The sequence below is a fragment of the Paenirhizobium cremeum genome, assembly GCF_022884085.1.
In the GTDB taxonomy this organism is placed as follows: Bacteria; Pseudomonadota; Alphaproteobacteria; order Rhizobiales; family Rhizobiaceae; genus Allorhizobium; species Allorhizobium cremeum.
Map to the genome: position 1 here is coordinate 1 of NZ_JAGGCS010000023.1, position 41,035 is coordinate 41,035.

General features: G+C 59.5%; 36 protein-coding genes and 1 pseudogene. 24 read left to right on the forward strand and 13 right to left on the reverse strand.

The window, feature by feature from the left end; genetic code table 11:
* Positions 1-215: 215 nt before the first annotated feature.
* The 6 genes from J5N58_RS24855 to J5N58_RS24880 all read right to left on the reverse strand — a co-directional run bounded on the left by J5N58_RS24855 (position 216) and on the right by J5N58_RS24880 (position 5,093).
* A complete protein-coding gene (locus J5N58_RS24855) occupies positions 216-638 on the reverse strand; it encodes a low affinity iron permease family protein (protein ID WP_244712539.1) in 423 nt (140 codons plus the stop codon).
* A gap of 651 nt (positions 639-1,289) precedes the next feature.
* Positions 1,290-1,991, reverse strand: coding sequence for a DUF6030 family protein (locus J5N58_RS24860; RefSeq protein WP_113467472.1), 702 nt, complete (start codon positions 1,989-1,991; stop codon positions 1,290-1,292).
* 85 nt (positions 1,992-2,076) lie between these two features.
* Positions 2,077-2,877 (reverse strand): metallophosphoesterase family protein, encoded by an 801-nt coding sequence (locus tag J5N58_RS24865; RefSeq protein ID WP_112830008.1) that lies wholly within the window; start codon positions 2,875-2,877, stop codon positions 2,077-2,079.
* A 362-nt stretch (positions 2,878-3,239) separates the two neighbouring features.
* On the reverse strand, positions 3,240-3,722 hold the full coding sequence (locus tag J5N58_RS24870; RefSeq protein ID WP_112830007.1) for a glycosyltransferase: 483 nt from the start codon (positions 3,720-3,722) through the stop codon (positions 3,240-3,242).
* Complete coding sequence (locus tag J5N58_RS24875) at positions 3,719-4,213, reverse strand: glycosyltransferase family protein (protein WP_244712537.1); 495 nt, start codon at positions 4,211-4,213, stop codon at positions 3,719-3,721. The genes J5N58_RS24870 and J5N58_RS24875 overlap by 4 nt, the downstream gene beginning before the upstream one ends.
* Positions 4,214-4,580: 367 nt before the next feature.
* A complete protein-coding gene (locus J5N58_RS24880; RefSeq protein ID WP_244712535.1) occupies positions 4,581-5,093 on the reverse strand; it encodes a hypothetical protein in 513 nt (170 codons plus the stop codon).
* 13 nt (positions 5,094-5,106) lie between these two features.
* Between J5N58_RS24880 and J5N58_RS24885 the strand changes: the two genes are divergently transcribed.
* Positions 5,107-6,558: an O-antigen ligase family protein gene (locus J5N58_RS24885; RefSeq protein WP_244712525.1), complete on the forward strand. Its 1,452-nt coding sequence runs from the start codon at positions 5,107-5,109 to the stop codon at positions 6,556-6,558.
* On the opposite strand, the gene J5N58_RS24890 is transcribed toward J5N58_RS24885, so the two are convergent.
* From J5N58_RS24890 to J5N58_RS24900, 3 genes are all read right to left on the reverse strand, one after another.
* Complete coding sequence (locus tag J5N58_RS24890) at positions 6,536-6,733, reverse strand: KTSC domain-containing protein (protein ID WP_162708287.1); 198 nt, start codon at positions 6,731-6,733, stop codon at positions 6,536-6,538. The two genes, J5N58_RS24885 and J5N58_RS24890, sit on opposite strands and share 23 nt — an antisense overlap.
* Before the next feature lie 207 nt (positions 6,734-6,940).
* Positions 6,941-7,822: an alginate lyase family protein gene (locus tag J5N58_RS24895; protein WP_244712523.1), complete on the reverse strand. Its 882-nt coding sequence runs from the start codon at positions 7,820-7,822 to the stop codon at positions 6,941-6,943.
* Positions 7,823-8,318: 496 nt separating this feature from the next.
* Entirely contained in the window at positions 8,319-8,927 is a 609-nt protein-coding gene (locus tag J5N58_RS24900; protein ID WP_112830003.1) for a transglutaminase-like cysteine peptidase, read from the reverse strand.
* Between the two features lie 382 nt (positions 8,928-9,309).
* Between J5N58_RS24900 and J5N58_RS24905 the strand changes: the two genes are divergently transcribed.
* The 4 genes from J5N58_RS24905 (at position 9,310) to J5N58_RS24920 (ending at position 14,193) form a co-directional block, all read left to right on the forward strand.
* The gene (locus tag J5N58_RS24905) at positions 9,310-10,392 is read left to right on the forward strand and encodes a polysaccharide biosynthesis/export family protein (RefSeq protein ID WP_244712521.1); all 1,083 of its coding nucleotides are present in this window, start codon (positions 9,310-9,312) and stop codon (positions 10,390-10,392) included.
* A gap of 103 nt (positions 10,393-10,495) precedes the next feature.
* The gene (locus tag J5N58_RS24910; protein WP_162708285.1) at positions 10,496-11,179 is read left to right on the forward strand and encodes a hypothetical protein; all 684 of its coding nucleotides are present in this window, start codon (positions 10,496-10,498) and stop codon (positions 11,177-11,179) included.
* Positions 11,180-11,222: 43 nt separating this feature from the next.
* On the forward strand, positions 11,223-13,508 hold the full coding sequence (locus J5N58_RS24915) for a polysaccharide biosynthesis tyrosine autokinase (RefSeq protein WP_112830024.1): 2,286 nt from the start codon (positions 11,223-11,225) through the stop codon (positions 13,506-13,508).
* A 58-nt stretch (positions 13,509-13,566) separates the two neighbouring features.
* Entirely contained in the window at positions 13,567-14,193 is a 627-nt protein-coding gene (locus tag J5N58_RS24920) for a hypothetical protein (RefSeq protein WP_112830000.1), read from the forward strand.
* 147 nt (positions 14,194-14,340) lie between these two features.
* Here the strand turns inward: J5N58_RS24920 and J5N58_RS24925 are convergent, their stop codons facing one another.
* Positions 14,341-14,853 carry a thermonuclease family protein gene (locus J5N58_RS24925; protein WP_244712518.1) on the reverse strand — a complete coding sequence of 171 codons (513 nt, stop codon included), beginning with the start codon at positions 14,851-14,853 and terminating at the stop codon, positions 14,341-14,343.
* A 1,092-nt stretch (positions 14,854-15,945) separates the two neighbouring features.
* Between J5N58_RS24925 and J5N58_RS24930 the strand changes: the two genes are divergently transcribed.
* The 14 genes from J5N58_RS24930 (at position 15,946) to glpK (ending at position 31,640) form a co-directional block, all read left to right on the forward strand.
* Positions 15,946-17,541, forward strand: coding sequence for an ABC transporter substrate-binding protein (locus J5N58_RS24930; RefSeq protein WP_113467476.1), 1,596 nt, complete (start codon positions 15,946-15,948; stop codon positions 17,539-17,541).
* Between the two features lie 180 nt (positions 17,542-17,721).
* Positions 17,722-18,726, forward strand: coding sequence for an ABC transporter permease subunit (locus J5N58_RS24935; RefSeq protein ID WP_113340516.1), 1,005 nt, complete (start codon positions 17,722-17,724; stop codon positions 18,724-18,726).
* A gap of 15 nt (positions 18,727-18,741) precedes the next feature.
* Entirely contained in the window at positions 18,742-19,650 is a 909-nt protein-coding gene (locus tag J5N58_RS24940) for an ABC transporter permease subunit (protein ID WP_244712516.1), read from the forward strand.
* Between the two features lies 1 nt (position 19,651).
* Positions 19,652-20,500 (forward strand): ABC transporter ATP-binding protein, encoded by an 849-nt coding sequence (locus J5N58_RS24945; protein ID WP_113467478.1) that lies wholly within the window; start codon positions 19,652-19,654, stop codon positions 20,498-20,500.
* Positions 20,497-21,357 (forward strand): dipeptide ABC transporter ATP-binding protein, encoded by an 861-nt coding sequence (locus J5N58_RS24950; protein WP_113443729.1) that lies wholly within the window; start codon positions 20,497-20,499, stop codon positions 21,355-21,357. Before J5N58_RS24945 ends, J5N58_RS24950 begins: the two co-directional genes overlap by 4 nt.
* 175 nt (positions 21,358-21,532) lie before the next feature.
* A complete protein-coding gene (locus tag J5N58_RS24955; protein WP_112830023.1) occupies positions 21,533-22,297 on the forward strand; it encodes a DeoR/GlpR family DNA-binding transcription regulator in 765 nt (254 codons plus the stop codon).
* Between the two features lie 120 nt (positions 22,298-22,417).
* The gene (locus tag J5N58_RS24960; protein WP_112829992.1) at positions 22,418-23,929 is read left to right on the forward strand and encodes a glycerol-3-phosphate dehydrogenase; all 1,512 of its coding nucleotides are present in this window, start codon (positions 22,418-22,420) and stop codon (positions 23,927-23,929) included.
* 60 nt (positions 23,930-23,989) lie between these two features.
* Entirely contained in the window at positions 23,990-25,072 is a 1,083-nt protein-coding gene (locus tag J5N58_RS24965; RefSeq protein ID WP_112829991.1) for an ABC transporter ATP-binding protein, read from the forward strand.
* Positions 25,073-25,086: 14 nt separating this feature from the next.
* Positions 25,087-26,157 (forward strand): ABC transporter ATP-binding protein, encoded by a 1,071-nt coding sequence (locus J5N58_RS24970; RefSeq protein WP_113443731.1) that lies wholly within the window; start codon positions 25,087-25,089, stop codon positions 26,155-26,157.
* A gap of 3 nt (positions 26,158-26,160) precedes the next feature.
* On the forward strand, positions 26,161-27,030 hold the full coding sequence (locus J5N58_RS24975; RefSeq protein ID WP_112829989.1) for a carbohydrate ABC transporter permease: 870 nt from the start codon (positions 26,161-26,163) through the stop codon (positions 27,028-27,030).
* 13 nt (positions 27,031-27,043) lie between these two features.
* A complete protein-coding gene (locus tag J5N58_RS24980; protein ID WP_112829988.1) occupies positions 27,044-27,859 on the forward strand; it encodes a carbohydrate ABC transporter permease in 816 nt (271 codons plus the stop codon).
* Positions 27,860-27,874: 15 nt separating this feature from the next.
* A complete protein-coding gene (locus J5N58_RS24985) occupies positions 27,875-28,156 on the forward strand; it encodes a DUF2160 domain-containing protein (protein WP_112829987.1) in 282 nt (93 codons plus the stop codon).
* 78 nt (positions 28,157-28,234) lie between these two features.
* Positions 28,235-29,956, forward strand: a complete 1,722-nt coding sequence (locus J5N58_RS24990; RefSeq protein ID WP_112829986.1) for an ABC transporter substrate-binding protein — start codon at positions 28,235-28,237, stop codon at positions 29,954-29,956.
* A gap of 187 nt (positions 29,957-30,143) precedes the next feature.
* Positions 30,144-31,640, forward strand: a complete 1,497-nt coding sequence (gene glpK, locus J5N58_RS24995) for a glycerol kinase GlpK (protein WP_113443732.1) — start codon at positions 30,144-30,146, stop codon at positions 31,638-31,640.
* Between the two features lie 3 nt (positions 31,641-31,643).
* On the opposite strand, the gene J5N58_RS25000 is transcribed toward glpK, so the two are convergent.
* From J5N58_RS25000 to J5N58_RS25010, 3 genes are all read right to left on the reverse strand, one after another.
* Positions 31,644-33,269, reverse strand: a complete 1,626-nt coding sequence (locus tag J5N58_RS25000) for a cisplatin damage response ATP-dependent DNA ligase (RefSeq protein ID WP_113438491.1) — start codon at positions 33,267-33,269, stop codon at positions 31,644-31,646.
* Positions 33,270-33,276: 7 nt separating this feature from the next.
* Positions 33,277-34,287 carry a ligase-associated DNA damage response exonuclease gene (locus J5N58_RS25005; protein WP_113443735.1) on the reverse strand — a complete coding sequence of 337 codons (1,011 nt, stop codon included), beginning with the start codon at positions 34,285-34,287 and terminating at the stop codon, positions 33,277-33,279.
* Between the two features lie 203 nt (positions 34,288-34,490).
* Positions 34,491-36,236, reverse strand: coding sequence for a methyl-accepting chemotaxis protein (locus J5N58_RS25010; protein ID WP_113443733.1), 1,746 nt, complete (start codon positions 36,234-36,236; stop codon positions 34,491-34,493).
* A 315-nt stretch (positions 36,237-36,551) separates the two neighbouring features.
* Between J5N58_RS25010 and J5N58_RS25015 the strand changes: the two genes are divergently transcribed.
* From J5N58_RS25015 to J5N58_RS26080, 5 genes and pseudogenes are all read left to right on the forward strand, one after another.
* The gene (locus tag J5N58_RS25015; RefSeq protein WP_113438493.1) at positions 36,552-36,872 is read left to right on the forward strand and encodes an STAS domain-containing protein; all 321 of its coding nucleotides are present in this window, start codon (positions 36,552-36,554) and stop codon (positions 36,870-36,872) included.
* Positions 36,869-37,237 (forward strand): response regulator, encoded by a 369-nt coding sequence (locus tag J5N58_RS25020; protein ID WP_099056040.1) that lies wholly within the window; start codon positions 36,869-36,871, stop codon positions 37,235-37,237. The genes J5N58_RS25015 and J5N58_RS25020 overlap by 4 nt, the downstream gene beginning before the upstream one ends.
* On the forward strand, positions 37,234-39,264 hold the full coding sequence (locus J5N58_RS25025) for a chemotaxis protein CheA (protein WP_113438494.1): 2,031 nt from the start codon (positions 37,234-37,236) through the stop codon (positions 39,262-39,264). Before J5N58_RS25020 ends, J5N58_RS25025 begins: the two co-directional genes overlap by 4 nt.
* Positions 39,261-39,782 carry a chemotaxis protein CheW gene (locus tag J5N58_RS25030; protein WP_112829980.1) on the forward strand — a complete coding sequence of 174 codons (522 nt, stop codon included), beginning with the start codon at positions 39,261-39,263 and terminating at the stop codon, positions 39,780-39,782. Before J5N58_RS25025 ends, J5N58_RS25030 begins: the two co-directional genes overlap by 4 nt.
* Before the next feature lie 588 nt (positions 39,783-40,370).
* Positions 40,371-41,035, forward strand: a pseudogene (locus J5N58_RS26080) (methyl-accepting chemotaxis protein); the annotation flags it as partial.

The window sequence follows — 41,035 nt, forward strand, 5'->3', positions numbered from 1 at the left end:
GCCGCAGGTTCAAATCCTGCCCCCGCAACCAATAATCCCTGTGATCCCAAGAGCCCCCACCGCGGGGCCTTTTGCGTTCCTGAACGCCATACACACTCTGAACGACGGGGATCATCTACATCCGGGCCTTCGATGGCTTCGGCGGTCTCCCCAAACGACAAATGCTTCGCTTTTACGCGCATGTCATCGGAGACCGATGCATGGCGTTCTCTTATTCACTCCGGTAGAGCATCGTCCGCGTCGCCGAGCTTCCCGTCTGCTTTCTCCTTCAGGGTATCGGCCTGTTCTTCCAGCCGCCCGATCAGTCTTCTGAGTTCCTTGTCGTCGAGATTCTCTATTCCGACAAAGGAATTCTTCGCATGGCTGCTCAGGATGAGTTCGTCGAGTTTGGCTTGCAATGCTCGTCCATCTCGGTTCTGCGAATTTTGAAGAACGAAGACCATCAGGAAGGTTATGATGGTGGTCGCGGTGTTGACGATGAGCTGCCAGGTTTCCGAATAGTCGAAGATTGGCCCGCTGATTGCCCACACGACGATAAGAGCCGCGGCGGTGGTAAACACGATCGGCTTGCCGGTCCATTCGGCGATGACGCCGGCAAAACTCTCGAAGATCCCTTGCTTGTTCCTTCTTTTTGACATCGCCCAATCTCCGGCTTGAACCATTGTTGAACGCAGGAGCGGTCGGAAAGGTCCCGCGTGCGCGGATGCCCGATCAGGGAGGAGGCTCAGTATCGCTTTCTCATTCCTCGAAAACGGGGACTTCCTCCCGTATCTCCTCTGAAGTACCCAATCCTTTCGTTCTTGAAACGGCTTAGCCATCCGCCGGGCGTTTTCATGAGCCCGAGCTTACTTCAAAAATGGATTATTTGAATGCTGCGCGGTCAACGGCAAATGCTTGCTATCTTCACGGCTCGATCGTTCCGATCCGCTTGTGACACGAGAAATGAAGAGGTGCTGCTTTGTGACTTTCTGGAGGCTTCGATGGCCGCGCTGGCAGGCGCCAACCTCGTGTCGAGCCGGTTCCTCCAGGGAAAGGAATGCCTATGGGCAATAGGAATTCCTTCCCCGAAGAGTAGCGGCAGCCGCCTCGTGGCAACAGACCAGCGATTTCAGCCAGCCTGCAAGCCCGCAGCGACGTCTTCGTCCTACCGTCCACCAGAAAGAGCGTTTACCGATTCGACCCGGCAGCCGAGCAAAACGGTCAGCTAATCGATGTGTGGAGGGGACGCCGCCGAGATCGAATGGCCGTTCCATAGGGATCGACGGCGCAGCGAGGAAGGTAAGGGGAAGCTATCCGGCCGTGGTGATCAGCAGGTTGTAACGTCGGCTATCCATCATTTCCTGCTTCAGGATGACCCTGTCCAATCCGTACATGATGTATTTTTCCCGCCCGGCTCCCATGACATTCTCGATCTCCGCCAGATCGGCGGTATCGACCTCCGGCCGGACATGCCGGACGAGCTGCATGGATTGATTGAACATTTCACCGAGATGGGAAGGGTCCAAGAGGTTGTACTTGATCCTTATGAAGCTGACCCGCCGCCCCGCCCCCCTGATCTGCAGGAAGATCGAGTTCGACGTGTCCGCAAAGGCGGTGGTTGCCGTGCATTCCCAGGCACCCCCGCTCGCCGGTGTAAAGACGGGATCGGCAGAGGGGCTGATCGATTTCAGGCCGAGGCAGGTTTCTTCGGGAGTGCGGTCAGGTGCCATCGGTAAAATGCGCACCGCATCAGAGGCCGCAAACGAGCGGGCGAGGATGGCCGGTCGGGCGGAAGAGCTCTTCGCCCGGCCTGTTTTCACAACGGTCGTCTCCTGCCTTGGGGCAAGATCGATGTTCAGCATGGCGGCGATCCTCATGAGGTTGCGTCCGCCATTGGCGAGCAGGACGGTTGCCGTAACTGGAATCGTGAAGACAAGGAAGAAAACCAGGAACGGTGTCCAGGCCGGTTTCCGTGGTTTGCTCGGGCTATGCGCCAATGGTTCAGGCGTCATTCTGGGAACCGCTCGATTGTCTGCCGGCCAAACTCCGGTCGGGCGATGCATGACCTTGCCCAAGGCGCATGCCGTGAGCCTTGTTTCATGACGGATGGAGCAGGGAGGGCACGCCCTCCGCAATCTTAAGCACCGAAAGCTTACCAGAAAGATACGCCCCTGTGTCGATGCCAATGCGCGAAGGTCCGAAATCCGGTTCCGAAACGGGAGAGTGACCGTGGATGACGGTGAGCGGCAACTGCGGTCCGGTGGCGAGGAAAGGCTCGCGGATCCAGAGCATGTCCTCGTCGGTCTGCTCTTGCAGGGGAACGCCCGGGCGAACCCCTGCATGTACGAAGAGATAAGGGCCGACACGCAGGCTGATGGGCAAAATCTCGATCAGGGACAAATGCCGTGCGGGAATAGCCTGCGAGAGGACACGGGCCACCTCTTCCGGCCGGCCCCGGCCCCGCGTCAGCAACTCGTCGATATCGATGCCGTAGGAAAGCATTGTCTGGCGGCCGCCGAAGTCTAGCCAGTCCAGATGGTTCATCGGATCCCTGGCGAAGGCGGCGAAGATCGAATCGTGATTGCCGCACAGCGGCAGCCTGCGCATCCGCTTGTCTTGATTGGGGCCGCTCAGATGATTGAGAACGCCGGCGGATTGTGGCCCCCGGTCGACGTAATCGCCGAGATAGATGACGAGACCCGGCGTTTCACTTGCGAGTATGTCCTCGCGAATGCGCTCTTCCGCGGAAAGAAGTTCGTCGAGGCAGCCATGCACGTCCCCTATCGCATAAAGCGTGTAGGGCGGTAGGGCCTCGCCGAGGTCGATGCGCCGACGGCGGATGGCTGGCGCTTCCTCCTTCGGCGGAGTTCCGAAGAGTGATCTCCAGATACTAAGCATTCACTCAGAAATCCCTGTTTGACCGAACCCTGCGACGCGTCCCGTTAAATCCGGCATATCGCAGTGGAACCTCCTGCACCGCGGAGATGGCAATTCCGCGGACATGGAAACGAAGCGAGCCGATTCCGCCGTCGTAAGGTCGAAGACGCGAAAGGAAAGCTCTGACAGAGGATGCAGGCTTCGGCAACCCGGCACGGCGCAGGAAGATGCGTGCATCGGCCGTCGTGTGGAAAGGCCATCCGGTAAATGCGCAATGAATCGAACCGGAAACAGACCGACCTCGGCTTTTCGCGAGGATCGGTCCGGTCGCGTCAGCCTCGAGATCTTGGCGTCATCATGCCGTATGCTCTGTGTAGGAAGGGTCAGGCGAGCATCTCGAGAATCGAGTTGCGCACGTAACCGCGCAGTCTCTCCGCGCTTGCGGCAACGTCATCGGATGGCTTGGCCGGATCGAGCTTCCGGTTGAGGAGGCTTTCGAGTTCCTGCTTGTTTTCGGCCACGTAGATGCCCTCGCGCCGGCGAAGCTGGGAAACGGTCGCAAGTTGATGATCGTTGCGATGTTCGCCCAGGGACGATAGCCGCGGCATCAGCACGATCGGCTTGGCATATTTGTAGGCTTTCAGCACCGTGCCGATCCCGGCATGGGAAACGATGACCGAGCAAGCCTTCAGCCTGCTGTCGAAATCCGACGCCTCGACCGTCGAACTCCACTCCATGTTTTTCGGAACATAGGTGCCGACTCCGGTCTGGGCGAAGACATCGTGCTCGAGTGAAGGCGCGAGCTCATCGATCATGCGGATCAGCCGGTCGAAGGGAAGTTGGGTGCCGACGGTGACGACGATCATAGCAGCGCTCCATGATAGCTCGGACCTGTCGTATCGCTCAGATGCTCCCATTGCGTCAGCCATTTGTCGGAAAGATAGCGGGCTATTTTCCCGGACATGGATAGCTTTTCAACATTCGCGAAACTGTCGATCCAAATCGTCTTGGCACCGATGAGCTTGCCGAAGGCAATGCAGATGATTCCCGGGGCCGCGCCGGTGGAAATGATTACCTTGGGACGACGGGAAAAGACGATGCGCGCGCATTGGCTGATACAGGTGAGGGTAAGGAGTGGACGATTGCGGTTGCAATCGGCAACCACATGACCGTCAATTTTTCCCGCCTGCTTGAGCAGTTCTGCCTTTGTGGTCACGAAGACCGGCGACATGTCTTCGAAGGCTTCCGATACGAGCAGCAATTGCTGCCAGTGACCTCCGCTGGATGCGACCGCAAGAATGGTGTTCTTCATGCTCGTAACCCATGATTGGTTGATGTTGAAATCCCGGAAGGACACACTTGGCATCCTGCAAGGAGCCGGCGTGCAAAAACCCGCATGACAGGATGACGACCGGGGTGCACAGATAGGCGAGCGACGCTCTGGATGGAGATACGCGATAAGCCCTCCGAAACTGTTGCTCGAATCAATCGCAAAAGATCGGCCTTTTTGGGGTTATTGAAATCGGTGCGATCATTCATCGGGAAACCCACCGCGTCGCGGAAAACCGCAGCCGACCAGCCTTTCGCGCTGAACGGCTTGGGCCCCGCGGCGTTTTGCGGTTGCGGCATGTCGATGGTAACCCTCATCGTCCACTCTTTACAAAGCGAGTTACTCTCACGGCGCGTGAAGCGACCGTTTACCGTCAGGCTTTCCGAATTTTATACTAACTTTTGTTTCTCATGGATTGGGGCTTGTCAATATGTTGCGTTGCAATATCATCTTTCATGTGAGTGCCGAAATCAGGATGTCGATAAGGTAATTTATTGATTTTACTGATTTTTATTGGATGTGATGCCGAATTGGCCGTTGCGTGAATGCTCACGATAATAGTGTTGCAATCCCAAAAAAGGACGTTGGCGCAGGTTGTGTCCGGACTATATTTGCTGCGTCGCAGTTGATCGGGGGCTGTGCGAAAAAGAGGCAGGCGCGGCATGGAAACGGTGCGGAGTTTCCTCAGGGGTGCCATGCGAAAGGCGGTCACAATGCACCGCTTCGAGATGGGAGAAGATGTCGGGTTTTTGTTTGGCAGAACCGGCTGAATAATGGAATGCGGCGGATATATTCGGGGCGAGTGAATGCGAACAAGTGAAAGACGTCTTGCTGCGGAACCGGATAGGAAAACGGTATCGAGATCGCGGTTCACGTTTTTCCTGACAGGCGTTTTCTGGTTCAGCATCGCTGTCTGCCTCTTGAACTATGGCGCCAACGATCCGATTACCGTCGCCATGGGGACGGGGCTCGTTTATATCCTTCTTCTCTTGACGGCGATCTCGGCCGGTATTTCCGAAAATGCCCGTTTGCCGTTGTCGATCTGCCTTCTCGTGCTCCTGGCAATTCTAGCGTGGGTGTTGTTTCAGATCGCGCCATTGCCGGAAGGTTGGCCGATCCATCCCGCCTGGCTCGAAGTCCGCAAGTTGAACCCGGAGATATCAGGAAGTATCTCGGTGACGCCTGGCGACGATCTCGGCGCCTATCTCAAAATTGCTCTGCCGTTCGGGGCCTTCATGCTGTCGCTGCTCCTCTTTGGAACGGATCGGCTCGCCGAACGTGCATTGAGGCTCTATGGCATCGTTGGAGGTGTCGTCGCAATCTTTTCGATCATCCAGTTCGTCTTCTGGCCGAAGACACTGCTCTTTGTCGAAAAGGCCGCTTATCTGGACAGCCTTACCGGCTTCTTCGTCAATCGTAATACCGCCGCCACGTTCTTCGGGATCGTCTCCCTTCTGTTGTTTGCTCTGTTGTGGCGCTCGACCAAGGACGTGCAATTCCGGCGTCTCTTCGCTGCCCTTCTTCAACCCGGGCAACAGTGGCACAAAGGCAGCGTATCAGGATGGTCGAACCTGATCTATGCCCTGCTGTTTGTGATGACCCTCCTCGCATTGGTCATGACCAAGTCGCGTGCGGGCGTTGGCGCGACCTTTGTCAGCCTATCCTTGCTGGGTATTCTGTTGGGGGCGACCCGCTACAGCCGCATGGGTACAGCAGGATTTACCCGTCGACCGGAAGGACGGTTGCTGAGGCGTCTGTGGCTCTTTGCTGGCCTGCCTTTGGTGTTTCTGGCCATTCTTGGGGTGATCGGCGGAAATGTTGTGTTGCGCGCCGATGTTCGCGGCGCGGAGGATCCGCGATTCTGCGCTCTGCCAGGGATCGCCGCGAGCGTGAGGGATCATTTCCCATGGGGGGGCGGTCTTGCCTCCTTCCAGGAGATATTTCCCGCCTATCGCAATCCTTCATGCGGTGTGTTCGGTGTTTGGGACAAGGCACACAATGTCTATCTTGAAGGCACGCTTGGCCTCGGAATCATGTTTCCGATCGCTTTGGTCATTGTCGTTGCAAGTCTGGTTTATATATTCGTTCGAGGAATCCGCGAGCGTCGCGAATACAGGTTTGCGGGATGTCTTGGACTGGCGACGCTACTGCTCGTCGCCCTGCATTCTGCGGTGGATTTTTCGCTGCAGATTCCGGGCTTTGCCCTGGCGTTTTCTCTGATGCTCGCGCCGCTTGTGACCATATCTCTCGGCAAATCCCAGAGCACAGTTCCGCATTCCGCGTCCTCGCGTCGCGGGATGCGACGAAAGCGGAGTGCGTCCGGCGCTGCAAATCCGCCCGTTGCGGAACCTAGCCTTTTGCGAGGGGGCTGATGTGGCGCGTGTAATACCAGCCGGGTGAGTCGGCGTTGATCAGATTCTCGTACATGGAACGCGGAGCGACCAGAGACTTTGTTTCGCCGGTGCGAAGTTGAATATAAAGCAGGTGAGACCGGTCGTCATAAGACGCCGAAGCAATGAGGCGTGACTTGACTTCTGTCTTTTCCATCGACACTCCCATTTCGCCAAAAAAAGGGGTTCGTTTTCGCTAGGGTGCAAAGCACCCCCGGCTTTCCTCCAGAAGCAGCATCAGTCTCCATGGTTTACGATAGGTTGTCAATTGTCGGCGGCACCCTGCTCGTGCCTTACCTTCATGAAACTATTGAAGATACGATTCCACCCGAAAAGCGGGCGATTGGCTTTTCGGTAGGCTGCGTTATTTCGCTCCCGCAAGCCCTATCATATAGTTGTTCTTGCTCCAGTCGAAAGCAGACGCTGTGGTGCGCAATTGCGTCGTCAAGCCAGGGTCGCTAACGGAAAAATGTTGGCTGAGGGGCAGCATCCATTCCGACATCGCCCTTTCCTTCATCTGCTCCATTCCTGTCCGTTTCGCGATCAGTTCCGGCTGCTCGAAAGCGGCGACCGAAAATCGCGCGGTGGCCGCAAGACGTTGTTCAGACACATCGGAGAGCGCCCGGTTGTTCTTATCGGCCAGCACCACCAGGATTGTCAGCGCCTTCATGGCGAAGCTCTGGTAGCTGAGAGCCCTGCCGCCGCGCGCGAGTTCCATTGGAAAGCTGCCGTCGGTGTCGCTTTCCGCAAGGCCGGTCTGCAGGACGTTCATGGCCCAGTCGAATTTGCGTTCATCCTGCGTAAGCGCTGCCGCAAGCCCGACAGCCGAAGCTCCCCAATACCGGGTATTGGCATTTCGATCGAGCCATTGGTCTTTCTTGGGGCGAGGCGGGGAAGGGGGCGTAAATTCGGAGACGATCGCGTCGCCGAGTTGATCGAGCCAGCCTTCTACCAGCTTCCGCTGGTCTGTTGTCGGTGCACCCAGCTGGAAAGCGACCGCATAGGCATCGGTGAAGGTCTTCATATTGAATACTGTAATCAGGATTGCCTGTCTGCGCCCCTTTGGATCGTTGTCGTCGAGATTGCCGAGCAGCGCATGCGCTTTGGCCCAAACCGCAAGTTGGCGCATAATGCAGGGACCGATTCGCCCACGGTCGCCAGGGGAATTTATGGCACGCCGGATCATGAGTTTTAGAGACGCCGCGGCATCGTCGATCGGTTTGTTGCGTTTGACATAGGCCGCCATCGCTTCCTTATCGACGACGGACTGGGTCGGTCCGGGCTTGTAGAAGGTACCGATATTCGACATGTCCACCATCGGCGGAACAGGTTTGCTGCAGACGAAGGGTTCGTCGTACCGTTCGGACGTGGGAGGAATTTCAGAAAGCACGAGCGGATAGCGTAAGTCGCCGGCATGGGAAGGGATAGCCGTCGACCAGAGGGACAGCCCGATCGCGCATGCCGCAAACCTCCGCAGGAACCTGCCAAACTTCGAAGAGGCTGTTTTCACTCGATTCGCCCTTTTGCTTGACGTGGAAAGACCTTGGACTTCCGGATCGTTTCGTCGGCAGCATAGTGTCGAAACGAGACATTATCTTGTCAAGCAATGAAGAGAGCGCCTCTTTGCTGCATATCAGGAAGGACGCCGATGACCCGCGTTTTCCGCGTCCTCTTGTTCGTTGGCCCGCTCATGAGGGCTCCAGCCCGATCCTGCCCAGAATTGGACGAGGCTCCGAAAGCGGTCACTTACGACCGATATCGTACCACTGGCGCGGGTTTTCACCCGACTGGATCTTGAGCAGACGCAAGTCGGTTTTGCGCCATTCCTTGATGGTGTTGGTCCGATTGTCGAGGATGAGATCGCCATCCGACGTCGCAACCGCAAGCACGGCATGGCCTTCGCCGTCGAAGGTTCGTGCAACCACGAGGCGCAATGCCTGGGCCGGCCAACCGGCGTCAATGAGGTGGCGACGCTTGGTCAGGGCGAAATCTTCGCAGTCCCCGGCCGCTCCCCCGATTTTCCATTCGTCGTTGCCGGCCTCGTCGCTCTGCGGTCGTATCGACCGGTTTGTCACCCGATTGATGCGCTGCAACTCCAGTTTCTTGGCGGGGGTGAGGTCAACGATATCGTTTCCCCGATTTCCGGCCTGACAATCGTCAGGATTCTGCACGCAGAAACGGACATGGGCGTAGGGCGCCAGCGTCGGTCGGCTGACAGCTATAAGCTGTATTGCCCGGTTTCGACCCAAGTCTTTCGTCAGGCCGCCGAGTGGAACTGCGTAAGAGTAAGATGCAAAACCGGCAGAAATTATCACTGCGAGTCCGACGGACAGCGCTTTGCTATAAAACATGTTCTTCCCCGTCTCTTTTACACTTGTTCAGTGCCCTTCATTGGGGAGACATTACAGAAATTGAATTTAATCCGGCTTAAGTCGATTGATGGCATTTTACGTTTTTTGCAGTTCCTAAGTGGACTCAATGCTGCACTGCGTATAAAGTCCCACCCAAATGGGGTACTGTGAGCATCCGCACCGTTCGGCGCTGCGGTGCAACGGTAATGTTTTCGCATTGCAGACGCGAAAAATGCATGTTTCTTGAGTGAGGGGATTGAACTTGAAGCTTTTCGCCGCCGGCCTGCTTTTGTCTACGTCAGTTGTTGCTCTTACAGGATGTACGGCCACGTCAAGCTCTGGTCCAACTGGCCGGGCAGTGGAAGAAAAGGCAACGGTCAAGGTGACCGATGCATCGTCCAAGCGGTCTGTCGGTATCGACTACGCCTTGGTGGATATAAATAAGGCTCTGCTTGCCTATGCTTCCGATACGACGACGGAAGCGGGTTTGGGTAGCCTTGGCAATTCGCGAGGTGGTCCGCCGAGCCTTCCGCTCGGAGCGGGCGACATCGTTCAGGTCGCAGTCTTCGAATCCCAGGCGGGCGGCCTCTTCATTCCTGCGGATGCGGGCAGCCGTCCCGGTAACTATGTAACCTTGCCCGAACAGACCATCGGGCGCGATGGCACGATCAGCGTACCTTATGCCGGCCGTGTCCGCGCTGCCGGTCGTCAGGTCGAGGATGTTCAGGCGGAAGTCGAGGACTTGCTGTCCAGCAAGGCGATCGAGCCGCAGGTCGTGATTACCAAGGTCAGCAGCAAGTCGGCTCAGGTGGCCGTTTTGGGTGATGTCAACGACCCGATGAAGGTTCAGCTTACTGATGCGGGCGAGCGTGTTCTCGATGCGATCTCCGAGGCCGGCGGTCTGAGTACGCCGAATGCGGAAACCTACGTCACCGTGCAGCGCCGCGGTCGTACCGCCCGCATACGTTTCGACAAACTTCTCGCGAACCCGGCCGAAAACATCTACGTCGCGCCCGGCGACACCATTATTGCCGAGCGCGAGCGCCGGACCTTCCTGGCCTTCGGTGCGACCGGCACGAACGGCAGGTTCGATTTCGAGGAAGAGAACCTGACGCTCGGCGAAGGCCTGGGCAAGGCGGGCGGCCTATTGGATTCCCGCGCGAATCCGGCACAGGTCCTGCTTTATCGTCAGGCGCCTCGCAAGCTGCTCGTCAATCTTGGTGTTGACGTTTCAAGATTCAAGGGTGACGAGATCCCGGTTGTCTTCAGGGCGGATCTGCGTGATCCGGCGGCGCTCTTCGCCGTCCAGAAGTTCCCGATGCAGGACAAGGACGTTCTCTACATCTCGAACTCCGACTCGGTTGAAATCATCAAGTTCCTCAACCTTGTCAATTCGATCTCCTCGACAGCTTCCGGCGTAAGTTCGGACGTAGTTTCGACAAGAGACGCGATTGAAGACCTCTAAGATGACAAAATTGCAGGATTAACTGAAAAAGAGTTTTGCTGTTGCTCGATGATGTTCCTGAAATATAAGAACAGCGCGAGCAAAAATAAGGAGCAAAGACGTGATGGACATGAAGACTGGCAAGTTTCTACTTTTCGCATTGGCGGGTGCCTGTGCAGTTCCCGTCACTGCTGGTGTCTCCTTCGCACAAGAGGCGTCGCAGCCGGCACCCCTTGGGGTCAGGCAGGGAGGTCCCTTGTCTCAGGCCGAAGTTCAGGCCTTCCTGAACGCGCCGCAATCCCTGCTGGTCGACACGATTTCGCCGGCCTCGCTGTCGCTGCAGGTTCGCGGTCTCGCGATTTCCAGTGAGGAAACGCTCGCGCCGCTGCTGGCACTGGTGTCCTCGGCCAACAACGAACAGATCGGCAGCATTGCCGCCGGTCTTGCGCGGGCTGTCCGCGTTTTGAGCGCGAGTACCGATCCGACTGACCTCGCCTATGCGGCGCGCATCCAGGAGGAGGCCGCAAAGGTCACGAATACGATTTTCCAGGCGGCGTTCGCCGGTGCGACCGGTGAAGTCGAGACTGCGGCGCTTGGAGCGGGGGCTGCGGGTGGTGACGACGGTGGCGCGGGAGCTCTGGGAGGCACTGGCGGTGGCGCAGGTGGCACCGGCGGTGGCACGGGTGCAGCCGCAACGCCGACATCGCAGGCGGGCGGGACATCGTTCTCGGGCGCATCCGGTGGCTTTTTTGCAAGTTCGGGAGGGGGCGGAACCACGACGACCGTCGTGAGCCCGAGCGGACTTTAAGTAATTCCGTCCAACAACTGGTCGAGGCGAGATCGTGCAGCTTTTGAACCGTGAACTATACGGTGAGTCAGTCGTCAACGGATCTCCGCGAGAGCATGATTCGGAAGTTATCGATGTCGAGGCCGTGTTTTCCATCGTGCGGCGACAATGGATTGTCGTCGCAGCCTGCATGGCGGCCGGGCTTCTTTTGGGCATCGTTTATCTGCTTTCGGCAGTGCCGCTCTATACCTCCCAGGTCAGCGTACTGATCGACCGCAACAACAAGCAGTTTGCCGATCAGCTCACCCTGGGCGGCGGCGTTATGGACGATGAGGGTTCCGTTCTCAGCCAGGTCGAGCTTCTGAAGTCACAGACCATTGCCCTTTCGGTGGTCGACAAGCTGAAGCTGGTCGACGACCCGCAGTTCAACGCGTCGTTCAAGTCTTTGTATAAGACGCTGTACCGGACGGTGGTCGGTATCGTGAACGTGTCCGAGTGGTTCTCTTCCGATGAGAAAGGCGCGGATGTCGATCTGGAACAGCGCAAGCTCGATGCCGCAGCCGGCGTCCGAAGCAATATAGCCGTGACACGCGTCGGCAGATCCTATGTGCTGACCGTCGAATATGTTTCGCCTTTCCCGGATCTTTCCGCCAGGGTCGCCAATGCAATCGGCGAGGCCTATCTCGAAGACAGCCTGAACTCAAAGTACGACGCAACGCGGCGGGCAAGCAACTGGCTTCTCGAGCGTATCGCGGAGCTTCGCCAGCAGGCCCTTGATACAGACCTTGCGGTCCAGAAATTCAAGAGTGCCAACGGCCTCGTGACGGCAGGCAATCAGCTGGTTTCCGATCAACAGCTCGCCGAGCTGAACAGCGCTCTGATTGTTGCACAGTCGGATGTCGCCAAGTCCCAGGCAAAGCTTCAGCGTATTGAGGAGATCATCGCCTCGGGCCAGACCGACGCCATCGTGACCGATGTGCTGGACAGCAGCATTTCCAACGAATTGCGGACGAAATACCTCAATGCCTCCAAGCTCGAGGCGCAGATTTCCGCCAAGCTCGGACCTCGCCACGTCCAGGCCGTCAGGCTGCGGGCGGAAATGGAGGAATACAAGCGGCTGATGTTTGATGAGCTCAATCGTATCGCGCAGAGTTATCGAAGCGAGGTTGAAGTTGCTCAGGCCCGCGAGAAGACCCTGGCGGCGAGTGTGGCTGACGCCACGGGGGTCAGTGCGAGCGCGAACGAAACCATGGTTCAGTTGCGCGAACTCGAGCGCGAAGCCGAGACCTATCGCAATCTCTATCAGACATTCCTGCAGCGCTACCAGGAAGCCGTACAGCAGCAGTCGTTCCCGCTGACGGATGCCCGAATCATCACGCGTGCTGCGGTTGCCACCCGACCGAGCCATCCGAAAAAGATCGTGGTGCTGGCAGGTTTTCTGGCTCTGGGCCTTTTTGCAGGCGCCAGTATCGGTGCCGTCAGGGAGTTCAGGGATCGCTTCTTCCGGGTTGGCGATCAGATTCGCTCGACGCTTGGTCTGGAATTCCTGGGTACCGCGCCGCTGATGGCGAACGACGACAACTCCCGCTACCTGTCCGAGCCGGGCAACGATCCGCGGGCGGTGGCGAAGTTCGGTCCGATTTACGACTATGTCGTGGATCATCCGCTGTCTTCCTTTGCGGAGACCCTTCGCAACAGCAAGATCGCCGTCGATCTGGCCTGCGCTGCAAAGAAGACGAAAGTCATCGGCATCGTTTCGACGCTGCCGGGCGAAGGCAAGTCCACGATTGCCGTCAATTTCGCCGAGCTTCTCGCGGCTCAGGGAGCGAGAACCACACTGATCGATGCCGACTTGCGTAACCCGGGCGCAACCCGGGCTCTCGCGCAGCATGCACAGAGCGGCATTCTCGAGGCTATCCTCGGCAGTCAGGATCTCGACCGTCTTTGCCTGGTGAATCCGCGAACCGGATTGCGGTTCCTGCCTGCCGTCATCAAGCAGCGTGTGCCGCATTCATCGGAGCTTCTGAATTCTCCCGGCATGAAGGCCATTCTTTCGCGGCTTTCGGAGAGCAACGATTACATCATCGTGGATCTGCCGCCGCTCGCGCCGGTCGTCGATGCACGCGCCTTCGCAGGCATGGTCGATGCATTCCTTCTGGTGGTGGAATGGGGCAAGGTCAGCAGGCGCCTTGTCCGCCAGTCCGTGGAAGCCGATAGCTACCTGTTCAACAAGTGCGTGGGCGTCATCCTCAACAAGGTCGACCAGGGCAAGCAGAAGCTCTATCAGAAATACGGTTCCTCGGAGTATTACTACCGCTCGTACTCTAAGTATTACAATGAGAATATATAGGCGTCTCCGGATAAACGACGCCATAGGCCTTCTTCTGATTTGTGTAGCCCTGGCGGTGATGCTTATCGCATTCATGAACTTGCGCCAGCGGCTTTACTTCACGGAAATCGGCCGCGTTGCGGGTCGCGTCGAAAGCGGAATTCCGGTCGGCGAAGACCGTATTTCACGCGCCGGGAACACCGCGGATGCCGTGGGCGGGCAGGGCGTGTGCCTGTCTGATGTCGTAAAGTCGGGTTTGACCGTTGAACTGAGACGGCTCGATGGGATCGACCAGATAAGGGACTTTCCGCAATGGGTGGAAATCGCAAACCGCACGGATGCATATCTGCTGCACGCTGTGTCATGTCTTCCGACCAATGGCAATTTCTGGCTGCGGATGGCCATGGTGCGGCAGGCCATCGCCGAAGTTCCGACCTCGCTTGAACATTTCATGCGGTTGTCGCAGCTTTATGCGCCCGCGGAAGCGGATGTCCTGCGTGCCCGTCTTCTGTTGCTCGGCCGTCTTTCCCCCATCGGTCTTTCGGCGCTTGCCCCAATCTGGAAGGCCGACGTGAAGGTGGCTTGCAGCCAACGCTTTTCCTGGAGTGTCAAAGGTCTCCCGCCCGCGCGACCGGAAGTCCGCTCCTACCTCGCCGAAATCGCTGGCGATGCAGATGGTTCCAGGCTTCCCTGGTGCCGGCCATAAAGCGGCACGCTGGCCGGTTCGAGTATCCAGCAAGAACGTAAATCGGGTTTGCCTTAGGAATAGCGCAAAATCAAACAGATAGAATATCGAAGTGGTCCCGCTTTCCTGGGGTGGCGCTTCCAGAAGGCCGCCGCGGTGAGCGCGTGATTAGCCGGCCGCTTCGAGCTGGGGAAGAAGGTTTCGGAGGTCGCTTCCGTCAACCACGCATTCCACCTCACGGGTGGCCGCCTCCGGCCTGACGACGCGACATTCCACATGCGGGCTGCGCAGGGCATTGTCGAGGGCCTTGAATGCTTTGAGGCCACAGGCTTGCCGCAAGCCTTCGCCGGTTACGCAGATCCTGCCTCGCTCCACCGGCGTCACACCCGCGAGCCGGAAATCCGATCCGTCATAACGGAATGTGCTGTTATCGATTACATGGAGCCGTCGCGTCGCCTGGAGTTTCAGCGGATAGGGGTCGGTCGCCGGTGCGATGCGCTCATATGTTTGGGCCGACCGATCGATACGGACCGGAACTTGCGTCCAGACCACTTCGGAACGTATGTCGAGCCGACGGTTCGACGATGTCTCTTGCGCCCATCCGGAAGAGAGGGCAATTCCCGCAGTCACCAGCAGGATCGCTGCTGCGAGTCTGGCAAGGAGATCAAGCAAGGCAAGCATTGTAATATCCCGATGACGATAATGGCATCGATACAATGCGGCCGGTTCATACGCGGTTCCGAAGATCGCTCTAATTTAAGTGATCCGGCACATTACACGACGGCGTTGGCTGCGCGCGAATACAGCCATTCTTGGCCCAATCGAACTGAAGCATTTCCCGTATTGTCGGTTACTTGCGATGACAGTCCGCGACAAGGCAAGGATAAGGGACCCGCAAGCAAGCCGGCGGCCTTAGATGGACCCTGACCGCAAAGGAAGCGCTCAGTCGCTTTCCCGGCGGTGAGATGACTCCGTCTTACTCGCAATCCTCGGACCAGGTTCGCTGCTCGCCCCGGAACGTACAGGGGCTGTTGCCCTGTCTTGTATTCTGGCGGTAGTAATCCCGTCTTGCCCGCTGGGAATCCTTGCCTGCGCAACGGTCGGGCATGCGCTGGCAATCGATATAGTTCTTGTCGCTGACGCGCGGATTACGCGGTTCAGCGGCTTGTGTCGGAACCGCCGCAGAAACGACGAGAGCGGTTGAAAGAACAAGCGCTAAAAGTTTCATCGGCTCCCCCTGACATTCCTGTTCTTCTTTATATGGGAGGTCAACGCGGCATTTCCATGATGTTTCTTGTTCCCCGCCGGTCGGTTCTTCATGGAAGATATCCCCTTCGAAACGGCTGGGAGGGGGTGCCTGAGCGATCGTGTCGCTTACGGAGCGGAGGAAGATCTAAAAAAGCGCGCGCTGAAGAGCTGCGCGGATATCGCCGGTCATCAAATTTCCCACGAAATTAATGGAATTTGGACGATATGAAACGTTTAAGAAAACTGCGCGATGACGGAAATTTGGCCAAGATGGAGCAAAACTGCGGCAGAATCTCTCTTTACATCGTTTTTTTTACCGATAAGAAAAAGGCCAGAGCGCCTGCCGGGCGCGACTGGTCTGCGAAGAACAGTTGTCAAATCGCGACCAGGTCCGGCCCGGCGAGGCTTTCGCCTTCGTGGGCGTTTCCACGAACAGAACGGCGCTGCGCAGATATTGGGGTGCGTTGCGTCAGACAGAAACCGGTGGAACCGGCGCGGCCGGATTTCGCCAATGGGAGAACATCAATGAAATTGAAGATTGGCTTTGCTGCGGCTCTGCTCGCGGCCACATTCCTTTCTACCGCCGCCAGCGCCAAGACCTTCGTGTACTGCTCCGAAGGCTCGCCGGAAGGCTTCGACCCGGGTCTCTACACCGCCGGCACGACCTTTGATGCCTCGGCTCATCCGGTCTACAGCCGTCTGCTCGAATTCGAGCCGGGCACGACCAATCCGGTTGCCGGCCTCGCAGAAAGCTGGACCGTTTCCGAGGACGGCAAGGAATACCTCTTCAAGCTGCGTCCTGGCGTGAAGTTCCAGACCACCGATTTCTTCACTCCGACCCGCGAACTGAACGCTGACGACGTCGTTTTCTCGATCGAGCGCCAGATCAAGGCTGACCATCCTTGGCACCAGTACGTCCCGGGCACGTCCTGGGAATATGCTGCCGGCATGGGCTTCCCGGAACTCATCAAGTCCGTCGAGAAGGTCGATGACCTCACGGTCAAGTTCGTCCTCAACCGTGCTGAAGCTCCGTTCCTCGCCAACGTCGCCATGCCGTTCGCTTCGATCATGTCGAAGGAATATGCCGACAAGCTCGACGCCGAAGGCAAGAAGGAACAGTTGAACCAGATGCCGGTCGGCACTGGCCCGTTCATCTTCGTCGGCTACCAGCAGGATGCCGTCATCCGCTACAAGAAGAACGCCGACTACTGGGGCGGCGCTCCGAAGATCGACGATCTCGTCTTCGCAATCACCACCGACGCTGCCGTTCGCTATCAGAAGCTGAAGGCCGGTGAATGCCACCTGATGCCGTTCCCGAACGCTGCCGACGTTGAATCCATGAAGGCCGATCCGAACCTAAAGGTCATGGAACAGGAAGGCCTGAACGTTGCCTACCTCGCCTACAACACCACGCAGTCGCCCTTCGACAAGGTCGAAGTCCGCAAGGCGCTGAACAAGGCGATCAACAAGAAGGCAATCGTCGACGCCGTGTTCCAGGGCATGGCCACCCCGGCGAAGAACCCGATCCCGCCGACAATGTGGTCCTATAACGACAAGATCGAAGACGACACCTACGACCTCGATGCAGCCAAGAAGATGCTTGAGGAAGCCGGCGTCAAGGATCTGTCGATGAAGATCTGGGCCATGCCGGTGTCGCGTCCCTACATGCTGAACGCCCGCCGCGCGGCCGAAATCATGCAGGACGACTTCGCCAAGATCGGCGTCAAGGTCGAGATCGTCTCTTATGAATGGGCTGAATATCTCGACCGTTCCAAGGCCAAGGATCGCGATGGCGCGGCCATGCTCGGCTGGACCGGCGACAATGGTGACCCGGACAACTTCCTCGACACCCTGCTCGGCTGCGAAGCCGTCGGCGGCAATAACCGCGCCCAGTGGTGCAACCCGGAGTTCGACGCCCTCGTGAAGAAGGCCAAGGTCACCTCGGACAAGGCTGAGCGCACCAAGCTCTACGAAGAGGCTCAGGTCATCTTCAAGCGCGAAGCGCCGTGGGCAACGCTTGACCACTCCCTGTCCGTCGTTCCGATGCGCAAGGATGTCTCCGGCTTCGTCCAGAGCCCGCTCGGCGACTTCACCTTCGAAAACGTCGACATCGCCGAGTAATCGTCAGGATTGAACGGATCACCGCGGAAGCCACGCGCTTCCGCGGTGATTGCATGACAGCCCGGCGGTTGTTACCGTCGAGCCGGAGCTTCCGGAACGCAGTTGCTGCTTCCCGAGCAAGATCGGCCAGAGATCGGCCGACGATTACAGACCTCCAAGAAAAACATAAGCGGGTCCCTCATGTTTGGCTTTCTCCTGCGGCGGCTTGCCGTCCTCATCCCGACATTCATCGGGGTATCGATCATAGCCTTCGCCTTCATCCGGCTGCTTCCGGGCGATCCGGTCGCTCTGCTGTCCGGCGAACGTGTCATGTCGCCCGAGCGGCATGCCCAGATCAGCGCCCAGCTCGGCCTCGACCGGCCCCTGGTCATCCAGTATCTCGATTATCTGGGCGGCGTGCTGACCGGTGATTTCGGCTCCTCCATCGTCTCCAAGTCTCCGATCCTCGACCAGTTCATGTCGCTGTTTCCGGCAACGGTCGAGCTCTCCTTCTGTGCGATCATCATCGCGATCGTCCTCGGCATACCGGCTGGCGTCATCGCAGCGATCAAGCGGGGTTCGGTTTTCGACCAGTCGATGATGGGTGTGGCCCTCGTCGGCTATTCCATGCCGATCTTCTGGTGGGGCCTGCTGCTCATCATCCTGTTCTCCGGAATATTGCAATGGACCCCGGTGTCGGGCCGCATCTCGCTGATGTATTTCTTCCCCCCGGTAACGGGCTTCATGCTGATCGACTCGCTGTTGTCGGGCCAGAAGGGTGCTTTTTCGTCCGCGCTCAGCCATCTGGTCCTGCCTTCGATCGTGCTTGCTACCATCCCGCTCGCCGTCATCGCCCGCCAAACGCGCTCGGCCATGCTCGAAGTGCTCTCGGAAGACTATATCCGCACGGCTCGCGCCAAGGGTCTTTCGCCCTTCCGGGTCATCGGCCTGCACGCCCTGCGGAACGCAATGATCCCGGTCATCACCACGATCGGCCTGCAGATCGGCGTCATGCTCGCCGGCGCCATCCTGACCGAGACGATCTTCTCCTGGCCGGGCATCGGCAAGTGGATGGTCGATAGCGTCTTCCGTCGCGACTATCCGGTGATCCAGGGCGGCCTTCTTCTGATCGCCGGCATCATCATGGTCGTCAATCTCATTGTTGATCTGCTTTACGGCCTGATCAACCCGCGTATCCGCCACTAAGAGGTGAAAAACTCCATGGCTGAGACAACTCAAGGCCAGACGGTCTCAAGCGCGGCGATGCGCCGCCAGATGCTGGCCGAATTCTGGTTCTATTTCTCCGAAAATCGCGGGGCGGTGATCGGGCTCGTCGTCTTCATCGCGCTCGTGCTGGTCGCGATCCTTGCGCCGCTGGTCGCGCCCCATTCCCCGTTCGAACAGTATCGCGACGCGATTCTCCTTCCGCCGTCGTGGGTCGAAGGCGGCAACACCGCCTATTTGCTCGGTACGGATCCTGTCGGTCGCGACATTCTTTCCCGCCTGATCTACGGTGCCCAATATTCGCTCTTCATCGGTGTCTTCGTCACCACGTTGTCGCTGACCGGCGGCATTCTCGTCGGCCTGATCGCCGGCTACTACCGCGGCTGGATCGATACCGTCATCATGCGCCTGATGGACATCATCCTAGCCTTCCCATCGTTGCTTCTCGCCCTGGTGCTGGTCGCTATCCTCGGGCCGAGCCTGACCAACGGCATGATTGCCATCGCGCTCACCCTTCAGCCGCATTTCGTGCGCCTCACCCGCGCGGCAGTCATGGCGGAGAAGAGCCGCGACTACGTGACCGCCGCCCGCCTTGCGGGCGCCGGCCCTTTCCGGCTGATGTTCCGCACCATCCTGCCGAACTGTACCGCGCCGCTGATCGTTCAGGCGACGCTGTCCTTCTCCAACGCGATCCTCGATGCCGCTGCCCTCGGCTTTCTCGGCATGGGCGCTCAGCCGCCGGCTCCGGAATGGGGAACCATGCTCGCTGAAGCCCGCGAATTCATCCTGCGTGCCTGGTGGGTGGTCACCTTCCCCGGTCTTGCCATCCTCATCACCGTTCTCGCCATCAACCTGATGGGCGACGGTCTGCGCGATGCGCTCGATCCGAAACTGAAGAGGTCCTGACATGGCGCTTCTCGATATTCAGAACCTGACCGTCGAATTCGAAACGGCCTCTGGCTGGTTCAAGGCGGTCGATGGCGTATCACTTTCGGTGGAAGCCGGCGAAGTGCTGGCGATCGTCGGTGAATCAGGCTCCGGCAAGTCGGTCTCGATGCTCGCCGTCATGGGCCTTCTACCCTGGACGGCGAAGATTACCGCCGACAGCATGCTCTTTCAGGGCAAGGACATCATGCGCATTTCGCCCGCCGAACGGCGCAAGCTGATCGGCAAAGACATCGCCATGATCTTCCAGGAACCGGTGGCAAGCCTCAATCCCTGCTTCACCGTGGGTTTCCAGATCGAGGAAGTTCTGCGCATTCATATGGGCCTCGGCAAGACCGCCCGTCGCGAGCGCGCCATCGAGCTTTTCCGGCTGGTCGGCTTGCCCGATCCGGCCGAGCGGCTCAATCACTTCCCGCACCAGATGTCCGGTGGCCAGTGCCAGCGCGTGATGATCGCCATGGCGATCGCCTGCGATCCGAAGCTTCTGATCGCCGACGAGCCGACCACCGCGCTCGACGTGACCATCCAGAAACAGATCCTCGACCTCCTGATGGACCTGCAGGCAAAGAACGGCATGGGCCTCATTATGATTACCCATGACATGGGCGTCGTGGCCGAGACCGCCGACCGTGTGATTGTGCAGTACAAGGGCCGCAAGATGGAAGAGGCCGACGTGCTCTCGCTCTTCGAAGCGCCGAAGAACGCCTATACGCGCGCTCTTCTTTCCGCCTTGCCGGAGAACGCGACCGGGGATCGTCTGACGACCGTTTCCGACTTCCTCGCAGGTTCGGCAGCAGGAGAAAACACATGAGCGATACGACCGCGACACAACCGCCGATGCTCGAGATCCGTAATATCAAGCGCGATTACCACGTGCCGACCGGCCTCTTCAAACCGGAGAAGGTCGTGCATGCCGTCAAGGGCGTGTCTTTCAAGCTGGAAACCGGCAAGACGCTTGCCATCGTCGGCGAAAGCGGCTGCGGCAAGTCCACGCTCGCCCGCATCCTGACCTTCATCGACGAGCCGACATCGGGCGAACTCCTGATTGAGGGAAAGCCGGTCGACACCCGTCCGGGTCATCTTACGGCGGAAATGCGCCAGAAGGTGCAGATCGTCTTCCAGAACCCCTATGGATCGCTCAACCCACGCCAGAAGATCGGCGACGTTCTCGGCGAGCCGCTGGCGATCAACACGAACATGGCCGCTGCCGAACGTCGCGAGCGGGCGACGGAAATGCTGGTGAAAGTCGGCCTTGGACCGGAACACTACAATCGCTATCCGCACATGTTCTCCGGCGGCCAGCGTCAGCGTATCGCCATTGCCCGCGCGCTGATGCTGAATCCGAAGCTGCTTGTGCTGGACGAGCCGGTTTCCGCCCTCGACCTTTCGGTACAGGCACAGGTGCTGAACCTGCTGGCGGATCTTCAGGACGAGTTCGGCCTGACCTATGTCTTCATCAGCCACGATCTCTCGGTTGTGCGCTACATCGCGGACGAGGTGATGGTGATGTATTACGGCGAGGCAGTCGAATATGGCAGCCGCGACGAAGTCTTCTCAGATCCGAAGCACGACTATACCCGGACATTGTTTGCCGCGACGCCGCGCGCCGACGTCGAATCGATTCGCGCCCGCATTGCTGCAAAGAAGACGGGAACAAAGGTGGCCTGATCGGGTCTCCGCACGATAGCGGCGTAGACTACAGGCCGGCGCGAAAGCGCCGGCCTTTTTCTTGGCCAGCGCTTATGCCGTAGAGCCCGTAATCACTGATGAGCCTATTGCTGGATTTTCGTTTTTCCGTAGGATGAAGAAAAACGAAAAAGAAAAGCGAATGGGAGGGATCGTCATGTTGCTTACCCCGCGTCAGGCGGAAATCGTAGCGCTCGCCAAGGAACAGGGCCGCGTTCTGGTCGATGAACTCGCCACCCGTTTTTCCGTCACGCCCCAGACGATCCGCAAGGATTTGAATGACCTCTGCGACGGTCGGGCGCTGACGCGCATTCATGGCGGCGCGATCTTCCCGAGTGGCAACGAAAACGTCAAATACGAGGCGCGGCGGTCGATTGCCGCTTCCGAAAAACAGGCGATCGGCAGGGCCGCAGCCGCCCTCATTCCCGACAACTCCTCGCTTTTCATCAATATCGGTACGACGACGGAAGCCGTGGGCGAAGCGCTCACCGACCACCGCGAACTCATGGTCATCACCAATAACATCAACGTTGCCAATCGCTTGAGGGTGTTCCCCTCGATCGAGGTGGTGATTGCCGGTGGTGTTGTCCGTGGCTCCGACGGCGGCATCGTCGGTGAGGCGGCGGTCGATTTCATTCGGCAGTTCAAGGTGGATTTCGCCGTCATCGGCGTGTCGGCAATCGATGGAGACGGCGCGCTTCTTGATTTCGACTTTCGCGAGGTAAAGGTGGCCCAGGCCATCATGGCCAATGCCCGGCATGTCATATTGGTGAGCGATTCCAGCAAGTTCGAGCGTACTGCTCCGGTGCGCATCGGCCATCTTTCACAGGTCCATACCTTCATCACCGATCGCTGTCCACTGGATGCGATACGGACGATCTGCGTCGAAAACGGCGTTAATCTCATCGAGACTGCACCATGAAGTACACCCCCGCAAGGGATCGATAAATCTTCGTTTGACATTCGATTTGATTTCGAATTAGATAAACATACTTTCGCATTTGCAAAAATTTGTGCAATGCGAAATAGGGTGGGGAAAAGAATGTCAGGCGATACGGTTTTCGATCTGTTTGTGATCGGTGGCGGCATCAACGGTTGCGGCATTGCCCGCGATGCTGTTGGTCGTGGCTACTCCGTGGCGCTCGCCGAAATGAACGATTTCGCCTCCGGCACCTCGTCAGGCGCGACCAAGCTCATTCATGGCGGCCTTCGTTATCTCGAATACTACGAATTTCGGCTTGTGCGCGAGGCGCTTATGGAGCGTGAGGTGCTTTGGGCAATGGCGCCGCATATCATCTGGCCCATGCGCTTCGTCCTGCCTTTCCAGAAGGGCGGCATTCGCCCCGCATGGCTCATCCGGCTCGGACTTTTCCTTTACGATCATCTGGGTGGACGCAAGCTTCTGCCGCCGACGAAGACGCTCGATCTTCGGCGCGATGTCGCCGGCAAGCCGCTGAAGCCGCTGTTTTCGCGTGCTTTCGAATATTCCGACGGCTGGGTCGATGACGCGCGCATGGTCGTGTTGAATGCCCGTGATGCCGCTGATCGCGGTGCCACTATCCTCAGCCGTTCAAAGGTCGTGTCGGCGCGCCGGGACGGCGACGTCTGGGTGGTCGATGTCCGCAACGAACAGACCGGAGCCGTGACGACCTTCCGGTCTCGCATGCTGGTCAATGCCGCGGGTCCCTGGGTGGATCAGGTGCTGGCCGGCGCTTTCGGGCGCAACAACGTGCACAATGTCCGTCTCGTGCAGGGCAGCCATATCGTGGTGCGCAAGAAGTTCTCCGACCCGCGCGCCTATTTCTTTCAGAATCCGGATAACCGCATCATCTTCGCGATCCCTTATGAAAAGGAATTCACGCTGATCGGGACAACGGATCGCGACTATTCGGGCGATCCTAAAAGTGTGAAGATCAGCGACGAAGAGGTCACCTATCTGTGCAATGCGGCAAGCGAGTATTTTGCCGAACCGGTGCGTCCCGAAGATATCGTCTGGACTTATTCGGCGGTGCGCCCGCTTTATGACGACGGCGCCTCCAAGGCCCAGGAGGCGACCCGTGATTATGTGTTGAAGCTGGATGGAGACAGGGCCGGCCCGCCCCTGCTCAATGTCTTCGGCGGCAAGCTGACGACCTATCGGCGACTGGCCGAGCACGCGCTGGAAAAGATCGGCGAGGCCATCGGTGTGAAGGGTTCTTCCTGGACAGCCGGAAGCCGGCTTCCGGGTGGTGATTTCGGGCCGACTGGCTACGAGGCGGAAGTTGCCAAGCTTGCGAAGCACGCCCCTTTCCTGTCACGACCGCACGCCGAGCGGCTCGTCCGCTGTTACGGGACGCTGGCGAATTCCATTATCGGCCACGCATCGCGGCCGGAGGATCTGGGTAGGTTTTTTGGCGGCACGCTCTACGAAGCGGAAGTTCGCTGGCTGATCGATAGGGAATGGGCGCGCACGGCAGACGATGTGCTGTGGCGGCGCACGAAACAGGGATTGTTCCTGACGGCCGTGGAGGCCGCGGAACTTGAGGAATATATGGCAGGCGCTGTCGTTCACTGACGCGCCCGGCCGGACTTGTTCATATCTATCGCCGACGGTTGGAGGAGGCCCGAGGAAAAAATGCTCGAATTGCGCAATGTGTCGAAGATGGCGGGTGGCGAATTCCATATTCGCCCGACCGATCTGACGTTACGGCGGGGTACGCTGAACGTCCTGCTCGGGCCGACGCTCTCCGGCAAGACCTCGCTGATGCGCCTCATGGCTGGCCTCGACAAGCCGACCGAGGGCGCGATCCATTTCGACGGCGAGGACGTGACCGGCGTCCCGGTGCAGAAGCGCAACGTTGCCATGGTATATCAGCAGTTTATCAACTATCCGGCGCTGACCGTCTATGAAAACATCGCCTCGCCGATGCGGATTGCCGGAAAGGACCACGCGACCATTGATCGCGAAGTGCGCAAGGCGGCCGACCTCCTCAAGCTCACGCCCTATCTTGATCGTACGCCGCTCAATCTTTCCGGCGGCCAGCAGCAGCGTACGGCGCTGGCGCGGGCGATCGTCAAGAAGGCCAATCTGGTCCTGCTCGACGAGCCGCTGGCAAACCTCGATTACAAACTGCGCGAGGAACTGCGCGAAGAACTGCCCAAGATTTTCGCCGAATCCGGCGCGATCTTCGTCTACGCCACCACGGAACCCTCCGAGGCGCTGCTGCTTGGCGGCAATACGGCCACGCTCAGCGAAGGCCGCATCACCCAGTTCGGTCCGACGATCGAGGTCTATCGCCATCCGGTCGATCTCCTCACGGCAAAAACCTTCGCCGATCCGCCGCTGAACACCATTCAGGCCGTCAAGGCCGATGGCGTATTTCGCGTCGGCGAACAGGCCGCGCTTCCGGTGCCTCCGCATTTGCTCGATGTTGCGAACGGTCCGGTTACGATTGCATTCCAGCCGCACCATCTGGCGCTTCGCCGCCAGCATGACGCTGTCGCCAGAGTGAGCGCCCGTACCCTGATCTCCGAGATAGCCGGCTCGGAAAGCTTTATTCACCTCGAATTCGCTGGCGCCCGCTGGGTCATGCTCGCTCATGGCATCCATGACATCGAGCCGGATCGGGAAATCGAGGTCTATGTCGATGCGCGCCATCTGATGGCGTTCGATGGCGAGGGTCGCGCGCTTGGCGCGCCGGCCTCCGAGGCGGTGTGAGGAGGTACGGGATCATGGCACGCATCAATCTCCAGCACATCCGTCACGCTTACAGCGCCAAGGCGCAGGCTGCCGGCGACTACGCACTTAAGGAAGTGCATCACGAATGGGCCGATGGCGGCGCCTATGCGCTGCTTGGTCCCTCCGGCTGCGGCAAGACCACTTTGCTCAACATCATTTCCGGGCTGCTTTATCCTTCTGAAGGACATATCGAATTCGATGGGGTCGATGTTACCAGGCTCTCGACCGAGCAGCGCAACATTGCGCAGGTTTTCCAGTTCCCGGTCGTCTACGACACGATGACGGTGTTCGACAATCTCGCCTTTCCCTTGCGCAACCGGCATGTGCCGGAAGCCGAGGTTCAGCATCGTGTTGCGGAGATCCTCGAAATGATCGACCTCGGCGGCATGGCGAAGCGCCGGGCGCAAGGCCTGACCGCCGACCAGAAGCAGAAGATTTCCCTGGGCCGCGGCCTCGTGCGGGCAGATGTCAATGCGATCCTCTTCGACGAACCGCTGACGGTGATCGACCCGCATATGAAATGGGTACTGCGGTCGCAACTGAAGCGGCTGCACCGCCAGTCCGGTTTCACCATGGTCTATGTCACGCATGACCAGACCGAGGCGCTCACCTTCGCCGACAAGGTGGTGGTGATGTATGACGGGCAGATCGTGCAGATCGGCACGCCGGCCGAACTCTTCGAAAAGCCGAGCCACACATTCGTCGGCTATTTCATCGGCTCTCCGGGCATGAACGTCATGCCGGTCGCCGTAGAGGGCTCTTCTGCCCGTATTGGCGATCAATCCATTCCGCTAGCCGGCTCGCCCAAGCTCGGCGCCGCCGGCAAGGTAGAGCTCGGTATCCGGCCTGAATTCGTCCGTCTCGGACGCGAAGGCATGCCGGTTCAGGTCAGCAAGGTCGAGGACATCGGCCGCCAGAAGATCGTTCGCGCCACATTCTGCGGCCAGCCGTTGTCGATCGTCCTTGCCGAGGATGACGAGGTGCCGGCGGAGGCGCGCATCACTTTCGACCCGAAGGCGATTGGTATCTACGCCGATTCCTGGCGCGTGGGCATGGAGGGCTGACCCGTGGAAAAGACCTGGAACAACAAGGCCTGGTTCATGGTGCTGCCGGTCCTGGTGCTGGTGGCCTTCTCGGCGGTGATCCCGCTGATGACGGTGGTGAACTATTCGGTGCAGGATACGTTCGGAAACAACGAATTCTTCTGGGCCGGCACGGACTGGTTCAAGGAAATCCTCGAATCCGACCGTTTCTGGGATGCGCTGGTGCGCAACCTGATCTTTTCCATGGTGATCCTGGCGATCGAGGTTCCGCTCGGCATCCTGATTGCGCTCAACATGCCGAAGAAGGGGCTTGGCGTTCCCGTTTGCCTCGTGCTGATGGCGCTGCCGCTGCTCATTCCGTGGAACGTCGTCGGCACCATCTGGCAGGTATTCGGCCGCGTCGATATCGGCCTTCTCGGCCACACGCTGACGGCGCTCGGCGTCAGCTATAACTATACGCAGGATCCGGTCGCCGCGTGGATCACCGTCATCGTCATGGATGTGTGGCACTGGACAAGCCTCGTCGTGCTGCTCTGCTATGCCGGTCTCGTGTCGATCCCGGATGCCTATTATCAGGCGGCCAAGATCGATGGTGCATCCCGCTGGTCGGTATTCCGTTACATCCAGTTGCCGAAGATGAAGCGTGTGCTTCTGATCGCGGTGCTGCTGCGCTTCATGGACAGCTTCATGATCTATACCGAACCATTCGTCGTCACCGGCGGCGGCCCCGGCAACTCCACGACCTTCCTGTCGATCGACCTGGTCAAGATGGCGGTCGGCCAGTTCGACCTCGGCCCGGCGGCTGCCATGTCGATCATCTACTTCCTGATTATCCTGGCCCTGTCCTGGATTTTCTACACCGTTATGACCAACAGCGATGCAGCGGAAAAGTGAGGGAGGCAGGACGATGAACCACGATACGCGCGGCAGGCTCTCCTTTCTCGTTCCGACGATCTACATCGTCTTCCTGATCCTGCCGATCTACTGGCTGGTCAATATGAGCTTCAAGGAAAATACCGAGATCCTCGGCGCCTTGTCGCTATGGCCCAGCAATCCGACACTCAGGAACTATGCGGTGATCTTCACCGATCCCTCCTGGTACAAGGGCTATATCAACTCGATCATCTACGTGGTGATGAACACCGTGATCTCGGTCACGGCGGCGCTGCCGGCGGCCTATGCCTTCTCGCGCTACCGGTTCCTTGGCGACAAGCACCTGTTCTTCTGGTTGCTGACCAACCGCATGGCGCCGCCTGCCGTCTTCGCGCTACCCTTCTTCCAGCTCTATTCGGCCTTCGGCCTGATCGACACCCACATTGCGGTGGCCATCGCTCACTGCCTGTTCAACGTGCCGCTCGCCGTCTGGATCCTTGAGGGCTTCATGTCCGGCGTGCCGAAGGAAATCGACGAGACCGCCTATATCGACGGCTATTCCTTCCCGAAATTCTTCGTGAAGATCTTCATGCCGCTGATTGCCTCCGGCATCGGTGTCGCCGCCTTCTTCTGCTTCATGTTCTCGTGGGTCGAATTGCTGATCGCCCGCACGCTGACGACGACGGACGCCAAGCCGATTGCCGCGATTATGACCCGCACGGTTTCGGCCTCGGGCATGGACTGGGGCGTGCTGGCCGCCGCGGGTGTTCTCACGATCATTCCCGGCGCGCTCGTCATCTATTTTGTCCGTAACTACATCGCCAAGGGCTTCGCCCTGGGCCGCGTCTGAGTAAGGGAGGCTCTGATGAACTTTTCCTGGATGGCCTGGACGTTGCCGACAGCGCTGTTCTTCGGCGGCATCTTTGCCCTGATTGCGCTGATGGCGGTGTGGGAATATTTCGCGCCGGGCGGCAATCCGCGCATCGGCATCCTGCGCTTCGAAACGACCCGCGGCGACCGGCTTTTCGTTTCGCTGCTCGGTTCGGCATTCATTCATCTTGCCTGGCTGGGACTTGGCGGTCCCAACCTCTGGTGGGCTCTCGCCTTGTCAGTGGTCTACGCCGTTGGCGTATTCCGCTTCGTGTGAGGCAGAAAGGACGGATGGCGGGAGGACCGGCATCCACGACGAAAGAAACTGCAATCGCAAACCCTTGGGAGGACAATCATGCGACGGCATCTTTTGACGACGACGGCAGCCATGCTGCTGGCACTTACCGGCACGGCTTTCGCCGGCATGGAGGAGGCAAAACAGTTCCTGGACAAGGAAGTGGGGGACCTTTCGGCCCTCTCCCGCGCCGATCAGGAAAAGGAAATGCAGTGGTTCATCGACGCTGCCAAACCTTTTGCCGGTATGGAAATCAAGGTGGTTTCGGAAACCATCACCACCCATGAATATGAATCGAAGGTTCTGGCACCCGCCTTCACCGCGATCACCGGTATCAAGATCACCCACGATCTCATCGGCGAAGGCGATGTGATCGAGAAGCTGCAGACGCAGATGCAGTCGGGCGAAAACATCTATGACGCCTATGTCAACGATAGCGATCTCATCGGCACTCATTGGCGCTACCAGCAGGCCCGCTCGCTGACCGACTGGATGGCCAACGAAGGCAAGGACGTCACCAATCCCGGCCTCGACATCGATGACTTCATCGGCAAGTCCTTCACCACCGCTCCGGATGGCAAGCTTTACCAGCTTCCCGACCAGCAGTTCGCCAACCTTTACTGGTTCCGTTACGACTGGTTCAACGATCCGAAGAACAAGGAGGACTTCAAGGCGAAGTATGGCTACGACCTCGGCGTTCCCGTCAACTGGTCGGCTTACGAGGATATCGCCGAATTCTTCACCGGCCGCGAGATCGACGGCAAGAAGGTCTATGGCCACATGGACTACGGCAAGAAGGACCCGTCGCTCGGCTGGCGCTTCACCGACGCCTGGCTCTCCATGGCCGGCAACGGCGACAAGGGTATTCCGAACGGAAAGCCGGTCGATGAATGGGGCATCAAGGTCGACGAGAATTCTCGGCCGGTCGGCTCCTGCGTCGCCCGTGGCGGCGATACCAACGGCCCGGCAGCCGTCTATTCGATCCAGAAGTATCTTGATTGGCTGAAGGCCTATGCTCCGGCTTCCGCCGCCGGCATGACCTTCTCGGAATCCGGTCCGGTGCCGTCGCAGGGTGAGATTGCCCAGCAGATGTTCACCTACACGGCATTTACGGCTGACTTCGTCAAGGATGGCCTGCCGGTCGTCAATTCGGACGGCACGCCGAAGTGGCGTTTCGCTCCGTCTCCGCATGGCGTCTACTGGAAGGACGGCATGAAGCTCGGCTATCAGGACGCCGGTTCCTGGACGCTGATGAAGTCGACGCCCGACGACCGCGCCAAGGCCGCATGGCTCTACGCCCAGTTCGTCACCTCGAAGACGGTCGACGTCAAGAAGAGCCATGTCGGCCTGACCTTCATCCGTCAGTCGACGCTGGATCACCAGTCCTTCACCGATCGCGCGCCGAAGCTCGGCGGTCTGATCGAGTTCTACCGTTCGCCGGCTCGCCTGCAGTGGTCGCCGACGGGCACGAACATTCCTGACTATCCGAAGCTCGCTCAGCTCTGGTGGCAAGCAATCGGCGATGCCTCTTCCGGTGCGAAGACCGCTCAGGAAGCCATGGACTCGCTGTGCGCCGAGCAGGAAAAGGTCCTTTCCCGCCTCGAACGTTCCGGCGTTCAGGGTGATATGGGTCCGAAGCTCGCCGAAGAGCATGATATCGAGTACTGGAACAAGGATGCCGTCGCGAAGGGCAATCTTGCGCCGCAGCTGAAGATCGAGAACGAGAAGGAAAAGCCCGTCACCGTCAACTATGACGAACTCGTCGCCAGCTGGAAGAAGTAAATCCTGGTAGAAATCGGGAGAAGGACCGGGGCGCGGACCAAGCGCCCCGGTCACCTGTGTTTCGGGAATGACGACGGTTTCCCGAAAATATGGAGGGATCTTGCGTCCTTGACGGCGCGGGACAAAGAGTAGAGGCAGGGCAGGCATCCTGTTTTCACCTGCCATGCGAAAGGGAGCGAGACAGTCCATGGGTGGTTACATCCTCGCCATCGATCAGGGAACCACATCCAGCCGCGCCGTTGTCTTCGATGGAGACATGACGATTGCGGGCGTTGGCCAGCAGGAATTCACGCAGCATTTCCCGTCTTCCGGCTGGGTGGAACACGATGCAGAGGAAATCTGGAGAAGCGTTCTCGCAACCGTTCGAACCGCACTTACCAAGGCAAGCGTATCCGCCGCCGACATCACAGCGATCGGCATCACCAACCAGCGCGAGACCACGGTCGTGTGGGACCGCAAGACCGGCGAGCCGCTGCACCGCGCGATCGTCTGGCAGGATCGCCGCACGGCCCGTTTCTGCGAGGAGCTGAAGGAAAAAGGCCTCGAACCGAAGTTCACCGCAAAGACCGGCCTGCTGCTTGATCCCTATTTTTCCGGCACAAAGCTTTCCTGGCTCTTGACCAATGTCGAAGGATTGCGCGCCCGCGCCGAGGCCGGCGAGGTTTGCTTCGGCACAGTGGATAGCTGGCTCATCTACAAGCTGACGGGCGGCAAGGTGCATGTTACCGACGCCACGAACGCGTCCCGCACGCTTCTTTACAATATCGGCGAGAACCGCTGGGACGACGAACTTCTGTCGATTCTCGATGTTCCCGCCGCCATGCTCCCGGAAGTCAAGGATTGCGCCGCCGATTTCGGCGTGACCGATCCGGCGGTCTTCGGCGTCGCCATCCCCATTCTGGGTGTCGCGGGCGACCAGCAGGCCGCCGTGATCGGCAACGCCTGCTTCGAGCCCGGCATGATGAAATCCACTTATGGCACCGGCTGCTTTGCCCTGCTCAACACCGGCACCGACCGGGTCGCCTCGTCGAACCGCCTGCTGACGACCATCGCCTACCGGCTGGACGGGGTGACGACCTATGCGCTGGAGGGCTCTATCTTTATCGCCGGCGCGGCGGTGCAGTGGTTGCGTGACGAACTCGGTTTCATCGGCGTTTCATCCGAGGTGGGCGCGCTGGCCATGAAGGCGGACCCTAACCAGCGCGTTTATCTCGTGCCTGCTTTCACCGGTCTTGGAGCTCCTTATTGGGATGCGGATGCGCGCGGCGCGATTTTCGGCCTGACGCGCAGCACCGGGCCGGAGGAATTCGCCCGCGCAGCCCTGGAAAGCGTCGCTTACCAGACCCACGACCTGCTGGAGGCGATGAAGAAGGACTGGAACGGTGCAGCCGACAAGACCGTGCTGCGCGTCGATGGCGGCATGGTTGCCTCCGACTGGACCATGCAGCGGCTCGCTGACATTCTGGCAAGCCCGGTCGACCGGCCGGTGATCCTTGAAACGACGGTCCTCGGCGCCGCATGGCTCGCGGGCTCCCGCGCTGGCATCTGGCCGGATCGCAAGGGCTTTGCCGAACGCTGGCGTCGCGATCATCGTTTCGAGCCTGCCATGCCGCAGGCCGAGCGTATTGCGGCTATTGCCGGTTGGCACGACAGCGTGTCGCGCTGCCTGACCAAGCGGCGTTGACGCTCAGCTTGCCCTGTCGATCATGCCGACCAGCGTTTCCAGCCGGTCGGCCTCCCGCGGCAGCTTGTCCTGCCGCAGCCGTGCGATGCGGGGAAACCGCATCGCCACTCCGGATTTGTGCCGGCCGGACCGTGCGATGCCTTCGAAGGCCACTTCCACGACGAAGCCGTGATCGTGGTCGGCTCTCAGCGCTCGAACCGGGCCGAACCGATCGATGGTATTGTTGCGCACATAGCGGTCGAGAAGTTCGAGTTCCGCATCGGTAAAGCCGAAATAGGCCTTTCCGACGGGAACGAGTACGTCGCCCTGCTCCGGATCGGCGGTCCAGACCCCGAAAGTGAAATCGGAATAATAGCTCGAACGTTTGCCGTGGCCGCGCTGCGCATACATCAGCACGGCGTCGACATTCATCGGGTCGCGCTTCCATTTGAACCACGGCCCCTTTATGCGCCCGGCCTGATAGCTGCTGTCCAACCGCTTTATCATCACGCCCTCGATCACAGGATCGGGTGGATCGCCACGCAAACGGTCGAGCTCTTCCCATGAGGAAAACGGCACCAGCGGAGAAAGGTCGAAACGTGTCAGCGCGACATTCTCGATTGTGCGGACGAGCCGTTCCCGGCGGATGAGAAATGTCTCGGCGCGAATGTCGGTATCGCGATCGAAGAGCATGTCATAGGCCCGGATGAAGGCCGGGTAGTCGCGGATCATCTTGCTGGAAACGGTCTTGCGGTTCAGCCGCTGCTGAAGGTCGGAAAATGTCCGGGTTGGCTCGTTCGAGCGGAGCGTTCCGCCGATCAACAGTTCGCCGTCGATCACGCCCTCGAACTCGGCGGCGTCCAGCACATCCGGAAAGGCGGCGGAGATGTCGTCGCCCGAGCGGGAGTAGAGCTTTCGCCTTCCGCCGAAATGAGAAAGCTGCACACGGATGCCATCCCATTTCCACTCGGCGGCAAAGTCCTTGGGGTCCAGTCCTTCCAGATCGCGGTCGCCAACGGGATTGGAGAGCATGACCGAGTGAAAGATCGCCGGCGTTGCAAGAACCGGCTTGTCGCCGCGATCTTCCAGCCAGGCGAACAGGTTTTCGTAGGGCGGCTCGAGCCCGTGCCAGAGCGTTTCGATCTCGCTCACCTCCTTCCGGCCGAATTGCGCAAGCGCCTGCTTGGCAAGGCGGGCCGATACCCCGATCCTTAAGCCACCGGTCACCAGCTTCAGAAAGGCGAAACGGCCGGATGTGTCGAGTGCGTCGAGCAGCCCCCGGACGACACTGCGCGTGTCGCTGCGGCTGGCGGTCTGCAGGGCATGGATCACCTCGGAAAGCCGTGGCTGGCTTGTGAGCGAACGCTGGGTGACCCGGTCGCCGTCCCATACCAGCGAGATGGTTTCGGCGAGGTCCCCGACGTAATCGTAGGAATAGCGGAATAGCTCCTCATCCATCCGCTCCAGTACCAGCTCGCGCAGGAGAGCCGGCTTCACATTGGCAAGGTCGAGCGTACCGGCGAGAACGGCGAGCCCGTAACCCCTGTCGGGATCGGGGGTATCGCGGAAATAGTCGGTGAGCAGCGTCAGCTTGCCGTTGCGCGCGGGCGTCAGCACGAGGCGGTCGAGCAGGTCGGAGAAGGCTTTCATGACGCCGTCAGTCTCCCTCGTCCTCATAGCCGACAAGATGCAGCGGCCGGGCCGCGATGCCGCTCAGCTCGCACCAGCGCACCAGCGCCTCCTCGCGCCCGTGCGTTACCCAGACTTGCTGAGGCGCAATTTCCCGAATCGTGGTGGTGAGTTCCGGCCAGTCGCAGTGATCCGAGATGACGAGCGGAAGCTCGACGCCAAGCTGCTTGGCGCGCTGGCGGATCATCATCCAGCCGGATGCGAAGATCGACAACGGATCGTTGAAGCGTCGCGCCCACCGGTCGTTGAAGGCGGATGGCGGACCGATGACGACCTTGCCGCGAAACCCGTCCGCGGCCACCGTATCGTCGGTCGCTGGCCTGAGTTCGCCAAGCGGAATGCCTTCGTCTGCATAATATTCGCAAAGCCGGGAGAGCGCGCCATGGATATAGATCGGTTCGTCATATCCCGCGCGACGAATGAGCGAGATTACTCGCTGCGCCTTGCCCAGCGCATAGGCGCCAACCAGATGGCTGCGATCCGGAAATTGGGACAGGGAAGTGATGAGCTTGCCGATCTCCCTGTCAGGATCGGGATGATGAAAGACCGGAAGTGCGAAGGTCGCCTCCGTAATGAAGACGTCGCAGGCGACAGGCTCGAACGGTGCGCAGGTGGGATCGATGCCGCGCTTGTAATCGCCCGAGACGACGATCCGCGTTCCTTGCCTCTCGATTGCGATCTGGGCTGATCCCAGCACATGGCCTGCGGGATGAAAGCTGACGGCGACCCCGTTCAGGTCGAGGGGGCGTCCCAATGCAATCGCCTGTTCGCTGTCACAGAAATCCGGCCCGAGGCGAATGCGCATGATGTCGAGCGTCTGGCGGGTAGCGAGCACTTTTCCGTGGCCGGGCCTGGCATGGTCGGAGTGAGCATGCGTAATCAATGCCCGCGAGACCGGACGGACCGGATCGACGTGAAAATCGCCTAGCGGGCAATAGAGGCCTTCCGGCGTCGGATGGAGCAGGGCTTCCGGCTTTATCATCCAGCTTCAAATAGGGTGGCGACATCCATCCCGCCAGTGCGGTTCTTCGGCAGAGCACGTCTTGGCGCGAGGCATTCGCACGGCGCATCCTGCTTTATCCGAGTTGCCTCTGAGCAGGCCTCACCAGGTCATAAAACGAAGGCGGGGCCTGCATCCTGCAATACAGGCCCCATCGATGGGTTCATCTATTTGTGGTTGCCTTAGAACAGAGCTGACTCGAAGAGATCTTCGTCATCATCCGCTGCCGAGGCGGCGGCAACCGGCGCGGCGGTGGCTGCCGGTAGCGGAAGAACGGCCGCGTGAATCTCGCGTTCGGCCGCCATGGTATAGCTGCGATAGATCTGGCTGCCGATTGCCTCGATTGCATGGCTGAGATCCGAGAGAGCCGGCGGGACACCCGGGGCAGCCCCGGCCACTTCGTCGGAGCAACGTGCGAGAATGTCGCCGAGTTCCGCCTTGTAATCGAGCTGGACCATCGCCTTTTCCATGCGCTCGGCGGCGTCGCGGCCATCCTCGCCAAGACGGGCAAGATCCTTTTCCATGCTGTCGCCCGCGTCATGGATGCGGCAGGCCGCGGACTGCAGGCGTTGTCCGAGGTTGACGTCGCCGTCCAGGCCGTCCGTTCCCTCCGCCATGTCTGCAGCAGCCTCCTGAAGCGCATGCAGCGCCGTCAGGATGGTTTCCGCCGTCTCGTCCATCTGGCCGGCGAAATTGCGCAGCTCGGCCGTCACGACATTGATCGCGCGGCCTTCCTCGCCGATGCGGCTGCAGCGCAGATTGGTGTTCAGCGCCATATACTGGATGTCGGTGCGGACCACGCGGACGATCTCGATACCGGAAACCAGTTCGCCGACCAGTTCGGCGGTGCTGCGGCTGAGATCGGTGGCTTCGAGCGAGGCCGCCTCCACGGTCGTCACGATCTTTCGGGCTGCCGCAACATTCTGTTCCAGCTGCCGGATTGCGCGGCTGTTGCCGCTTTCGCCATTGCCGGCCATCAGGTCGCGCAGCGACAGCATCTCGCCGATATCGCCGCGGAAGCTTCCCATCGTGTTGACGATCTTTGTCGTGTCGCGGTCGAAATCTGCACTCGTCTGTTCGAGCTGACGGGCGACCAGACAGGTGATGGCGATCGAAAGCCGGTTCTTTTGATCTTGCGAAAGCGAGCGCCCTTCGCCCGTTTCGAGATAGTCGTCAAGGATAGCGAAGGCCGATTGGCAATGCTCGATGCGCTGGCGGGAAATGTCGCCAATCTGCATAGCGGAAAGCACCGTCGCAAGCTTCGTTTGAACGCCGCCGGCAAGCTTGCGCACCCGCTGGGCGGTGGCGCCAAGCGTGCGATGCTGCTCGGTCAGGAGCTCGCTGCTTTCGGCAAGATCCTTGACGATGCCGGGAACCACGGTCTCGAACTGATGCAGGATTTCCCGACCGCGGGCCGCCGCCGGGTCGAGACGCTTGCCGAGTTGGTCGAGCGTTTCGGCAAACTTGTCGACCTGGCTTGCGCCATACTGGATGCGCTCGATGATTTCCTCTGCAAAGCCGGCAAAATCCGCGATACCGGCGCCGGTGATCTTGGCGGTAATCGCGAAGGTACGCAGGTAGCGCAACGTTTCGCGCATCGTCACGACCTTGTCGCGCAACCCTTTTTCGATCGAGGAAATGGTGGCGAGCGCCGACTGCCGCCGGCTTTCCCGCTCTGGCAGCGCCGAAAGCTCCGTCATGGTCGCCTTGAGTTCGCGGCCCGTCGCTTCAGCGTTGTCGCCGTCAAGCGCGCCTGTCACGGCATCCAGCGTCGCCGCCAGCTTGTCGATGGATTCCAGGACCGAGAGCAGGATGGTGCCGCCTTCGAGAAAACGTTTCTCGATGGCCGTGCGCGCCTGTTCGAGATCGGCGGAAATCACGCCGTTCCCGGATGTCGTGAGATCATGGCTAAGTCTGGCGTGCTGCATGCTGTCTAATCCCCGCCCGTTTCAGGTCTTCTTGGCGCATTTGGAAATCTTGCGCTTTTTTGAAAGTCGAATTTGGCTATTCGCTAGAGTAGTCGTTTTTTGACATTTGCGGCCATGCTGCATGAAGAAGCTTAAGCCATCCACAACGCGCGGATAGAATTCCAGCCATTGGTAAAGTTGGACTTTTCGATTTTGGTAAAATTCTAGCGAATATCGGGGAGTTAAAAGTCGTCGTAACCTGTTTACGACACATTAACCGTCCGATGAGAGCTTTTTTTTCGACGCAGTAGAACTGCTGACAGGTTCGGGGGAACAATGTCGACCGGTGTGGCAATACTAAAGTTGGATGGTCCTTGTACCATCCGAAACGCGACGGTTCTTCACAAGGAATTGCTCGATTTTATCGGAGAGAATGAAAGCATCTCTCTGGATATAGCCGGTGACGCCGATTTCGACGCCAGTTTCGTCCAGTTGATTGAATCGGCTCGGCGCTATGCCACCGGCCGCGGCAAGTCCCTGACACTCAATCACCCCGCGAGCGGCAGACTTCTCGACGTGCTTCAACGTGTCGGCCTGGTCGACGCTTCCAAATCCGCAACATCCGATTTCTGGCTCAATGGAGGAGACCTTCGATGAGCGCCAAGATTCTTACGGTGGATGATTCCGCCAGCGTTCGCCTTACCACCCGTATCGCACTGACCAATGCCGGCTATCAGGTGACGGAAGCCGTCGACGGCACCGATGGCCTTGCCAAGGTGAATGGTGGTCAGTTCGACCTCATCATCACCGATCTCAACATGCCGAACATGGACGGGCTGACCATGATCCGGGAACTGCGCAAGGTTCCCGCGAACACCGGTATTCCGATCATCTTCCTGACGACCGAATCGGACGGAGACATCAAGCAGCAGGCAAAGGCGGCGGGCGCGACCGGCTGGCTGACCAAGCCTTTCGATCCTGAAAATCTTGTGAAAGTCGCTAAGAAGGTTCTCGGCAGATGACGGACGTCGATCCAATCGCAGTCTTCCTGACGGAAGCGACTGAATTGCTTGAACAGGTCGAGGCGGGTTTGCTCGACCTCACCAGCCGATTGGACGACAAGGACCAGATTGACGCAGTCTTTCGTGGTCTCCACACCCTCAAGGGCTCCGGCGCGATGTTCGGCTTCGATGCGCTGGCCGCCTTCACCCATCATTGCGAAACCGCATTCGACCGCGTGCGCAAGGGCGATGTGCCCGCCACCCAAGAACTGGTCGCCGCCGTTCTTGCGGCTCAGGATCATATGCGGGCGCTGCTTGAAACGCCGAACGGTGATCACGAGGAAAAGAGCGCCGAACTTCTCGCCGTGCTGCAGGCCGCGGTCGCCGGTTCGGGCGGCGCAGTTTCCGCTCAGCCCGCAGCCGTCGCGGCTCAGCCGGTTCAGCAAGAACCAAAGGGCGGTTCTTGGCGCATTCGTTTCAGCCTGCCACGCGACTCCATGGCGAACGGTACCAATCCGCTCGGCCTGCTCGATGAATTGCGCGATCTCGGCGATTGCCGCATCGTAGCCGATGTCAGCAAGGTTCCTCCCCTGGACGCGCTTGTTCCGACGGAAATCCACCTTGCCTGGGATATCCATCTTGTCACCGACGCCGGACGCGACGCGATCGAGGATGTTTTCATCTTCGTCATGGACGAGATGGAACTGTCGATCGAGCGACTGCAGGACGAGGCTGCAAAGCCCGAGGCGGTAAAGACGGCGGCGCCAGCCGCGCCGGTGCCGGCGGTTACGGAAGTTCCGCAGACCCAGGCGAAGACGAACGAGACTGTAGCGCCCGCTGCCGACAGCAGGCCACAGCAACAGCAGGCCAAGGCGGCGGAAAACGTGCGCGTTCCAGCCGAACGGCTCGATGAACTGATGGACAGGGTCGGCGAACTGGTGATCGCCCAGTCGCGCCTGTCGCAGCTGGCTGACGCGACGATGGAAATCCAGCTGCGCGCGGTCTCCGAAGATATCGAGCGCCTGTCGGGCGAATTGCGCGATACGATGATGGTTCTGCGCATGATGCCGGTCGCAAGCCTCTTCGGCCGCTTCCGCCGCCTCGTGCACGACCTTTCCCGCGAGACGGGCAAGAAGATCGAGCTCATCACCGAAGGCGAAACGACCGAGGTCGACAAGACCGTCATCGATCGCCTCGCCGATCCTCTGGTGCATCTGGTGCGCAACTCCATCGACCATGGTCTGGAACTGCCGCAGGACCGCCGTGGCGCCGGCAAGGATGAGACAGGCCGCATCATACTCTCGGCCCATCAATCGGGCGGGGAGGTCATCATCACCATCAAGGACGATGGTCGCGGCATCGATCGGGCCCGCGTCCGGGCCAAGGCGGAATCTTCCGGTCTGGTTCAGCCCGGCGCCACGCTGACGGATCAGGAATTGTTGCAGATGATCTTCCAGCCCGGTTTCTCCACGGCTGCGACGATCACCAATCTGTCCGGCCGCGGCGTTGGCATGGACGTCGTCAAGAAGACGGTGGAGGCTCTTCGGGGCACCATCGATGTCACCAGCACGCCCGGTGAAGGCTCCGAGATATCGCTGCGCATTCCGCTGACGCTGGCGATCATTGACGGCCTGCTGGTGCGGGTCGGCAATGCACCTTATGTTATTCCGCTTTCGGCGGTCGAGGAATGCCTCGAGCTCTCCGTTGAGGACGACATGCGCTCGCGCGGCCGCAGCTTCATTTCTCTCCGGGAAAGCCTCGTGCCCTTCATCCGGTTACGCGAACTCTTCCATACCGGCACGACGCCGGATCCCTTCCAGAAGATCGTCGTCATCTCCACCGGCACCGAACGGGTCGGGCTGGTTGTCGACCAGATCATCGGTGACCACCAGACGGTCATCAAGTCGCTGTCGAAGCTGCATCACGACGTCGCGACCTTCTCCGGCGCCACGATCCTTGGCGATGGCAGCGTCGCCCTTATCCTGGATGTCACCCACCTGGTGGCGTCGGGTCAACATCAGGAGGCGCAGTTGCGCGCGGCAGGATGAGCGAAGCACTGAAGATGGTAAGGACCGATTATTGGGGCGAGGCCAACGAGGCGGAGGTCCTGACCTTCGAACTGGCCGGCGAGACCTTTGCCTTCGACGCCGTCATCGTTCAGGAAATTCTCGATCTCTTGCCGGAAACGGCGGTGCCGGGCAGTCGGCCATTCGTCGGCAGCGTCATCAATTTCCGTGGCAAGGTCATACCGCTCGCGGACATAAGGCTGGCCTTTGGCATGGAAGCCACCCAGCCGACGATCGATAGCCGGATCATCGTGATCGAGCTGGATATCGAGGGCGAACTGACCCTGGTCGGCGTCCGGACCGATAAGGTGAATGAAGTCACCACACTCAATCGTGCCGCAAGCGAGCCGCCGCCGAGCGTCGGCATGCGCTGGCGTCCTGACTTCATCCACTGCCTGGTGAAGAGGGACAGCGATTTTATCATTTTGCCTAATCTCGAAGCGATCTTTTCCCAGAAGGTCGACCGCTCCCATTTTCATATCGCCAATTTGTCCTCGTGACCCAAGGAATTCCGCGTCATGCGCTTCACCATTAAACTGAAACTCGCACTGGCTTTTTCCGCAGTCGTGCTCCTTCTTGTCGGTGTAACTCTCTACGCCGTAAATAGTCTTGCAAGCATGGACCATGCGCTCGCAGCGGTTATCAATGGTCCAGCCACGCAGCTTCAACATGCTATGCAGGTCAACATCGAACAGGCCGAGCAAGTGCGTGCGCAGCGCAATGCCCTTCTGCGTACGACGATGGAACAATCGGAAGCCGATTACCGCAGTGCCGAGCAGCGTACGCAGAACCTCGCGAACGCCATCGAGAAGGGCCTTCCAAACGCCAGCGAGGAAGGGCGCCCGATGTGGCTTGAGCTGCAGACCGCGACCAAGGCTCTCGGCGAAGTGACGAAGGAGATCGAGCAGATCCACAAAGCCCAGGGACGTGATTCGGCTCTTTCCTACGCGAGCGTGGAACTGAACAAGGTTTCGCTGCCGCTGCGCGAAGTTGCTATCAAGCTGCAGGCTCTGTCCATTGCCAAGATGGAGGAGGCGAAAGTCGAAGCTGAGCAAAGCTATCAGGAGACGCGCACCCTCCTGCTGACTGTTGCCGGCGTTGCTTTCGCGATCGCTGTCGCTGCCGCGGTCTGGCTGTCGCTGACGATCAGCCGTGGCCTTTCGCGGGCCGTGACCGCAGTCCGCAGCGTTGCCGAGGGCGATCTGACGAGAACAGCGCAGGTAACCACTCGCGACGAGGTGGGTGAGCTTCTCTCCTATGTCAACGAAATGGTCGAGCGGCTTCGTGGTGTTGTTGCGGACGCGCTTTCTGCGTCTGACAACGTGTCGTCGGGCAGCCAGGAGCTTTCGGCGAGCTCGGAACAGCTCTCGCAGGGTGCGACGGAACAGGCTGCTTCGGCGGAAGAAGCCTCTGCCTCGATGGAGCAGATGGCGGCCAACATCAAGCAGAACGCCGACAATGCGGCCCAGACGGAAAAGATCGCCCGCCAGTCTGCCAAGGATGCCGAAGCGAGCGGCGATGCGGTGAACCGGGCCGTGGCCGCAATGCGCACGATCGCCGAGAAGATCTCGATCGTGCAGGAAATCGCCCGGCAGACCGATCTTCTGGCGCTCAACGCCGCGGTCGAGGCAGCGCGCGCCGGCGAACACGGCAAGGGCTTTGCGGTGGTTGCTTCGGAAGTACGCAAGCTTGCCGAACGCTCCCAGTCTGCAGCAGCCGAAATCAGCGCGATGTCTGGCGAGACGGTGCAGTC

Bases quoted from the DNA above. Each gene is read 5' to 3' on its own strand.
- J5N58_RS24855 (WP_244712539.1), bottom strand. From the start codon at position 638: ATGTCAAAAAGAAGGAACAAGCAAGGGATCTTCGAGAGTTTTGCCGGC.
- J5N58_RS24860 (WP_113467472.1), bottom strand. From the start codon at position 1,991: ATGACGCCTGAACCATTGGCGCATAGCCCGAGCAAACCACGGAAACCG.
- J5N58_RS24865 (WP_112830008.1), bottom strand. From the start codon at position 2,877: ATGCTTAGTATCTGGAGATCACTCTTCGGAACTCCGCCGAAGGAGGAA.
- J5N58_RS24870 (WP_112830007.1), bottom strand. From the start codon at position 3,722: ATGATCGTCGTCACCGTCGGCACCCAACTTCCCTTCGACCGGCTGATC.
- J5N58_RS24880 (WP_244712535.1), bottom strand. From the start codon at position 5,093: ATGCTGAACCAGAAAACGCCTGTCAGGAAAAACGTGAACCGCGATCTC.
- J5N58_RS24890 (WP_162708287.1), bottom strand. From the start codon at position 6,733: ATGGAAAAGACAGAAGTCAAGTCACGCCTCATTGCTTCGGCGTCTTAT.
- J5N58_RS24895 (WP_244712523.1), bottom strand. From the start codon at position 7,822: ATGGCGGCCTATGTCAAACGCAACAAACCGATCGACGATGCCGCGGCG.
- J5N58_RS24900 (WP_112830003.1), bottom strand. From the start codon at position 8,927: ATGTTTTATAGCAAAGCGCTGTCCGTCGGACTCGCAGTGATAATTTCT.
- J5N58_RS24910 (WP_162708285.1), top strand. From the start codon at position 10,496: ATGGACATGAAGACTGGCAAGTTTCTACTTTTCGCATTGGCGGGTGCC.
- J5N58_RS24920 (WP_112830000.1), top strand. From the start codon at position 13,567: ATGCTTATCGCATTCATGAACTTGCGCCAGCGGCTTTACTTCACGGAA.
- J5N58_RS24925 (WP_244712518.1), bottom strand. From the start codon at position 14,853: ATGCTTGCCTTGCTTGATCTCCTTGCCAGACTCGCAGCAGCGATCCTG.
- J5N58_RS24930 (WP_113467476.1), top strand. From the start codon at position 15,946: ATGAAATTGAAGATTGGCTTTGCTGCGGCTCTGCTCGCGGCCACATTC.
- J5N58_RS24935 (WP_113340516.1), top strand. From the start codon at position 17,722: ATGTTTGGCTTTCTCCTGCGGCGGCTTGCCGTCCTCATCCCGACATTC.
- J5N58_RS24940 (WP_244712516.1), top strand. From the start codon at position 18,742: ATGGCTGAGACAACTCAAGGCCAGACGGTCTCAAGCGCGGCGATGCGC.
- J5N58_RS24945 (WP_113467478.1), top strand. From the start codon at position 19,652: ATGGCGCTTCTCGATATTCAGAACCTGACCGTCGAATTCGAAACGGCC.
- J5N58_RS24950 (WP_113443729.1), top strand. From the start codon at position 20,497: ATGAGCGATACGACCGCGACACAACCGCCGATGCTCGAGATCCGTAAT.
- J5N58_RS24955 (WP_112830023.1), top strand. From the start codon at position 21,533: ATGTTGCTTACCCCGCGTCAGGCGGAAATCGTAGCGCTCGCCAAGGAA.
- J5N58_RS24960 (WP_112829992.1), top strand. From the start codon at position 22,418: ATGTCAGGCGATACGGTTTTCGATCTGTTTGTGATCGGTGGCGGCATC.
- J5N58_RS24965 (WP_112829991.1), top strand. From the start codon at position 23,990: ATGCTCGAATTGCGCAATGTGTCGAAGATGGCGGGTGGCGAATTCCAT.
- J5N58_RS24970 (WP_113443731.1), top strand. From the start codon at position 25,087: ATGGCACGCATCAATCTCCAGCACATCCGTCACGCTTACAGCGCCAAG.
- J5N58_RS24980 (WP_112829988.1), top strand. From the start codon at position 27,044: ATGAACCACGATACGCGCGGCAGGCTCTCCTTTCTCGTTCCGACGATC.
- J5N58_RS24985 (WP_112829987.1), top strand. From the start codon at position 27,875: ATGAACTTTTCCTGGATGGCCTGGACGTTGCCGACAGCGCTGTTCTTC.
- J5N58_RS24990 (WP_112829986.1), top strand. From the start codon at position 28,235: ATGCGACGGCATCTTTTGACGACGACGGCAGCCATGCTGCTGGCACTT.
- glpK (WP_113443732.1), top strand. From the start codon at position 30,144: ATGGGTGGTTACATCCTCGCCATCGATCAGGGAACCACATCCAGCCGC.
- J5N58_RS25000 (WP_113438491.1), bottom strand. From the start codon at position 33,269: ATGAAAGCCTTCTCCGACCTGCTCGACCGCCTCGTGCTGACGCCCGCG.
- J5N58_RS25010 (WP_113443733.1), bottom strand. From the start codon at position 36,236: ATGCAGCACGCCAGACTTAGCCATGATCTCACGACATCCGGGAACGGC.
- J5N58_RS25015 (WP_113438493.1), top strand. From the start codon at position 36,552: ATGTCGACCGGTGTGGCAATACTAAAGTTGGATGGTCCTTGTACCATC.
- J5N58_RS25020 (WP_099056040.1), top strand. From the start codon at position 36,869: ATGAGCGCCAAGATTCTTACGGTGGATGATTCCGCCAGCGTTCGCCTT.
- J5N58_RS25025 (WP_113438494.1), top strand. From the start codon at position 37,234: ATGACGGACGTCGATCCAATCGCAGTCTTCCTGACGGAAGCGACTGAA.
- J5N58_RS25030 (WP_112829980.1), top strand. From the start codon at position 39,261: ATGAGCGAAGCACTGAAGATGGTAAGGACCGATTATTGGGGCGAGGCC.